The sequence below is a fragment of the Allobosea sp. RIT-PG3_2 genome, assembly GCF_057321085.1.
The window spans coordinates 447,442-502,840 of record NZ_JBXWCA010000003.1; the positions used below are offsets into that span (position 1 = coordinate 447,442).

Annotated in this window: 54 protein-coding genes, 1 pseudogene and 1 riboswitch (2 of these 56 running past the window's edge); of the genes and pseudogenes, 22 read left to right on the plus strand and 33 right to left on the minus strand. The window is 66.9% G+C overall.

The genetic code is table 11. The features are described from left to right. From AC2FAN_RS12425 to coxB, 5 genes are all read right to left on the minus strand, one after another. A protein-coding gene (locus AC2FAN_RS12425) for a cytochrome c oxidase assembly protein (protein ID WP_265052220.1) crosses the window boundary here: on the minus strand, positions 1 to 185 show its 5' portion. 427 nt of this gene lie to the left of the window's left edge; the window shows 185 of its 612 coding nt (coding positions 1-185); it begins with the start codon at positions 183 to 185; its stop codon lies beyond the left edge, outside the window. After that, positions 185 to 358 (minus strand): hypothetical protein, encoded by a 174-nt coding sequence (locus AC2FAN_RS12430; RefSeq protein ID WP_265052221.1) that lies wholly within the window; start codon positions 356 to 358, stop codon positions 185 to 187. The genes AC2FAN_RS12425 and AC2FAN_RS12430 overlap by 1 nt, the downstream gene beginning before the upstream one ends. Beyond that, the gene (locus tag AC2FAN_RS12435) at positions 355 to 1,299 is read right to left on the minus strand and encodes a heme o synthase (RefSeq protein WP_485174345.1); all 945 of its coding nucleotides are present in this window, start codon (positions 1,297 to 1,299) and stop codon (positions 355 to 357) included. The genes AC2FAN_RS12430 and AC2FAN_RS12435 overlap by 4 nt, the downstream gene beginning before the upstream one ends. Before the next feature lie 148 nt (positions 1,300 to 1,447). Next, positions 1,448 to 3,079, minus strand: a complete 1,632-nt coding sequence (gene ctaD / locus AC2FAN_RS12440; RefSeq protein ID WP_265052223.1) for a cytochrome c oxidase subunit I — start codon at positions 3,077 to 3,079, stop codon at positions 1,448 to 1,450. A 20-nt stretch (positions 3,080 to 3,099) separates the two neighbouring features. Continuing rightward, entirely contained in the window at positions 3,100 to 3,978 is an 879-nt protein-coding gene (gene coxB, locus AC2FAN_RS12445) for a cytochrome c oxidase subunit II (RefSeq protein ID WP_265052224.1), read from the minus strand. 345 nt (positions 3,979 to 4,323) lie between these two features. Here coxB and AC2FAN_RS12450 point away from each other — a divergent pair, with 345 nt between their 5' ends. From AC2FAN_RS12450 to AC2FAN_RS12480, 7 genes are all read left to right on the plus strand, one after another. Next, entirely contained in the window at positions 4,324 to 4,833 is a 510-nt protein-coding gene (locus tag AC2FAN_RS12450) for an invasion associated locus B family protein (RefSeq protein WP_442864909.1), read from the plus strand. Then, a complete protein-coding gene (locus AC2FAN_RS12455) occupies positions 4,830 to 5,444 on the plus strand; it encodes a hypothetical protein (RefSeq protein ID WP_485174348.1) in 615 nt (204 codons plus the stop codon). The genes AC2FAN_RS12450 and AC2FAN_RS12455 overlap by 4 nt, the downstream gene beginning before the upstream one ends. A 74-nt stretch (positions 5,445 to 5,518) precedes the next feature. Then, positions 5,519 to 5,617: riboswitch (glycine riboswitch) on the plus strand. A gap of 161 nt (positions 5,618 to 5,778) precedes the next feature. Next, positions 5,779 to 6,942: a glycine cleavage system aminomethyltransferase GcvT gene (gene gcvT / locus AC2FAN_RS12460; protein WP_485174350.1), complete on the plus strand. Its 1,164-nt coding sequence runs from the start codon at positions 5,779 to 5,781 to the stop codon at positions 6,940 to 6,942. Positions 6,943 to 6,977: 35 nt separating this feature from the next. Beyond that, a complete protein-coding gene (gcvH, locus tag AC2FAN_RS12465) occupies positions 6,978 to 7,352 on the plus strand; it encodes a glycine cleavage system protein GcvH (protein WP_265052227.1) in 375 nt (124 codons plus the stop codon). Between the two features lie 155 nt (positions 7,353 to 7,507). Further along, entirely contained in the window at positions 7,508 to 8,848 is a 1,341-nt protein-coding gene (gene gcvPA / locus AC2FAN_RS12470) for an aminomethyl-transferring glycine dehydrogenase subunit GcvPA (RefSeq protein ID WP_485174352.1), read from the plus strand. Next, complete coding sequence (gcvPB, locus tag AC2FAN_RS12475) at positions 8,848 to 10,425, plus strand: aminomethyl-transferring glycine dehydrogenase subunit GcvPB (RefSeq protein WP_485174354.1); 1,578 nt, start codon at positions 8,848 to 8,850, stop codon at positions 10,423 to 10,425. Before gcvPA ends, gcvPB begins: the two co-directional genes overlap by 1 nt. Positions 10,426 to 10,519: 94 nt before the next feature. Further along, complete coding sequence (locus AC2FAN_RS12480) at positions 10,520 to 11,782, plus strand: L,D-transpeptidase family protein (RefSeq protein ID WP_485174356.1); 1,263 nt, start codon at positions 10,520 to 10,522, stop codon at positions 11,780 to 11,782. Positions 11,783 to 11,975: 193 nt separating this feature from the next. On the opposite strand, the gene AC2FAN_RS12485 is transcribed toward AC2FAN_RS12480, so the two are convergent. The 8 genes from AC2FAN_RS12485 to AC2FAN_RS12520 all read right to left on the minus strand — a co-directional run bounded on the left by AC2FAN_RS12485 (position 11,976) and on the right by AC2FAN_RS12520 (position 19,706). Then, complete coding sequence (locus AC2FAN_RS12485; protein ID WP_265052231.1) at positions 11,976 to 12,452, minus strand: F0F1 ATP synthase subunit B family protein; 477 nt, start codon at positions 12,450 to 12,452, stop codon at positions 11,976 to 11,978. Positions 12,453 to 12,463: 11 nt separating this feature from the next. Further along, positions 12,464 to 13,039 carry a F0F1 ATP synthase subunit B family protein gene (locus tag AC2FAN_RS12490; protein WP_265052232.1) on the minus strand — a complete coding sequence of 192 codons (576 nt, stop codon included), beginning with the start codon at positions 13,037 to 13,039 and terminating at the stop codon, positions 12,464 to 12,466. A 134-nt stretch (positions 13,040 to 13,173) separates the two neighbouring features. After that, complete coding sequence (locus AC2FAN_RS12495) at positions 13,174 to 13,401, minus strand: F0F1 ATP synthase subunit C (protein ID WP_038360954.1); 228 nt, start codon at positions 13,399 to 13,401, stop codon at positions 13,174 to 13,176. 62 nt (positions 13,402 to 13,463) lie between these two features. Next, positions 13,464 to 14,228: a F0F1 ATP synthase subunit A gene (locus tag AC2FAN_RS12500; protein ID WP_265052233.1), complete on the minus strand. Its 765-nt coding sequence runs from the start codon at positions 14,226 to 14,228 to the stop codon at positions 13,464 to 13,466. Between the two features lie 43 nt (positions 14,229 to 14,271). After that, entirely contained in the window at positions 14,272 to 14,622 is a 351-nt protein-coding gene (locus AC2FAN_RS12505; RefSeq protein ID WP_265052234.1) for an AtpZ/AtpI family protein, read from the minus strand. A 245-nt stretch (positions 14,623 to 14,867) separates the two neighbouring features. Then, positions 14,868 to 18,323 (minus strand): chromosome segregation SMC family protein, encoded by a 3,456-nt coding sequence (locus tag AC2FAN_RS12510; RefSeq protein WP_485174360.1) that lies wholly within the window; start codon positions 18,321 to 18,323, stop codon positions 14,868 to 14,870. 171 nt (positions 18,324 to 18,494) lie between these two features. Further along, positions 18,495 to 19,115, minus strand: coding sequence for a DsbA family protein (locus AC2FAN_RS12515; RefSeq protein WP_476805047.1), 621 nt, complete (start codon positions 19,113 to 19,115; stop codon positions 18,495 to 18,497). Between the two features lie 93 nt (positions 19,116 to 19,208). Next, positions 19,209 to 19,706 (minus strand): DUF721 domain-containing protein, encoded by a 498-nt coding sequence (locus AC2FAN_RS12520; protein WP_485174362.1) that lies wholly within the window; start codon positions 19,704 to 19,706, stop codon positions 19,209 to 19,211. A gap of 235 nt (positions 19,707 to 19,941) precedes the next feature. Here AC2FAN_RS12520 and AC2FAN_RS12525 point away from each other — a divergent pair, with 235 nt between their 5' ends. The 3 genes and pseudogenes from AC2FAN_RS12525 to mutY form a co-directional block, all read left to right on the plus strand. Then, positions 19,942 to 20,760 (plus strand): chromate resistance protein ChrB domain-containing protein, encoded by an 819-nt coding sequence (locus AC2FAN_RS12525; RefSeq protein ID WP_485174364.1) that lies wholly within the window; start codon positions 19,942 to 19,944, stop codon positions 20,758 to 20,760. 11 nt (positions 20,761 to 20,771) lie between these two features. Beyond that, positions 20,772 to 22,166, plus strand: coding sequence for a chromate efflux transporter (gene chrA, locus AC2FAN_RS12530; RefSeq protein ID WP_485174366.1), 1,395 nt, complete (start codon positions 20,772 to 20,774; stop codon positions 22,164 to 22,166). Between the two features lie 139 nt (positions 22,167 to 22,305). After that, positions 22,306 to 23,352 (plus strand): annotated as a pseudogene (gene mutY, locus AC2FAN_RS12535) (A/G-specific adenine glycosylase); the annotation flags it as partial. A gap of 5 nt (positions 23,353 to 23,357) precedes the next feature. Here the strand turns inward: mutY and AC2FAN_RS12540 are convergent. The 4 genes from AC2FAN_RS12540 to AC2FAN_RS12555 all read right to left on the minus strand — a co-directional run bounded on the left by AC2FAN_RS12540 (position 23,358) and on the right by AC2FAN_RS12555 (position 27,503). After that, entirely contained in the window at positions 23,358 to 24,086 is a 729-nt protein-coding gene (locus AC2FAN_RS12540; RefSeq protein WP_265052241.1) for a peptidoglycan-binding protein, read from the minus strand. Positions 24,087 to 24,190: 104 nt separating this feature from the next. Beyond that, entirely contained in the window at positions 24,191 to 25,393 is a 1,203-nt protein-coding gene (locus AC2FAN_RS12545; RefSeq protein ID WP_442864910.1) for a site-specific DNA-methyltransferase, read from the minus strand. Between the two features lie 181 nt (positions 25,394 to 25,574). Beyond that, positions 25,575 to 26,186 carry a ribonuclease HII gene (gene rnhB, locus AC2FAN_RS12550; RefSeq protein ID WP_265052243.1) on the minus strand — a complete coding sequence of 204 codons (612 nt, stop codon included), beginning with the start codon at positions 26,184 to 26,186 and terminating at the stop codon, positions 25,575 to 25,577. Positions 26,187 to 26,309: 123 nt separating this feature from the next. Further along, a complete protein-coding gene (locus AC2FAN_RS12555) occupies positions 26,310 to 27,503 on the minus strand; it encodes a PA0069 family radical SAM protein (RefSeq protein ID WP_485174369.1) in 1,194 nt (397 codons plus the stop codon). Positions 27,504 to 27,627: 124 nt separating this feature from the next. On the opposite strand from AC2FAN_RS12555, the gene AC2FAN_RS12560 reads away from it, so the two are divergent. Continuing rightward, positions 27,628 to 28,110 carry a glycosyltransferase family A protein gene (locus tag AC2FAN_RS12560; RefSeq protein WP_265052244.1) on the plus strand — a complete coding sequence of 161 codons (483 nt, stop codon included), beginning with the start codon at positions 27,628 to 27,630 and terminating at the stop codon, positions 28,108 to 28,110. Between the two features lie 105 nt (positions 28,111 to 28,215). Here the strand turns inward: AC2FAN_RS12560 and AC2FAN_RS12565 are convergent, their stop codons facing one another. The 5 genes from AC2FAN_RS12565 to AC2FAN_RS12585 form a co-directional block, all read right to left on the minus strand. Then, positions 28,216 to 29,082, minus strand: a complete 867-nt coding sequence (locus AC2FAN_RS12565; protein ID WP_265052245.1) for a hypothetical protein — start codon at positions 29,080 to 29,082, stop codon at positions 28,216 to 28,218. A gap of 244 nt (positions 29,083 to 29,326) precedes the next feature. Next, the gene (gene ypfJ, locus AC2FAN_RS12570; RefSeq protein ID WP_265052246.1) at positions 29,327 to 30,214 is read right to left on the minus strand and encodes a KPN_02809 family neutral zinc metallopeptidase; all 888 of its coding nucleotides are present in this window, start codon (positions 30,212 to 30,214) and stop codon (positions 29,327 to 29,329) included. 106 nt (positions 30,215 to 30,320) lie between these two features. Beyond that, complete coding sequence (gene cydB, locus AC2FAN_RS12575; RefSeq protein WP_265052247.1) at positions 30,321 to 31,325, minus strand: cytochrome d ubiquinol oxidase subunit II; 1,005 nt, start codon at positions 31,323 to 31,325, stop codon at positions 30,321 to 30,323. Between the two features lie 10 nt (positions 31,326 to 31,335). Continuing rightward, positions 31,336 to 32,766: a cytochrome ubiquinol oxidase subunit I gene (locus AC2FAN_RS12580; RefSeq protein WP_485174372.1), complete on the minus strand. Its 1,431-nt coding sequence runs from the start codon at positions 32,764 to 32,766 to the stop codon at positions 31,336 to 31,338. Between the two features lie 116 nt (positions 32,767 to 32,882). After that, a complete protein-coding gene (locus AC2FAN_RS12585) occupies positions 32,883 to 33,704 on the minus strand; it encodes a uracil-DNA glycosylase (protein WP_265052249.1) in 822 nt (273 codons plus the stop codon). Positions 33,705 to 33,874: 170 nt separating this feature from the next. Between AC2FAN_RS12585 and AC2FAN_RS12590 the strand changes: the two genes are divergently transcribed. The 3 genes from AC2FAN_RS12590 (at position 33,875) to AC2FAN_RS12600 (ending at position 38,768) form a co-directional block, all read left to right on the plus strand. Next, positions 33,875 to 35,554: an electron transfer flavoprotein-ubiquinone oxidoreductase gene (locus tag AC2FAN_RS12590; protein ID WP_265052250.1), complete on the plus strand. Its 1,680-nt coding sequence runs from the start codon at positions 33,875 to 33,877 to the stop codon at positions 35,552 to 35,554. Positions 35,555 to 35,992: 438 nt separating this feature from the next. Beyond that, positions 35,993 to 37,750, plus strand: coding sequence for a tetratricopeptide repeat protein (locus tag AC2FAN_RS12595; RefSeq protein WP_485174580.1), 1,758 nt, complete (start codon positions 35,993 to 35,995; stop codon positions 37,748 to 37,750). A 142-nt stretch (positions 37,751 to 37,892) separates the two neighbouring features. Further along, on the plus strand, positions 37,893 to 38,768 hold the full coding sequence (locus AC2FAN_RS12600) for a 4-(cytidine 5'-diphospho)-2-C-methyl-D-erythritol kinase (protein WP_485174375.1): 876 nt from the start codon (positions 37,893 to 37,895) through the stop codon (positions 38,766 to 38,768). A gap of 119 nt (positions 38,769 to 38,887) precedes the next feature. Here the strand turns inward: AC2FAN_RS12600 and AC2FAN_RS12605 are convergent, their stop codons facing one another. After that, the gene (locus AC2FAN_RS12605; RefSeq protein ID WP_476805058.1) at positions 38,888 to 39,904 is read right to left on the minus strand and encodes a polyprenyl synthetase family protein; all 1,017 of its coding nucleotides are present in this window, start codon (positions 39,902 to 39,904) and stop codon (positions 38,888 to 38,890) included. Between the two features lie 153 nt (positions 39,905 to 40,057). Here AC2FAN_RS12605 and AC2FAN_RS12610 point away from each other — a divergent pair, with 153 nt between their 5' ends. Next, positions 40,058 to 40,270 carry a putative signal transducing protein gene (locus AC2FAN_RS12610; protein ID WP_485174377.1) on the plus strand — a complete coding sequence of 71 codons (213 nt, stop codon included), beginning with the start codon at positions 40,058 to 40,060 and terminating at the stop codon, positions 40,268 to 40,270. Beyond that, entirely contained in the window at positions 40,263 to 41,045 is a 783-nt protein-coding gene (locus tag AC2FAN_RS12615; protein ID WP_485174379.1) for a tRNA1(Val) (adenine(37)-N6)-methyltransferase, read from the plus strand. Before AC2FAN_RS12610 ends, AC2FAN_RS12615 begins: the two co-directional genes overlap by 8 nt. Here AC2FAN_RS12615 and AC2FAN_RS12620 read toward each other — a convergent pair. The 3 genes from AC2FAN_RS12620 to AC2FAN_RS12630 form a co-directional block, all read right to left on the minus strand. After that, complete coding sequence (locus tag AC2FAN_RS12620) at positions 41,036 to 41,335, minus strand: hypothetical protein (protein WP_265052255.1); 300 nt, start codon at positions 41,333 to 41,335, stop codon at positions 41,036 to 41,038. The genes AC2FAN_RS12615 and AC2FAN_RS12620 overlap by 10 nt on opposite strands. A gap of 154 nt (positions 41,336 to 41,489) precedes the next feature. Next, on the minus strand, positions 41,490 to 41,765 hold the full coding sequence (locus tag AC2FAN_RS12625; RefSeq protein WP_265052256.1) for a hypothetical protein: 276 nt from the start codon (positions 41,763 to 41,765) through the stop codon (positions 41,490 to 41,492). Positions 41,766 to 41,899: 134 nt separating this feature from the next. Next, positions 41,900 to 42,169: a hypothetical protein gene (locus AC2FAN_RS12630; RefSeq protein ID WP_265052257.1), complete on the minus strand. Its 270-nt coding sequence runs from the start codon at positions 42,167 to 42,169 to the stop codon at positions 41,900 to 41,902. Between the two features lie 252 nt (positions 42,170 to 42,421). On the opposite strand from AC2FAN_RS12630, the gene AC2FAN_RS12635 reads away from it, so the two are divergent. From AC2FAN_RS12635 to upp, 6 genes are all read left to right on the plus strand, one after another. Further along, a complete protein-coding gene (locus AC2FAN_RS12635; protein WP_485174582.1) occupies positions 42,422 to 43,339 on the plus strand; it encodes a glycine--tRNA ligase subunit alpha in 918 nt (305 codons plus the stop codon). Next, the gene (gene glyS / locus AC2FAN_RS12640) at positions 43,339 to 45,549 is read left to right on the plus strand and encodes a glycine--tRNA ligase subunit beta (protein ID WP_476805059.1); all 2,211 of its coding nucleotides are present in this window, start codon (positions 43,339 to 43,341) and stop codon (positions 45,547 to 45,549) included. Before AC2FAN_RS12635 ends, glyS begins: the two co-directional genes overlap by 1 nt. A gap of 360 nt (positions 45,550 to 45,909) precedes the next feature. Then, on the plus strand, positions 45,910 to 46,071 hold the full coding sequence (locus AC2FAN_RS12645; RefSeq protein WP_091855869.1) for a Thivi_2564 family membrane protein: 162 nt from the start codon (positions 45,910 to 45,912) through the stop codon (positions 46,069 to 46,071). A gap of 102 nt (positions 46,072 to 46,173) precedes the next feature. Continuing rightward, the gene (locus AC2FAN_RS12650) at positions 46,174 to 47,436 is read left to right on the plus strand and encodes a GTP cyclohydrolase II (protein WP_485174383.1); all 1,263 of its coding nucleotides are present in this window, start codon (positions 46,174 to 46,176) and stop codon (positions 47,434 to 47,436) included. Between the two features lie 27 nt (positions 47,437 to 47,463). Beyond that, complete coding sequence (locus tag AC2FAN_RS12655; protein WP_485174385.1) at positions 47,464 to 48,681, plus strand: URC4/urg3 family protein; 1,218 nt, start codon at positions 47,464 to 47,466, stop codon at positions 48,679 to 48,681. Positions 48,682 to 48,721: 40 nt separating this feature from the next. Further along, positions 48,722 to 49,363, plus strand: coding sequence for a uracil phosphoribosyltransferase (gene upp, locus AC2FAN_RS12660; protein WP_485174387.1), 642 nt, complete (start codon positions 48,722 to 48,724; stop codon positions 49,361 to 49,363). 69 nt (positions 49,364 to 49,432) lie between these two features. Here the strand turns inward: upp and AC2FAN_RS12665 are convergent, their stop codons facing one another. The 7 genes from AC2FAN_RS12665 to AC2FAN_RS12695 all read right to left on the minus strand — a co-directional run. Continuing rightward, positions 49,433 to 49,834, minus strand: coding sequence for a DUF1236 domain-containing protein (locus tag AC2FAN_RS12665; RefSeq protein ID WP_265052262.1), 402 nt, complete (start codon positions 49,832 to 49,834; stop codon positions 49,433 to 49,435). Between the two features lie 135 nt (positions 49,835 to 49,969). After that, positions 49,970 to 50,401, minus strand: a complete 432-nt coding sequence (locus AC2FAN_RS12670) for a DUF1236 domain-containing protein (RefSeq protein WP_265052263.1) — start codon at positions 50,399 to 50,401, stop codon at positions 49,970 to 49,972. Positions 50,402 to 50,641: 240 nt separating this feature from the next. Beyond that, positions 50,642 to 51,616: a tripartite tricarboxylate transporter substrate-binding protein gene (locus tag AC2FAN_RS12675; RefSeq protein WP_485174389.1), complete on the minus strand. Its 975-nt coding sequence runs from the start codon at positions 51,614 to 51,616 to the stop codon at positions 50,642 to 50,644. Positions 51,617 to 51,681: 65 nt separating this feature from the next. Beyond that, positions 51,682 to 53,190, minus strand: coding sequence for a tripartite tricarboxylate transporter permease (locus AC2FAN_RS12680; protein ID WP_265052265.1), 1,509 nt, complete (start codon positions 53,188 to 53,190; stop codon positions 51,682 to 51,684). Between the two features lie 3 nt (positions 53,191 to 53,193). Next, positions 53,194 to 53,712, minus strand: coding sequence for a tripartite tricarboxylate transporter TctB family protein (locus AC2FAN_RS12685; protein WP_265052266.1), 519 nt, complete (start codon positions 53,710 to 53,712; stop codon positions 53,194 to 53,196). After that, a complete protein-coding gene (locus AC2FAN_RS12690; RefSeq protein ID WP_265052267.1) occupies positions 53,712 to 54,698 on the minus strand; it encodes a LysR family transcriptional regulator in 987 nt (328 codons plus the stop codon). Before AC2FAN_RS12690 ends, AC2FAN_RS12685 begins: the two co-directional genes overlap by 1 nt. Positions 54,699 to 54,825: 127 nt before the next feature. After that, a protein-coding gene (locus AC2FAN_RS12695) for a DMT family transporter (RefSeq protein WP_265052268.1) crosses the window boundary here: on the minus strand, positions 54,826 to 55,399 show its 3' portion. The gene runs 353 nt beyond the window's last position; only the last 574 of its 927 coding nucleotides appear in the window; its start codon lies off the right edge, out of view — the gene reads right to left on this strand; its stop codon occupies positions 54,826 to 54,828.

Consider the following 55,399-nt stretch of genomic DNA (forward strand, 5'->3'; position numbering starts at 1 on the left):
AGGATCTTGCCGGCGCCGGCCGTCCCGACCATCGGCGTGCCGCCGAAACCGGTGACCTTGCAGAACAGGTCGTAGAGCGGCACCGCCGCGAAGGAGGCGCCCAGCATGCCGAAGGCGACGCCGGCGCAGATCAACGCGGTGCGCGCCGGATTGGCCCTGGGCTTCTCGGGGGCGGGGTTCGTCATCACAGCGGCCGGTTCATGATCGCGGGGCCGGTCTTCACCAGCGTCACCACGAAGAAGAACACCACGAGCCCGGCCAGCACCAGCGCGAGCGCGACGGAGCGGCGGCGGCGGCGCGCCATGTCCTCCGGCGAGAACGGAGCCGGCGCGGGCTGCTTGGGGGGCTGCTCGCTCATCCGATCACCTTCGGCAGGGCCCACATCAGCCCAAGGCCGTTCTCGACGAGCAGCACGGCGAACAGCAGGAAGAGATAGATGATCGAGAAGCCGAACAGGGAATAGGCGGCCTTCACGGCGGGCTGTCCCTCCGTGCGGCGCCAGACGCGGATCGCAAGCCAGATCATGGCGAGGCCGGTGGTCACCGAGACGATCAGGTAGAGCAGGCCGCCGAAGCCCATCAGTGCCGGCAGCACGGCGACGGGAGCCATGAGCAGCGAATAGAGCACGATCTGCCGGCGGGTGGCGGCAGGCCCGGCCACGTTCGGCATCATCGGGATGCCGGCGCGCGCATAGTCTTCGGACTTGACCAGCGCCAGCGCCCAGAAATGCGGCGGCGTCCACAGGAAGATGATCGCGAACAGCACCAGCGAATGCCAGCCGAAATCGCCGGTCACCACCGCTTCGCCGATCATCGGCGGGAAGGCCCCGGCGGCACCGCCGATCACGATGTTCTGCGGCGTCCAGCGCTTCAGCCACATCGAATAGACGACGGCGTAGAAGAAGATGGTGAAGGCCAGCATGAAGGCCGCAAGTTCATTGGCGACCAGGCCGAGCACCAATACCGAGCCGATCGAGAGTGTCAGCCCGAAGGCCAGCGCCTCGGAGGCCAGGACGCGGCCGGCCGGGATCGGGCGCTTGGCCGTGCGGCTCATCAGCGCGTCGATATCGGCGTCGTACCACATGTTGAGGCAGCCGGAGGCACCGGCGCCGACCGCGATCGCGATCAGCGCGGCGAGCGCGATGACGGGGTGCACCGAGCCCGGCGCCGTCGCCATGCCGGTCAGCGCCGTCACCACGACGAGCGACATCACGCGCGGCTTCAGCAGCGCGAAGAAATCGCGCGCTTCGCCGGGGGAGGCGGTCAGGCCGTCGGTGCGGGTTTCGAACGCAGCAGACATCTGTCGAATCGTCTTCGTACTCGTGAAACGGCGCCGGCAGGCGCGTGGGTATTCGCGGCGATGATCTTGCCGCCCGTCTCCGGAAAGCCTCGGACGAGGCTCTCGGGGGAAGGGCGGCGGCGGGCCGGTTGGCCCGCCGCCTGTTGTCTCAGTGGTCCGAGCCGGTGATGCGCGGCAGCGTCTCGAACTGGTGGAACGGCGGCGGCGAGGACAGCGTCCACTCCAGCGTCGTCGCGCCTTCGCCCCACGGATTGTCACCGGCGAGCTGCTTCTTCGTGAAGGCGACCACGAGGCCGTAGAAGAAGATCAGCAGGCCGAAGGCGAAGATGTAGGAACCGATCGACGACCAGAAATGCCATCCCGCGAAGGCATCGGGATAGTCCACATAATGACGCGGCATGCCGGCGAGGCCGAGGAAGTGCTGCGGGAAGAACAGCAGGTTCGCGCCGATGAAGGCCACCCAGAAGTGCAGGCGGCCGATCCAGTCGGGGATCACGTAGCCGCTCATCTTCGGGAACCAGTAGTAGAAGCCCGCGAAGATGCCGAACACGGCGCCCAGCGACAGCACGTAGTGGAAATGCGCCACGACGTAGTAGGTCGCATGCAGCGAGCGGTCGACGCCGGCATTGGCCAGCACCACGCCGGTCACGCCGCCGACGGTGAACAGGAAGATGAAGCCCACCGCCCAGACCATCGGCGCGGTGAAGCGGATCGAGCCGCCCCACATCGTCGCGATCCAGGAGAAGATCTTGATGCCGGTCGGCACCGCGATCACCATCGTCGCGAACACGAAGTAGCGCTGCGTGTTGAGCGACAGCCCGGCCGTGTACATGTGGTGCGCCCACACGATGAAGCCGACGACGCCGATCGCGACCATGGCGTAGGCCATGCCGAGATAGCCGAAGATCGGCTTCTTCGAGAAGGTCGAGATGATGTGGCTGACGATGCCGAAGGCCGGCAGGATCATGATGTACACTTCGGGGTGACCGAAGAACCAGAACAGGTGCTGGTACAGGATCGGGTCGCCGCCGCCGGCCGGATCATAGAAGGTCGTGCCGAAGTTGCGGTCGGTCAGCAGCATGGTGATCGCGCCCGCGAGCACCGGCAGCGCCAGCAGCAGCAGGAAGGCGGTGACCAGCACGCCCCAGGCGAACAGCGGCATCTTGTGCATGGTCATGCCGGGTGCGCGCATGTTCAGGATCGTGGTGATGAAGTTGATCGCGCCCAGGATCGAGGCCGCACCGGCGAGGTGCAGCGACAGGATGCCGAAATCGACCGACGGGCCGGGGTGTCCGGTCGTCGAGAATGGCGGATAGACCGTCCAGCCGGTGCCGACACCGTGCGCGCCGGGAGCGCCTTCGACGAACATCGAGATGATCATCAGGATGAACGCCGCGACGGTGAGCCAGAACGAGATGTTGTTCATGCGCGGGAAGGCCATGTCCGGCGCGCCGATCATCAGCGGCACGAACCAGTTGCCGAAGCCGCCGATGACGGCGGGCATGACCATGAAGAAGATCATGATCAGGCCGTGGCCGGTGACGAAGACGTTGTAGCTCTGGCCGTTGGCGAAGATCTGCAGGCCGGGCTGCTGCAGCTCGATGCGCATCATGATCGAGAGGAAGCCGCCGACGAGGCCCGCGATGATCGAGAAGATCAGGTAGAGCGTGCCGATGTCCTTGTGGTTGGTGGACAGGAGCCAGCGGCGCCACCCGGTCGGGTGGTCGTGATGGGCCTCGTCATGTCCATGGCCGTGAGCGTGCGGTGCCGCGGTTGCCATCGTCTAGTCTCCTCGGCGAATTACTTGGACGCGGCGGCGAGCTTGCTGCCCGCATCCTCGGCATTGGCGAATTTCTGCTTCGCTTCGGCGAGCCAGGCGGCGTAGCGCTCCTGGCTGACGACGCGGAAGGCGATCGGCATGTAGGCGTGGTTCTGGCCGCAGATGAACGAGCACTGGCCGTAATAGATGCCTTCGCGCTCGGCCTTGAACCAGGTTTCGTTCAGCCGGCCGGGAATCGCGTCGATCTTGATGCCGAAGGACGGCACCGTGAACTTGTGGATGACGTCGGCGCCGGTGACCTGGACGCGGACGGTCTTGCCGACCGGCACGACCGCCTCGTTGTCGACGGCGAGCAGGCGCGGGGCTTCCGCCGCCGCGATCTTGTTGCTGGCGATCGCCTCGGCGCGCTGCTTCTCGTCCAGCATCAGCGAGTCGAAGCCGAAGGCGCCGTTGTCCTGCGCATATTCATAGGACCAGTACCACTGCTTGCCGGTGACCTTCAGGGTCAGGTCGGCCTGCGGCACTTCGAGCTGCAGCTTGAGCAGGCGGAAGGAGGGAATCGCGATGACGACGAGGATCAGGACCGGGATCACGGTCCAGGCCACTTCGAGCAGGGCGTTGTGCGTGGTCTTCGACGGAACCGGGTTGGCCTTCTCGTTGAAGCGGAAGACCACGTAGACCAGCAGGGCGAGCACGAAGAGCGTGACGACGCCGATGATGATGTTCAGCCAGTCATGGAACCAATGGATGAACTCGGCGACCGGGGTCGCCGCACCCTGCAGGTTCATCTGCCAGGGCGATGGCATGCCGGTGCCGGCGATGGCCGGGACAGTCGCCAGCGCGGCGACGGCAAGGGCCGTGGCGGCCGCTGTTGCAAAGGTCCTGCTCAGAAATCGCATCGATCCGACATGCTCCTCAATCGACCTGCATGGGAACCGACCGGCTTTGCCCCACGCACGAAGGGGCGACCGCGAAGTCGCCTCGTTCTTCGGGATTGCGATAAATCAAAGATCGCGCTTACGCCAGAGGGGCAATGAAGAGGCGCCCCGACATCTGTGCGGCATAATCGCGCGAGGTCTTGACGGAAGCGGCTGGACACGCCCGTGCCCGCCTTGACAGGGCCCTGCCTGCATGGTCCCAACGGATTTTATGTGAAGAGCGGTGGGATTCTCTCGCACGGTCGGCGTTTTGCCTGAATCTTGCGCTTCTGCTGCAGTGACGAGTCGGTTTGGAGGATGGCACGGATGATGAGGATCATCGGAGCGGCAGGCGCCCTGGCGCTGGCGCTGCTGGGGACGAGTCTCACCGCCGGCTCCGCTTTCGCGCAGGGCGCGGTGCGTTCGACACATGGCGATTGGCAGATGCGCTGCGAGGTGCCGCCGGGTGCCAAGGCGGAGCAGTGCGCACTCGTCCAGAACGTCGCCGCCGAGGACAGGCCGAATCTGACGCTGCTGGTCATCGTGCTGAAGACGGCCGATCAGAAGAGCCGGCTCCTGCGTGTCGTCGCGCCGCTCGGTGTGCTGCTGCCGTCCGGTCTCGGCCTGAAGATCGACGACAAGGATATCGGCCGCGCAGGTTTCGTGCGCTGCCTCACCACCGGTTGCGTCGCCGAGGTCGTGATGGACGACAATCTGCTCGGCCAGCTCAAGGGCGGCAAGAGCGCGACATTCATCGTATTCCAGACGCCGGAGGAGGGGGTGGGCGTGCCCGTCTCGCTCAACGGCTTCGGCCCCGGCGTGGAGGCGCTGCCTTGACCGACCAGACTTTGACTGCGAGCCGCTGGCTTGCCCTGCCGCTGCTCTGCCTTGGCCTTGCCGGCTGTGGATCCTCTTCGTCCTCGTCGGGCCAGCCGAGCACGGCGCAGACGATCGGCAACGTCCTCATGTTCCAGTCGACGAAGCCGCCTGCGCCGGATCAGCTGCCGAAGGAGGAGAATGACGGTCAGTCCATCTGTCCGGAGGTCATCGTCGCCGATGGCGGTGCCGCGGTTCGCGCACAGGCCGGGCAGGACAGCAGCGGCCTGCGCTATCAGATCTCGATCACCAACGTCGCGCGCGAATGCACATCGACAGGCAATGGCGGCTTCCGGCTCAAGGTCGGCGTCGAAGGGCGCGTGCTTCTCGGCCCCGCCGGCGGTGCTGGCAGCTACGGCGCCACGCTGACGACGACGGTGTCGCGCGGCACGACGACTGTCGCCCGCCGCGCCTCGCGCGTCGGCGGTACGATCTCGTCCGGCCAGGGCGGTGTCGATTTCTCCCATGTCGAGGACGGCATCGTGGTGCCGGCCGGCAGCGGCGATGTCGAGATCATCGTGGGCCTGGGCCAGGGCGGCGCTGTCACTCCGGCGCGCAATCGCCGTCGATAAAGGCGGCTTTGCCGTGAAAGAGGGCGGCGCGCCGATTGACTAAGGCCGCGCCTCCTGTATCTCTGCCCCAGCCGCATATCCCCGCGGAAGAGACCGGGCCTGATCCGTCAGGGCCGGCGCCGAAGGCGCAACCGCCCCGGAAACGCTCAGGCAACAAGGACCGCTGGGGATTTGGCGCTCTGGAAAGCGGCGGGAAGCGATTCCCGCCCACCGACGGGTGTAACTCGTCCGGCCTCACGGTCTGGCGGGGAAATCTCTCAGGTCCCAAGACAGAGGGGGCGCGTTCCGGGCGATGCCGTCCGGAGCTTGCGCTCGACTCTGGGAGGGGCATGCCATGGCTGCCGAGGCACTTGAGGCCACAACCGACAATGCCGGCGCGCCTGCGCCGCTGAAGACGCCGCTTCATGCCCGCCATGTCGCGCTCGGCGCGCGCATGGTGCCCTTCGCCGGCTACGACATGCCGGTGCAGTACCCGGCCGGCATCCTGACCGAGCACAACTGGACACGCGAGAAGGCCGGGCTCTTCGACGTCTCGCATATGGGCCAGGCCTTCCTGATCGGCCCCGATCACGAGACCACGGCCAAGGCGCTGGAAGCGCTGATTCCCGCCGACATCGTCAATCTCGCCCCCGGCAAGCAGCGCTATTCGCAGCTCCTCAACGAAGAGGGCGGCATCCTCGACGACCTTATGGTGACGCGCTCGCTCGATCCCGACGAGGACGGCGCGCTCTATCTCGTGGTCAACGCCGCCTGCAAGGACGCGGATTACGCCCATATCGAGGCGCGCCTGCCGGCCAATGTGAAGCTGGTCAAGGCCGAGCATCGCGGGCTGATCGCGCTGCAGGGGCCGGGCGCCCAGGCGGCGCTCGCCGCCATCGCTCCGGAAGCGGCCGAGATGGGTTTCATGACCTCCCGCACGATGAAGGTCGCGGGCATCAAGGCCAATGTCAGCCGCTCCGGCTATACCGGCGAGGACGGCTACGAGATTTCCGCCGCCGCCAACAAGATCGGCGAGATCTGGGACACGCTGTTGCTCGATGCCACGGTGAAGCCGATCGGCCTTGGCGCCCGTGATTCGCTGCGGCTCGAAGCCGGACTTTGCCTTTACGGCCATGATATCGATACCACGACGTCCCCGATCGAGGCCGCGCTCAACTGGTCGATCCAGAAGCGCCGCCGCGAGGAGGGCGGTTTCCCCGGCGCCGCGCGCATCCAGCGCGAGCTGGCCGAGGGTGTGTCCCGCATCCGCGTCGGTCTGCTGCCGGAGGGCCGCGCGCCGGCTCGCGAGGGCACTGAGATTGCGACACTGGACGGCGAAGTCGTCGGCACCGTGACCTCGGGCGGCTTCGGCCCGACGCTGAACGGCCCCTGCGCCATGGGCTACGTCGCCAAGGCCCATTCCGCACCGGGCACGAAGCTCAACCTGATCGTGCGCGGCAAGCCGCTGCCCGCCGTCATCGCGCCCATGCCCTTCGTGCCGAACGGCTACAAGCGCTGAATCGTTTTTCCGAGATATTTCGCCAGGAGGAGACCATGGCAGAGACCCGTTACAGCAAAGACCACGAATATATCCGCATCGAGGGTGACGTCGGCACCGTCGGCATCAGCGACTACGCCCAGTCGCAGCTCGGCGATGTCGTCTTCGTCGAGCTGCCGGCCGTCGGCAAGGCGCTGGCCAAGGGCGGCGAGGCCGCCGTGGTCGAGAGCGTCAAGGCCGCCTCGGAGGTCTATGCCCCGGTTTCCGGCGAGGTCGTCGAGGTCAATGGCGAGCTCGAAGCCACGCCCGGCACCGTCAACGAGGACCCCGCCGGCAAGGGATGGTTCCTCAAGCTGAAGATCAAGGACGCGGGCGAGCTCGACGGGCTGATGAACGAGGCCGAGTACCAGGATTACGTCAAGACGCTTTGAGCTGAACCTCCGCGTCATCCCGGACAAGCGGCGAAGCCGCGCTGCTCCGGGATCCATCGGAGAGCGCGCCGCCCTTCGATGGATCCCGGGTCTTTGCCCGGGATGACGACGCGGTTTGGAATGCGTTCGGCGCCAGCACGATAACGGAAAACCCCATGCGCTATCTCCCCCTGACAGATACCGACCGCGAGGACATGCTCGCGCGGGTCGGCGTCTCCGACATCGACGCGCTGTTCAGCGATGTGCCCGCCGGCAAGCTCCTGAAAGGCCCGGTCGATCTGCCGCGTGCCAGGGGCGAGATCGAGGTTGAGCGCATCCTCGGCAAGATGGCCGGCCGGAACACCGCGGCTTCCGCCGTGCCATTCTTCGTTGGCGCCGGCGCCTACAAGCATCATGTCCCGGCGACGGTGGATCACCTGATCCAGCGCTCGGAATTCCTGACCAGCTACACGCCCTATCAGCCCGAGATCGCGCAGGGCACGCTGCAATATCTCTTCGAGTTCCAGACCCAGGTCGCGGCGCTGACCGGCATGGAGGTCGCCAACGCCTCGATGTATGACGGCTCGACCGGTACCGGCGAAGCCGTGCTGATGGCGCATCGCGTCACACGGCGTCGCAAGGCGGTGCTCTCCGGCGGCCTGCACCCGCACTATACCGAGGTCGTGAAGACGCTCTCGGAAATGGCGAATGACGAGGTCGTGGCGCTGAAGCCCGACGTTTCCGCCAATGAGGACATCCTCTCGCAGATTGACGATAGCGTCTCCTGCATCGTCGTGCAGTCGCCCGACGTGTTCGGCAATCTCCGCGACTTGAAGCCGATCGCCGAGAAGGCCCATGCCCATGGCGCGCTGCTGATCGCGGTCTTCACCGAGGTCGTCTCGCTCGGCGCCGTCGTGCCTCCGGGCGCTGAGGATGCCGACATCGTCGTCGGCGAGGGCCAGTCGATCGGCAACGCCCTGAACTTCGGCGGCCCCTATGTCGGCCTCTTCGCCGCCAAGTCGAAATATATCCGCCAGATGCCGGGAAGGCTTTGCGGCGAGACGGTCGATTCGACCGGCCAGCGCGGCTTCGTACTGACGCTCTCGACCCGCGAGCAGCATATCCGCCGCGACAAGGCGACCTCGAACATCTGCACCAATTCCGGCCTCTGCGTGCTGGCCTTCACCATCCATATGACGCTGCTCGGGCAGTCGGGTTTGACCCGCCTTGCCGAGGTGAACCACGCCAATGCCGTGAAGCTTGCCGATCTGCTGGCCGGCGTGAAGGGCGTCTCGGTGCTCAACGAGAGCTTCTTCAACGAGTTCACGGTGAAGCTGCCGAAGCCTGCGGCCGAAGTGGTCGAAGCTCTCGCCGAGAAGGGCGTGCTCGGCGGCGTGCCGGTCTCGCGGCTGATGCCGGGCGCCGGGCTGGACGACCTGCTGCTCGTCGCTTCCACCGAAGTGAATACCGATGATGACCGGGCGGCCTTCGCCAAGGCGCTCGCGGAGGTGCTGTGATGCTGAACCGTCAGGGACGTCCCACGCAGGCCGGCGAGGCCTCGCATGAAGAGCACCTCACCTTCACCGGCAACAAGGCGCTGCAGCAGATCGAGCCGCTGATCTTCGAGATCGGCCATCACGAGACGACCGGCGTCGACATCGACAAGCCGGCACCATTCAAGTCGCGTCTGGGCAAGCATGCCCGCCAGGGCGAGATCGGCCTGCCCGGCCTCTCCGAGCCCGAGGCGATGCGCCACTATGTGCGCCTCAGCCAGAAGAACTACGGCATCGATACCGGGCTCTTCCCGCTCGGCTCCTGCACGATGAAGCACAACGCCCGTCTCAACGAGAAGATGGCGCGGCTTCCGGGTTTCTCCGACGTGCATCCGCTGCAGCCGCTTTCGACCGTGCCTGGCGCGCTCGAATTGATGCTGGAACTGGCGAACTACCTGATGACGCTGACCGGCATGCCGGCCGTGGCGCTGAGCCCCAAGGCCGGCGCCCATGGCGAGGCCTGCGGCATGATGGCGATCAAGGCCGCGATCGAGGCCAAGGGCGAGGGCGCGACCCGCAACGTCGTGCTGGTTCCCGAATCGGCGCATGGCACCAACCCGGCGACCGCCGCGCTGATCGGCTTCTCGGTGAAGGCGGTCCCCGCCCGTCCGGACGGCACCGTCGCGGTCGAAGACGTGAAGGCCTTGCTCGGGCCCGACATCGCCGCGATCATGCTGACCAACCCGAACACCTGCGGCATCTTCGAGCCGCAGATCGTCGAGATCGCCGCGGCGATGCATGAGGCCGGCGCCTATTTCTACTGCGACGGAGCCAACTTCAACGCCATCGTCGGCAAGGCCCGCCCGGGCGATCTCGGCGTCGACGCCATGCACATCAACCTGCACAAGACCTTCTCGACGCCCCATGGCGGCGGTGGGCCGGGTGCCGGCCCGGTCGTGCTCTCAGAGCGTCTGGCGCCCTTCGCGCCCGTGCCCTTCATCCATGTCGAGGATGGCGGCAAGCTGCATCTGATCGAGAGCCGCGAGGAAGCGCCAGCGGGCAACAAGCCCTTCGGCCGCATGACCGCCTTCCACGGCCAGATGGGCATGTATGTTCGGGCTCTCGCCTACATGCTGAGCCACGGCTCGGACGGCATGCGCCAGGCTTCCGAGGATGCGGTGCTGAACGCGAACTACATCCGCGCCGGGCTCGCCGACCTGATGTCGCTGCCCTTCCCGGACCATCCGTCGATGCACGAAGTGCTGTTCGACGACGAGTGGCTGAAAGGCTCGGGTGTCTCGACGCTCGATTTCGCCAAGGCGATGATCGACGAGGGCTACCATCCGATGACGGTGTATTTCCCGCTGGTCGTCCACGGCGCCATGCTGATCGAGCCGACCGAGTCGGAATCGAAGGCTTCGCTCGACCTTTTCATCGCGACGCTGCGGGACCTCGCCATGGCCGCCAAGGGCAATGACAAGGAGCGCTTCACCAGCGCCCCGCACCACGCTCCGATCCGCCGGCTCGATGAGACCCGTGCCGCGCGCCAGCCGGTGCTGAAGTGGGAGAAGCCGGCGCCGGCGAAAGTCGCGGCAGAGTAAACGGCGACAGGCCGTCGCCGGCCGATCTTAATGCTTCCTTGACTATGTCGAGGAATGATCCCCCCGTGCCGCTCCCTGCGGCTCGGGGGTTTCCATGTCTATCCGTCCCGCCATCCTCGCTGCGACGGCCGCTCTTCTCCTGGCTTCGACGGCGGTCGTGCGCGCGAACGAGCCGAGTTACGGCCCGAATACCTATGACCGCACGCTCGAGGCGCTGATCGCCCATGAGGATGTCGCTGGCCGTGGCGGCTGGCCGAAGGTGCCGGGCAGCGCCGCAGCGCTGAAGCCGGATTCGCAGGGCGCGGACGTCGTCGCGCTGAAGCAGCGCCTGCTGGCCAGCGGCGATCTCGCGCCCGAGGCTATCGCGGGCGATATCTACGATGCCGCCGTGACCGAGGCGGTGAAACGCTTTCAGCGCCGTCACGGCCTCTCGGATCTCGGCACGGTCGGGCGCCTCACCCTCAAGGCGATGAATACGCCGGTCGAGACCCGGCTCAACCAGCTCACCGCGACGCTGGAGCGCCTCAAGGGCAACGGCTTCAACTTCGCCAGCCGCTATGTCGTGGTGAACATTCCCGGCGCCAGCGTCGAGGCGGTCGAGAACGGCGCCGTCCAGCAGCGCCACCTCGCCATCGTCGGCCGGGCGGACCGGCCTTCGCCGGTGATCCAGGCGAACATCACCTCGGTCAACCTCAATCCCTATTGGACGGTGCCGATGTCGATCGTGAAGGCCGACATCATCCCGCATATGCGCAAGGATCCGGGCTTCATCGCCAAGTCGAACATGAAGCTGCTCGGCGCGGAGAACAAGGAAATCGACCCGGCGAGCGTCAACTGGGCGGGCCTGACCAATCCCTATTTCTACGTCCGGCAGGAGCCAGGGCCGACCAATTCGCTCGGCCAGCTCAAGATCGACATGCCGAATTCCGAGGCGGTCTACATGCACGACACGCCGAAGAAGACGCTGTTCCGCAACGATGTCCGCTTCAACTCCTCCGGCTGCGCCCGCATCGAGGGCGTCCGCGATCTCGCGGCCTGGCTGCTGGAAGGCTCGGAGTGGAATCGCCAGGCGATCGAGGACGAGATCGCCAAGGGCGAGCGCAAGAACATCGCGCTGAAGAAATCCGTGCCGGTCGCCTGGGTCTATCTCACCGGCTGGCAGGGCGCGGACGGGCAGGTCCAGTTCCGCGACGACATCTACGGGCTCGACACGCCGCAGGGCATCGTCACCTCGACGATCCAGCCTCGCAAGCCGAAGCCCAAGGCGGCGGTCGCTCCGCCGCCGTCACGACCTGCGACGATGCCGGTGACTGCAGCGGGCAATGCTCCGGCTCCAGCGGCGACCGCCAGCAACTGAAGCGGCAACCCTGTCGTCATTCTCGGGCGAAGCGAAGCGCAGGCCCGAGAAGCTCTTTCAGGATGGGGCGCCTCTTTCGTCCTGAGATGCTCGGGGCCAGCCCGAGCATGACGCGTCACCCTCCCAGGCATCAAAAAGAAAACGCCGCGCTCCGAAGAGCGCGGCGTTGATCTTTCATACGATCAGGCCTGGCTCAGTTGAGCTTGGCCTTGACCTCCTGCAACCCTGCGGCGAAGGCGGCTTCGCCTGCCTTGCCGGCCATCTGGCCGCGCAGGATCGTCTCGGCTGCCTTGGTGGCCGCCTCCGCAGCCGCGGCGCGAACCTCGGCCTCGGCCTGGCTCTCGGCCTGGGCGATCTTCTCCTCGGCCGACTTGGTCCGGCGGGCGACGAAGTCCGCGAGCTTGGCCTCGGCTTCCGCCGCGAGGCGCTTGGCCTCGTCATTGGCGGAGGAGATGATCTCGGCGGCGTCGGCCTCTGCGGCCTTGCGCTTGGCATCGTACTCGGCGAGCAGCTTCTCGGCCTCCTGGCGCAGGCGGCGGGCTTCCGCCAGCTCCTGAGCGACCTTCTCGCCGCGCGCATCGAGCGCGGAGACGATGGCCTTGGGCACGCCGAACTTGGCGAGCAGAGCGAGGAAGATGACGAGCGCGACGCCGACCCAGAAAGTATCCATCTGATCTCTCCTCAGCCGCGCGACAGGGCCTGGTCGACAGCCGCAGACGCCTCGCTGGCGCTGGGAGCCTGACCGGTCAGCTTCTCGACGATCGCGACGGCGATGTCGCTGCCGAGGCCGCGCACATTGGTCATCGCCTCGGTCTTGGTCTTGGCGATGGTCGCCTCGGCCTGAGCAAGCTTGGCGGCGAGCTCGGCCTCGGTGGCGTGACGCTGGGCGTCGCTCGCCTTGGCGCCGGTCTCGCGAGCCGTCTGGGCGATGCCCTGAGCGTTCTTGCGCGCCTCGGCGAGGGCCTTCTCATAGGCCTGCGCCATCTCCTCGGCCTTGCCCTGCATCTGCGTGGCGTGGTCGAGGTCGCGGCCGATCGTGTCCGCGCGCTCTTCCAGGATGGCGCCGAGACGGGGCAGGGCGACCGTGGACATCAGCCAGTAGAGCACCGCGAAGGTGATCGCGAGCCAGAACAGGTTGCTGGCGAAGTGTGTCGGATCGAAGGGCGGGAAGGAGGCCTTCTCGCCGCTCAAGCCGTGTTGCTGCTCGGCAGCCTGCGCCGCACCCGCCAGCAGAGTGGCGAACGAGGCGACAGCCACCGGCCATCCTTGTCCGACGAACCCTGAAGATCGAACCGGCATGGGGTGCCTTTCAGCGCAGAGAAAAGGAATCGCCGCGCACATGGCCGAAAGATGGCCGGCGCGCGCGACGAGAAAGCGATCGACGAAAAGCGTCAGACCACGAAGAGCAGCACGAGCGCGACGACGAACGCGAAGATGCCCAGACCTTCGGCGAGCGCCGCACCGATGAAGGCGCGCGGGAACTGGCCGTCAGCCGCGGAAGGGTTGCGCAGCGCGCCCGAGAGGAAGTTGCCGAAGATGGTGCCGACGCCGATGGCGGCGAGGCCCATGCCGAGCGAGGCGAGGCCGGCGCCGATGAACTTGGCTGCAACAGGATCCATGATGTTTCTCCAGTGTGGAAGGCTAAACGGTGGGTTGAACTCTCGCGAGCGCTGCTACGGGCTCAGTGGCCGGGGTGCAGCGCGTCGTTGAGATACACGCAGGTCAGGATCGCGAAGACGTAGGCCTGCAGGAAGGCGACGAGGAACTCGAGCGCGGTGAGCGCGACGGCCAGCAGCAGCGGCAGCGGCGCGATGGCATAGTTCAGCACGGCGCCCGAGCCGAGCAGCACGACCACGAAGCCGCCGAAGACCTTGAGCGCGATATGGCCGGCCAACATGTTGCCGAACAGGCGCAAGCTGAGCGAAACCGGGCGCGAGAGGAAGGAGACGACCTCGATCACCACCATGAAGGGCAAGAGCCAGCCCGGCACGCCCGACGGCACGAACAGGCCGAAGAAATGGCTGCCATGCTTCACGATGCCGTAGACCAGCACGACGCTGATGACGAGCACGGCGAAGGCGGCGGTGACGATGATCTGGCTGGTGACGGTGAACGAGCCGGGGATCATGCCCAGCATGTTGCTCGCCAGCACGAACATGAACAGCGAGAACACGAGGGGGAAAAACTTCATGCCCTCACGGCCCATCACGCCCGTGAGGGTGGAGGCGACGAACTCGTAGATCATCTCGGCGAGCGACTGCAGCCGGCCGGGAACGACCGAACGCTGGCTCGAGCCGTAGATCATGATCACCGAGACGACCGCGAGCACGATCACCATCCACAGCGAGGTGTTGGTGAAGGACAGGTTGAGGCCGAACGGCTTCAGCTCCACAATGGGAGTGATGTGGAATTGGTGGATCGGATCGATTCCGCCGCCGGCCGCCATGCTCTCGTTCCCTGTCGTGCGGCCTTCGCAGGCCGCCCTTCGATCAATTCGCCTTCGGACCGCCATTCGACCCGGAGGTCGGACGCGAACCGAGCCGATAGACGGATCTCAGGCCGGCGATGGTTCCGATCACCATGAAGGCGATCAGCAGGAACGGAGACGTTCCCAGCCACCGGTCGCCGAGGTACCCGATCAGGGCGCCTGCGATGATGCCGCCTGCGAGATCCGTCGCGGCGCGAAAGCCTGAGGACATAGCACCCGCAAGGGCCTTGTCCTCTCCAGCCGGGCCCGCGCCCGGCTTATCGTTCTCTTCCGCCCGTTTGATTGCGGACTTCAGGGAACCCAGTCTTGCGCGCAACTCCGAGTCTGAGGCGTTTGGGTCGGGTTCGGGCATGGTCTCGGTCCTCCGTCTTGATCGCGTTTACGCCGCGATCCCGCGAAAAACCACTATAACCACGACCAAACTCGCGCATCGAGCCGTCGTCAGCACGGCCTCCTTTATTGACAGCCCCCCGCGCTGTCAAGGCAGGTGGATAACGCCTAACACATTGGAATATTTAGAAATTCGGGCTGGGTGCGACATTCTTGCCGCAATGCGGCGCAGATTGTGGCATTTTTTCAGCGCAGGGAACGCCGCCTTCAGACGGCCTCGCGGATGCGTTCGGCGGTGGCGAGGTCGACAGAAACCATCTGGCTGACGCCGCGCTCGGCCATGGTCACGCCGAAGAGCCGTTCCATCCGCGCCATGGTGATCGGATTGTGGGTGATCAGGATGAAGCGCGTCTCGGTATTCCGCGCCATGTCCGCGAGCAGGTCACAGTAACGCTCGACATTGGCGTCGTCGAGCGGCGCGTCGACCTCGTCGAGCACGCAGATCGGCGAGGGATTGGTCAGGAACACCGCGAAGATCAGCGCGGTCGCGGTCAACGCCTGCTCGCCGCCCGACAGAAGGGTCATCACCTGCGGCTTCTTGCCGGGCGGGCGGGCGAAGATTTCGAGCCCGGCATCCAGCGGATCTTCCGAATCGACCAGCTTGAGCTCCGCCTCGCCGCCGCCGAACAGGATGCCGAAGAGGCGCTGGAAATGCGCGTTGACGATCTCGAAGGCAGCCAGAAGCCGCTCGCGGCCCTCGCGATTGAGCGCCCCGATCGCCTGGCGCAATCGCCGGATCGCCTCGGTCAGGTCGTCGCGCTCGCCGGAAAGCCCCTCGCGCTTCGTCTTCACCTCCGCGAGTTCGTCCTCGGCGCGCAGATTGACGGCGCCGAGCCGCTCGCGTTCGCCCTTCAGGTTCGCGAGTCGCCGCTCGACCGCCTCCGGCTCGGGCAGGGCGTCGCCCGGCCTGATCCCGGCGATTCCCTGCAGCCCGTCGAGCCCGGTTTCCAGCCCGTCCTCGATCTGCCGGGTGATGTCGTCGACACGCTGGCGGGCGGCTTCGAGCCGCGCCTCGGCCGAAGCGCGGCGTTCGCGCGCGCCGGACAGCCCTTCGAGCGCAATGCGGGCCTGCCGGTCGGCGTCCGCAAGCGCCGTTTCGCCGGCGGCGAGCCTGTCGGCGGCGTCGCGGCGGGCGCCTTCCGCCTGCTCGATCTCCGCCACGAGCCGACGCCGCTCGGTCAGGAAGGTGTCGGGTGCTTCCAGCAGCGTCTTCTGCTCGGTGCTGGCGGCTTCGATTCGGCGCCGTGTTTCTTCGGCGGTCTGCAGGCTTGCCGTTGCGCGCTCGTTCCAGGCCCTGATGTCGGCGGCGATGGCGGCGCGGCGGCGTATCCGCAATTCGGCCTCGCGCGCCAGCGTCTGGACCCGGGCGCGCGCATCGGAGGCCGCAGCGCGGCTCTCGCCCAGCAGCACGCGCGCCTTGAGCAGCGTGTTCTCCAGTTCCGCGGGGACAGGCAGCGCCGCGAGCCCGGCTTCATGCGTCGCGATCTGCGACGCCGCTTCGGAGACGGCCTGGCTGAGACGCTTGATCGCCTCGGCCAGCGTCGAGCGCTTCACCAGCGTTTCGGCGGCCTTGCGCTCGGCGGCGGCCAGTTGCTCGCGGGACTGATCGACGCCACGGCGGGCCTGCCGCGCGGCCTCGATCGCGGCGGTCTCCGCTTGCGCGGCCTTGCGCGCCTCGGTGCTGACGACCTCCAGCGCCCGCCGGGCGGCATCCGCCGCTTCGCGCGCCGCTTGGGCCGCACGCTCCAGATCGGCAAGTCGGTTCTTCTCGGACAGCCGCCGTGCGGCCGGCGAGGGCGCGTCGGCGGCGCTGGTGAAGCCGTCCCAGCGCCAGAGATCGCCCTCGCGCGAGACCAGGATCTGGCCCTGCTTCAGATGATGCCGCATCGCTTCGCCGTCGCCGCGCGCGATCACGCCGATCTGCGCCAGTCGCCGCCCGAGGGCCGCCGGTCCCCCGACATGGTCGAGCAGCGGCGTCGCACCTTCCGGCAGTGCCGGATCGTCGGATCCGGCGCCTGTGTCGTCCCAATGGGCAGGGGCCGCCGCCTCGGTCGAGGCATCGAGATCGTCGCCGAGCGCCGCGCCGAGCGCGACCTCATAGCCCTTCGCGACGCTGAGCGATTCGAGGATCGCCGGCCAGCGATCGCCCGCCGCCGGGGCGAGCAGCTTGCGCAGCGTGCCGATCTCGGTGTCGAGACGCTGCGCGCGGCGGTCTGCTTCGGCGAGAGGGCCTCGCAGCGCGGTCTCGCGCTCGCGCGCCGCCGCGACGGCCGAACGCGCCGCGGCGACTTCGCCTTCCGCGCTCTGCGCAGCCTTCTCTGCCGCCGCCAGCGCCTCGCGCAGCCGGTCGAGCATCGTCTTCGCGTCGGAGGAATCGAGGATTTCGAGTTCGCGTCGCAGTTTCTCCCGCTCGCCGGTCGCACGATCCTGCCGCTCGCGGGCCTCACGCACCGCACGTTCCAGGGCACCGCGCCGGGCGGCGAGATCGGACAAGGCCGCCTGTGCCGCGCCGTGCTCAACCTCCGCTGCGGCAAGCGCAGCCTCAGCCTCGCGCTGTGCCGCCGTGGCGGCTTCCGCGCCGGAGCCGGCGCCATCGCCCTCGCGGGCAAGCGCGGCATCCTCCTCGCTGAGCCGGGACAGGCTTTCGGCGGCATCGCGGCCGACGCTTTCCTGACGCGCGAGATCGGCCTGCAATTCGGTGAGGCGGCGGCCGAGTTCCTCCGCTCGCAGGCGGGCGCGGCGATTCTCGGCTTCGAGCTCGTCGAGCCCGCGCTTCAGCCGGACCAGCGCCGCGGCAGCCGTGGCCTCGCCCTCGCGCAACGCCGGCATCTCATGGACGGCAATGGCCTGCCGCTTGGCGGTTTCGGCCTGGATGCCGGTCTGGTCGGCGACGCCGCGCACCGCTTCCTCCAGCACGCGCGTGGCCTGCGCCTCCTGGGTGCGCGCATCATGCAGGGCGATCAGCGCCAGGATTGCCTCGGCCCGGCGGATATCGGAGGCGAGGCTGCGATAGCGCCCGGCCTGCCGTGCCTGTCGCTGCAGGGCTTCGATCTGCCCGTCGATCTCGCCAAGCACATCCTCCAGCCGGGTCAGATTGTCCTCGGCGCCGCGCAGCCGGAGCTCGGCCTCATGGCGGCGGCTGTGCAGCCCGGCGATGCCCGCGGCGTCCTCCAGGATGCGCCGGCGCGATTGCGGCTTGGCCGAGATGATCTCGCTGATCTGCCCCTGCCGCACGAGCGCCGGAGAGCGCGCGCCGGTCGCGGCATCGGCGAAGAGCAGCTGCACGTCCTTCGCCCGCACCTCCTTGCCGTTGATGCGGTAGGTCGAGCCTTCCTCGCGCTCGATCCGGCGCGTGACTTCGAGCACCTCCGCCTCGTTGAAGGCGGCGGGCGCCTTGCGGTCGCTGTTGTCGAGGGTGAGCGAGACTTCGGCCATGTTGCGGGCCGGGCGTTCGCCCGAGCCGCCGAAGATGACGTCGTCCATCCCCGAGCCGCGCATGTTCTTGAACGAGCTTTCGCCCATCACCCAGCGCAGGGCTTCGACGAGATTGGACTTGCCGCAGCCATTCGGCCCGACGATGCCGGTCAGGCCGGGCTCGATCAGGAATTCCGTCGGCTCGACGAAGGTCTTGAAGCCGGCGAGCTTGAGGCGCGTCAGATGCACGGCTGCGCCTCGCCGCTTCTCCCCGCGAGCGTCATCCCGGGCGACCGAAGGGAGACCCGGGATCCATGCCGGAACGCTTCCGTTTGGGGTTCAGGCATGGATCCCGGCTCTGCGCCGCTTTGCGGCTTGGCCGGGATGAAGGCGAGAAAAGGGACTGCGAAAACCGCGCCCTCACTGTCCGAGGAGCGGCTCCAGGATCTTGTCGAACTCGGCGATCGAGAGCGCACCGGAACGCTTCTGCCCGTTGATGAAAAAGGTCGGCGTCGAATCCACGCCAGCCTTGGCCCCGCCATCCTTCACGACAGTGACGGCGTCATAGATATCCTGCCTTTTCAAGCAGGCCTCGAACGATTCCTGTGTGAAACCGGCCTGTTTCACCAGCGCGGACAGCGCGTCGACCGGCTTTTCGGTGAAGGCCCAGTTGCGCTGCTGCGCGAACAGCAGGTCCGTCATCGGGAAGAACTTGTCGTTGCCGTTGCAGCGGGCGAGCATGAAGCCGGCCGTCGCCAGCGGATCGAGCGGGAATTCGCGGAGCGTGAAGCGCACCTTGCCGGTGTCGATGTACTTCTTCTTCAGCTCCGGCCACGTCGTTTCATGGAAATGCGCGCAGTGCGAGCAGGTCATCGACGCGTATTCGACGATGCTGACCTTGGCGTCGGCCGGGCCGAGCCAGACATCGCCGAGCGGGCCGGCGTCGGGCAGCTTGGTCTGGGCCCGCGCGGCGTTCGTGCCGGCGAGCGCGGCAGCGGCGATGCCGGCCGCGCCGGTCAGGAGCTGTCGCCTGTTCGTCATCGTGAGAATTCCCCGGAAGGTCCAAATCGGTTGCGGAGCTATAGAGGCCATCGCGATTGTGGCAAGAGCACATCGCGCCGCGCACCGCCTCGCTCACGAAGCCGTGTCATGGCCTCGCGTTTTCGCGTTGAGGGCGACGGCGCGGCCGAGCCGCGCCAATGCCTCGCGCAGCCCCTCGTCGGCGACGCAGGCGACCTGCTCGTCGACGCGTGCGGCAGCTTCCCCGTCGAGCTTCGGCACCGGCTTGGCTGTGACAGGCGGGGCAACCGGCCCCTGCTTGAGCACGAGCTTGCCGACAGCGCGCCAGCCGAGATGGGTGTTCACCCGTTCGACGACCAATGGGCCGAGCTGCTGCATCTCCAGCGCGAAGGCGCCCTCGACGCGCACGACCATCGTCGCCGGCTCGGTCGCCTCGCCCGGAGCGGGCCTGCGGCGCGGCCAGTCGATCTTGAGCGGGCGCGAGCGCGCCGCCAGCCGCTCGCCGACGATCTCCGGCCAGAGCGAGACGATGGCGCGCCCCGCGAAACCCTGCGCGGCGAGCGCGGGCGCGATGCAGTCGTCGATCAGCTCTGCGAGCGGTTTTGCGGCCATGGCCCAGTTTGCGCGAGCGGGCGGTGGCAAGGCAAGTCGAATGTGTCGGGAGGCGAGAAATGGGCTTCGGCTTGCGACCCCACCGGGAACTTGGACAGGTCCGCGCGCAAGGCGAATCCTTGCGGAGGGACGATCTCCGTGGTTTGATGCGCGTAGAGGGGTTATCGCGACGACCCCGTGAGGCGTCAGCCCAACGATCGCGTCCATTATCCTCGGTTCATCGGGATGGACGCTCATGTCTTCATTCACCCAGATATCGCCACAGCAGCTCTCGCGTCTCGTCGGAACGCTTGACGCGCCAACGGTCATCGATGTCCGCATCCCCGACGATGTCGCCATCGATCCCCGAATCCTGCCCGGAGCGGTTCACCGCTCTCATAAGAACGTCGCGGAATGGGCGCGCGAATATCTTGGCCAGCGCATCGCCGTCGTCTGCCAGCGCGGCCAGAAGTTGAGCGAAGGCGTCGCGGCATGGTTGCGTCACGAAGGCGTCGAGGCCGAGAACCTGGCGGGCGGCTTCGAGGCGTGGCGAGATGCCGGTGGCATCCTGGTCGCGACCGGCAAGCTGCCGGCGCGCGATACCGCCGGGCGCACCTTATGGGTCACGCGCTCCCGGCCGAAGGTCGACCGCATCGCCTGCCCATGGCTGATCCGGCGCTTCGTCGACCCCAACGCCGTGTTCCTGTTCGTGACGGCCGCCGAAGTGCCTGATGTTGCCGACCGCTTCGGGGCGACACCGTTCGACATCGATGACGTGTTCTGGAGCCATCGCGGCGAGCGCTGCACCTTCGACGTCATGATCGAGGAGTTCGGCCTGGCCAATCCGGCGCTCGATCAGCTCGCCACGATCGTGCGCGCGGCCGACACCGCGAGGCCGGACCTCTCGCCGCAGGCGCCAGGCCTCCTGGCTGCTTCCCTCGGGCTCTCGCGGATGTATCGGGACGATCTCGAACAACTGGGCGCGGGCATGTTGCTCTACGACGCCTTCTATCGCTGGTGCCGGGATGCAACCGAGGAGACCCACAACTGGCCGTCCGTCCCGAAGAAGTCTTGAGGGAGGGCGCCATGACGATCGCTTCGACCTCGGACGACACCCATATCTCGCCGTCGGCGCCGACATTCGCAGAGGCCACCAGGGTTTGGGCGAAGATCGGCTGCCTGTCGTTTGGCGGCCCAGCCGGGCAGATCGCCCTCATGCACAAGGAGCTCGTCGAGGATCGGCGCTGGATCGGCGAGCAGCGCTTTCTGCACGCTCTGAACTACTGCATGCTCCTGCCGGGTCCGGAGGCGCAGCAACTAGCCGTCTATATCGGCTGGCTGATGCATCGGACCATCGGCGGCCTCGTCGCGGGCTTGCTCTTTATCCTTCCCGGCGCACTGGTGATGCTCGGGTTGAGCCTGCTCTACGTGCTCTACCGGCAGGTGCCGCTGGTCGATGCCGTCTTCTTCGGCGTCAAGGCGGCTGTCCTTGCGGTCGTGATCGAGGCCTGCCTCCGCATCAGCCGTCGCGCCTTGAAGAACCGCGCGATGGTCATGATCGCGATTGCAGCCTTCGTCGGGATCTACCTCTTCAAGATCCCGTTCCCGATCATCATTCTTGCCGCCGGCATCGTCGGCTGGGCCGGAAACCGCTACGCCCCCGCGACGTTCGCCGGCGGTGGCCACGCGGCCAAAGCCGGCGCGCCCGAATTCAAGGGCGTGGTCGACCTGATGTTCGAGCGCGGCGAGCTTGCGCACGCCACGCCTTCGGGCGCGAGGGCGCTCCAGACGGCCGCGCTCTGGCTTCCGCTCTGGCTCGGCCCCGTCGCCCTGCTCTGGTTGCTGACCGGGCAGGCCAGCGTCTGGACACATATCGGCGGCTTCTTCAGCACGATGGCTGTCGTCACCTTCGGCGGCGCCTATGCGGTGCTGGCCTATGTCGCGCAGGCCGCGGTGGAGAGTTTCGGGTGGCTCGCGCCGGGGGAGATGGTCGACGGACTCGGGCTCGCCGAGACGACGCCGGGTCCGCTGATCCTGGTGCTGCAGTTCGTCGGTTTCCTCGCAGCCTATCGCGCTCCGGGTGTCTTCGATCCGCTGCTGGCCGGTTGCCTCGGGGCGCTGCTGACGCTTTGGGGCACCTTTGCGCCCTGCTTTTTCTGGATTTTCCTCGGGGCGCCCTATGTCGAGGCATTGCGCGGCAACAAGGCTCTCGCAGCGGCCCTGACCGCGATCACCGCCGCGGTGGTCGGCGTGGTGATGAACCTCGCATTATGGTTTGCGCTGCACGTGGTTTTTCGAGAGGTGCGCTCGGTGAGCTTTCTCGGCCTCTCGCCTGATATGCCGGTCTTTGCGTCGGTGGATTGGCAGGCCGCGCTGCTGTCAATCGCGGCGATGATCGCAATGCTGCGGTTCCGGGTGGGCATGATACCAACCTTGGCCATGGCAGCCTTGGCCGGCGTCGTGCTGCGTATGGCTTTCTGAAACAAGGGCTTCGGGGCTGCCCAGGCATGTCCGCTCCTGGCTCCATGGCGCATGGCCGCCTGCCTCTTCGCTGACATCGGGAGCACCCGCCGCCGTTCGGCCCTTCCACAGCTTCGGCTCCTCGCGCTAAACCGGACGCATGGACGCCCCCGTTCCGATGCCCCGCGCCGCCGATCTGCTCGCCTGGTACGACCGCCATCGCCGCGCGCTGCCCTGGCGCGCCGTTGCAGGCGCGCGGCCCGATCCCTATCGGGTCTGGGCCTCCGAGATCATGCTGCAGCAGACCACGGTCACGGCGGTGAAGCCCTATTACGAGCGCTTCATGACCCGCTTCCCGACGGTGAAGGCACTTGCCGACGCGCCATCCGAAGAGGTCATGCAGGCCTGGGCCGGCCTCGGCTATTACTCACGCGCCCGCAATCTCCATGCCTGCGCGAAAGCTGTGATGGAAAGCCATGGCGGCCGCTTCCCCGATACGGAGGACGGCCTGCGCTTGCTGCCCGGCATCGGCGCCTATACGGCGGGCGCCGTGGCCGCGATCGCCTTCGACCGGCCGGCCGCGGCCGTCGACGGCAATGTCGAGCGCGTCATGACGCGGCTTTTCGCGATCGAGGACGAATTGCCGGGCGCGCGTCCGCTGATCCGCGAGAGGGTGCTGGCGCTGCTGCCGCATGGCCGTCCGGGCGATTTCGCGCAGGCCTTGATGGATCTCGGCGCAACCATCTGCACGCCGCGCAATCCGGCCTGCGGCCTTTGCCCGTGGCGCGAGCCCTGCCGGGCGCGGGTGGCGGGCACGCAGGAGAGCTTTCCTCGCAAGGCGCGCAAGAAGGCCGGTGTGACGCGCTATGGCGCCGCCTTCGTGCTGACGCGGGCCGATGGCGCGATCCTGCTGCGCACGCGTCCCGACAAGGGACTGCTCGGCGGCATGGCCGAGGTGCCGACCAGCGAATGGCGCGCCGATTACGAACTCGACGGAGCCGCGCAGGATGCGCCCTTGCCGCTGCGCTGGAACCGGCTGCCCGAGCCGGTGCGCCATGTCTTCACGCATTTCCCGCTGGAACTGACCGTGTTCACCGGCAGCGTGCCGCCGCAAACGCGGGCGCCCGCCGGCATGCGCTTCACGCCGCTGGTCGATATCGCGAGCGAGCCGCTGCCGAGCCTCATGCTCAAGGTGGTCGAGCGTGCCGGGCTTTATCGCTCGAAGACGCGGTAGGTCATCGTCGGCAGGTCGACGGACCATTTGAAATAGCCCTTGGAGTAGATCTTGCCGCGGTTCGGCGGCCAGGGATCGTGGATGCGCAGCGTCGTGCCGGTGCCGTCGGGGTTGCCGTCCCCGCGCATGCCGACCACCACGATCATATGGCCGGGGCTGCCGCGCCCGGCGGTGTATTCGTCGACGCGCCAGAGCATGTCGAACATCAGCGGCCCGCGCGACAGCGCCTGCCGCAGCAACTCGACCGACCAGGACATCGGCGCGTTGCAGCGCAGCCCGTGGATGCGGCCATAGCGCTGGCCGGTCACGATCGCCTGGTCGCTCTCCGACGAGTTCAGCAGCCCGCCATCGGAGGCGATCATGTCCGGCGGCGTCCTGGCGATGATGATCGGCACGGTCGAGTTCTTCATCATCGCCGTCGAGGTCGCCCAGCAGGTCGTGTTCGTCGGCTGGGCGATGAAGGAGACCTTGTGCAGGATCGGCGCGAAGGCCTCGATGTCATAGAGGCAGGATTGCGTGGCCGGGCCGGCTTCGCCGTCCTCGACCAGCCAGTTCTTGCGCTGGAGGGCGAGCACCGCGCTGCGGGTCAGGTTGCCGAACTGGCCATCGGGGACGAGCAGCGGCCGCGGCTTCAGCGTGGCGTTCAGCGCTTCCTGAAGCTTCTTGACCTCAGGCCCGCGGGAACCGTTTTTCAGGATTGTGGCCATGACGTATCCGCCGGAGATGTCCTGCGCCCAGAGTGCGTGCGCCCAAGGGGCGCAGGCATCATCCGAACGAAGGACAGGCGCGTGGATACGGGGCGGCCCGCCGTTCAGGCGGCCGCCATCTGCGCCCTGATCTCGCCGCGCAGCGTGTCGAGCACGGTCAGATTGCCGCCGCGCTCGACATGCCAGAAGGTCCAGCCATTGCAGGCGGGCAGCCCCTGAGCGAGAGCGCCGACCTTGTGGATCGAGCCCACCGCGGGGCCGAGGATCAGCGTGCCGTCGGCCCGGATCACGGCCTTGTGGCGGCGCTTCTCGTCATGGACGGTCTCGCCCGCCTTCACCAACCCGGCCTCGACCAGGCTGAGGAACGGCACGCGCGGCTCGCTGCGCTTCGAAGGAGCGGTCGAGAAGGCCTCCGGCGCGAGTGGCGTCACTGCGGCGATGCGCTCGCGCGCCGCCTTGGCATAGACCGGATCGCGCTCGAGCCCGATGAAATGGCGGCCGAGCGCCTTGGCGACGGCGCCCGTCGTGCCGGTGCCGAAGAAGGGATCGAGCACGACGTCGCCGGGATTGCTGGCCGAAAGCAGTACGCGGGCTAGCAGGGCCTCCGGCTTCTGCGTCGGATGCACTTTGGCTCCGCCAGCGTCCTTCAGGCGCTCCTCGCCGGTGCAGAGCGGCAGATACCAGTCCGAGCGCATCTGCAGGTCGTCGTTGCCGCCCTTCAGCGCCTCGTAATGGAAGGTGTATTTCGAGCTTTCGCCGCGCGCCGCCCAGATCAGCGTCTCATGCGCGTTGGTGAAGCGCCGGCCGCGGAAATTCGGCATCGGATTGGCCTTGCGCCAGACGATGTCGTTCAGCATCCAGAAGCCGAGATCCTGCAGCGTCGCGCCGACGCGGAAGATGTTGTGATAGCTGCCGATCACCCACAGCGCGCCGTCCGGCTTCAGCACGCGCCGCGCCGCGGCGAGCCAGGCACGGGTGAACGCATCATAGTCGGCGAAGGAGGCGAACTTGTCCCAATCGTCGTCGACGGCGTCGACGAGGCTGTCGTCGGGCCGGCGCAGATCGCCGCCGAGCTGGAGATTGTAGGGCGGATCAGCGAAGACGAGATCGACGCTCGCCGGCGGCAACGCATTCATCGCCGCGACGCAATCGCCGACGAGAATCTGATCCAGCGGCAGTTCCGATGGAACGCCGATTGTTTCGGGAAGGCTCTTGGCCTTCATCCGAGCCCCCAGCGCAGGCCGTCCGGTACGCGAAACTTGAATCCGGACGGGAGCGCTGGCGGTCCCGGTACGCGAGATACCCATGACGCCAAGACCGTTACGCAACTTCAACAAGCGCGATATTGGCCGGACAGGGTAAAGGGCGGGTTTCCGCTTTGAAAAAAATGCGTCCCGTTTTGGGGCTGCAGAAATTGCCTAGCCCATTGGCATTGAAAGGAAATTTCCTAACGGGAATTAACGCTTCGCCCTGCCGTAACGGCAGTCTCTAGCGCGACCAGACGCCCTTCACCGGGGCGAAGGAGTAGCGGTGCTCGGGGCAGGGGCCGTGCTCGGCGATCGCCTTGCGGTGCTGCGGCGTCGCATAGCCGACATGGCCGGCGAAGCCATAGGCCGGATAGCGCCGCGAGAGCCGCGCCATCATCCTGTCGCGTGTCACCTTGGCGACGATCGAAGCCGCTGCGATGGAGGCCACCGCCCCATCGCCTTGAATGATGGCCTCGCAGCCGCAGCCGAATTGCGGCGGGTCGTTGCCGTCGACCAGCACATGCAGCGGCGCGAGCGGCAGCGCGGCTACGGCCCGGCGCATCGCGAGCAAGGTCGCCTGGCGGATGTTCAGCGCATCGATCTCGATCGCGGTGGCGCTGGCGACCGCGACGGCCAGCGCGCTCTCGACGATCTCGCCGAAGAGTTCCTCGCGGACCGGCGCCGACAGCTTCTTCGAATCGTCGAGCCCATGCGGCACGCGGGCAGGGTCCAGGATCACGGCGGCGGCCACAACAGGCCCGGCCAGCGGCCCGCGCCCGACCTCGTCAATGCCGGCAAGCGGCCAGCGGCCGGTCGCGATGGCGTGGGTCTCTCGGCTGAAATCGGCGGGCATGGCCGGGTTATGCAACATCCGTCCCTGGGGAGCCAGAGCGACATGAGTGCGCTCCACGGTCATCCCGGGTCTACGCTTCGGTTCGCCCGGGACGATGGCGCCTCATTCTTCAAACGCTCCCGCTCAAAACAAACTCAGCTGCGCCTTCTCCTTCTCGGGCTTGACGAACAGGTCGGTGCGCAGGCGCCGCCGCGTCGTGTTGAAGCCGCTGCGCTCGGCCGCCAGCTCGAAGCGCCGGCCGATCATCCAGGCATAGGGGCCTGAGCCGACCATGCGCTGGCCCCATTGCGAATCGTAGTCCTTGCCGCCGCGCGTCGAGCGGATCAGCGACATCACATGCCGGAGCTTGTCCGGGTGATGCGTCAGCAGCCATTCCTGCACGATGTCGCGCACCTCGAGCGGCAGCCTGAGCAGCACATAGCCGGCCTCCTGCGCGCCCGCCGCCTTGGCGGCGTCGAGGATGCGCTCGATCTCATGCTCGTTGATAGCCGGCACGATCGGCGCGACCAGCACCGTCACCGGAATGCCGGCCTCCGACAGCTTGCGGATCGTCTCCAGCCGCTTGGGCGGCGAGGCGGCGCGGGGCTCCATGCCGCGTGCGACCTTGGGGTCGAGCGTCGTCACAGAGAGCGCGACCTTGACCAGCCCCTTCTCCGCCATCGGAGCGAGGATATCGATGTCGCGCTGGACCAGCGCCGACTTCGTCACGATGCCGACCGGATGATTGAACTTCGCCAGCACCTCCAGGATCGAACGCATGATCCGCAGCTTCTTCTCGATCGGCTGATAGGCGTCGGTGTTGGTGCCGATTGCGATGGTGCGCGGCTGGTAGGAAGGGGAGGAGAGTTCCTTCTCCAGCAGCGCCGCGGCATCGGGCTTGGCGGTCAGCTTGCTCTCGAAATCGAGGCCGGGCGACAGGCCGAGATAGGCATGGGTCGGTCGCGCGAAGCAGTAGACGCAACCATGCTCGCAGCCGCGATAGGGATTGATCGAGCGGTCGAAGGAGATGTCGGGCGAGTCGTTGCGCGTGATGATGTTGCGCGCCTTCTCATAGGCGATCTCCGTCGTGAACGGCGGCAGCTCTTCCAGCGAGCCCCAGCCATCGTCCTCCGCGACGCGCTGCTCGGCCTCGTAGCGCCCGCCCGGATTGATCGTGGCGCCGCGCCCGCGCCGTCTCTCCGGATCGATGCGGTGGCCGGCATAGGCCATCGGGTCGGCCGGGGCGACGACAGGCGCGGAGACCGTCGGCTCCCGGTCGTGCCGCTTCAGCGGCTGGGCCGCCGGATAGGGCCTCTCGGTGAGTCTGGCCTGACGCATGGCAGTCGAACCTCGTCCAAAGCCGGGAATCGGCGTCGGTTCTCGCTCACCAATGTGAACATACCAAGAACAAATGGCAAGTGACAGGATTGCGACATGCTGCGCCGCATCATAAGCATTGGGCATGCTCACAGCCGTGATCCGGGCAGACGGTTCTCCACAGGCACTCGCCGCGACGCTCGCCGTGCTGATACCGGCGGTGGCCGAGGGTTTTCTCGGCCATGCGGTAATCGTCGATGCCGCGGGCTCGGCCGATATCGAGCGCATCGCCGACGGGACCGGGGCGCATTATCTGCGCGGCGGGGTCGAGGCCTGGCAGCGTGGAGCGGCCGAAGCGCGCGGAGACTGGATATTGCTGCTCGATGCCGGCGACGTCCCGCAGCCCCATTGGGTGCAAACCGTCGAGCGCCATTTACTGCTCGCCCCGAATCGGCCGGCACTGATCCCGGTGGAGGGGGCGGCAGCCTCGCTGCGTGAGCGTGCGGCAGTGGCCTTCGGTGGGCGCCGGCTGAGAGCGGGCCTCGTCGTTCCGAAAAGCGCGGCGCAGTCCGGGCACCTCGCTCGCGCACCGAAGCGGCTGGCGGTGCGGCGGGAAAGGGCCGGCTAAAGAGCCGCCCTAGGTCTTTTGCGTTCCTGGCATGCAAAGGCCCCGCCGAAGCGGGGCCTCAGGATTGGGAGCCGGTGGCTCGGCCGGAACGCGACGCCTATCCGGTCAGGCTTGCTCCAGCAGCAGGTTTTCGTCCCGATGCTCGCCGCCGAGTCCGGCAGCCCAAGCCGCCGCCGCGGCGCCGACAAGCAAGGCCGCCGCCGTCAGGAAGGCGGAGAGGACGGCGATCTTTCGGGCGCGTTCGGCTGCCTGCTTCGCGGTCTCCTTTGCCTGAGCCAAGCGGGCGTAGGCGTCATCGATGCGCTTCTGGGCATCCTGCTGGGCGATACTGGCCCGCGCCGCGAGCCGGCCGGCGAGGTAGTCCCGATCGGCAGGCTCGATCTTTCCATTGGAGAGCGCATTGACGAAGATTCGCGAGGCTTCGTTACGCTCCTCGGCCGTTACAGGCTGCTGGCCGCTGGCGCGCATGGAATTGTCGAGCGCCATGCTGAGCGGATCGACATTCTGGGAGATCAGCGATGCCGCTCCCGAGCCGGCGGAGGCGACGCCGCTGGCTGCCGTCTTCGCGGCCCCGAACAGCGACGATGTCGCGACGATGGTGATCAGCAGCGCGCCGGTGGCCCAGACGAGCAGACCATGGGTGGCGTCGCGCACTTTCCGCTCGTCCTTGGTGGAATCGAAGGTCGGCTGGCGCATGCGGCCGGCGAGATAGCCGCCTGCCATGCAGCAGGAGACGGTGACCCAGAGCGCCCAGAGAGCGCCGGCGATCGCCAGCGCCGTTGCGCTCGAACTCCTTTCGTAATCGGCGGAGACCATCGACAGGCCGATGGCCGAACCGAATACGGTCATGATCGTCGAGATGGCGGTGGCGATGACGGCGCCGCCGATGATCGGCCCCCATTGCACGTAAGAGTGCGTCTGCTTGTTGACGGTCACCGGGGCGACGACGACGTCTGTTCCTGACATGGACATGGGGATCTCCTATCGAAGCCCGAGGAACGACAGGATGGCCAAGATGACCACGACTAAGCCGACGAGATAGATGATGCTGTCCATGAGCCCCTCCTGCTGGCGAAAATCGCCATCTGCGTGAGAGGCAAACGGTTCTGAGGGCGCAGAGGTTCCTCCGCACCCGTCCAGATTGCAAAACAGCCGAAACCTGTCGTCGCGGCTGCCGGCGTGTCGATGCTCGCTCCGGCGGTGTCGGAGTTCCCCGCTACACCTGATTGCGGAACGTGTCGCAGCTCTGCATCGAGCCCGACTGGAAGCCGGTATTGAACCACTTCGTGCGCTGTGCCGAGGAGCCGTGGGTGAAGGAATCCGGCACCACCGTGCCCTGCGCCGCTTTCTGCAGTTTGTCGTCGCCGATCGCGGAAGCGGTGCGGATCGCCTCCTCGATGTCGCCCTGGTCGAGCCGGCCCATGGCCTGGACGTTGTGCGCCCAGACGCCGGCAAAGCAGTCGGCCTGCAATTCGACGCGCACCGAGATGGCGTTGGCATCGCGCTCGGACGAGCGCTCGCGCAGCTGGTTGGCCTTGGGCAGGATGCCGAGCAGGTTCTGGATGTGGTGGCCGACCTCGTGGCCGATCACATAGGCATAGGCGAAGTCGCCGCCGCCGCCGAGCTTGCGCTGCATCTCCTGGAAGAAGGAGGTGTCGAGATAGACCTTGCGGTCCTGCGGACAATAGAACGGACCCATCGCCGATTGTGCCGTGCCGCAGCCGGAGCGGTCGATACCGGAGAACAGGACGAGCCGCGGCGCCTGATAGCGGGTATTGGCCTGCTGCGGCAGGATCTTCGTCCAGACATCCTCGTTCTGCGCCAGCACGGCCGAGACGAAGCGGCCCATCTGGTCCTGCGGCGGGCCGGACGAGCGTCGGGTCTCCTGCGTCTGCTCACGCCCGCCGATGCCGCCGATCATCTCGGCGCCACCGATCAGCAGGCGCGGATCGATGCCGAGCGCCCAGCCGAGCAGGCCGAGCACCACCATCGTGCCGATGCCGATGCCGCCGCGGCCGCCGGGCATGCCGGCGAACCCGCCGCCGCCACCGCTGCCGCGCCTGTCCTCGAGATTCTCGGACTGGCGGTAATCTTCCCACTGCATGGACCGGTCCCCGAGAAAGCTCCCCGCAATCTCGCCAAGTGAGGCGGGGAACTCAAGCCGTCTTTGCAGGCGGCGGCTGAATATAGGCTGACTGCGGCCTGTCGGCTCAATGATAGCCGCTGTCGGCCCGCACCTTGCCGCGGAAGGTCCAGTACACGAAGGCCGTGTAGAACAGGATCATCGGCAGCAGGAACGCGACGCCGATCAGCACGAAGATATGGGAGGAGGGCGCTGCGGCCGCATCCCAGATCGTCACGTCCGGCGGCACCAGATAGGGGAAGTTCGAGATCGAGAGCCCGAGGAAGCAGAGCAGGAAGATCGCGATCGTCAGCGCGAAGGGCGTGAACTCGTGCGCGCCATGGAGCCGCCGCCAGGCGAGATAACCGCACAGCGCCGTCAGCACGGGGAAGGGCCACAGCCAGACGAGATTGGCTGGCGTGAACCAGCGCTCGGCGATGCGCGGATGCGCATAGGGTGTCCAGAGCGAGACCAGCACCGCGAAGGCCAGCAGCCCCAGCAGCAGGGTCTTCGCCTGACGCCGGGCCCGTTCGGCGACCGGGCCGTCCGTCTTGTAGAGCAGCCAGGTCGCGCCGAGCAGCGCATAGCCGACGACCACACCGGCCCCGCACATCACCGTGAAGGGCGTCAGCCAGTCGAGCGGTCCGCCGGCGAACTGTCCCTTCGCGACGGTGACGCCCTGGATCAGGCCGCCGAGCACAAGGCCTTGCGAGAACGCGGCCACCGTCGAGCCGAGCCAGAAGGCCAGATCCCAGCGCTGGTGATGCGGCTTGGCGACCCAGCGGAACTCGAAGGCGACGCCGCGGAAGATCAGCGCCAGCAGCATCAGCGTGATCGGGATGTAGAAGGCGGGCATGATGATGGCGTAGGCCTGCGGGAAGGCGACCCAGAGGCCGCCGCCGCCCAGCACAAGCCAGGTCTCGTTGCCGTCCCAGAACGGGGCGACAGAGTTCATCATCTGGTCGCGCTCGCCCTCGTCCTTGGTCGTCGGGAACAGGATGGCGATGCCGAGGTCGAAGCCGTCGAGCACGACATAGAGCATCACGGCGGTGCCGATCAGCACGGCCCAGATGATCGGAAGATACCATTCCATTGTCGTGCCCTCAGATCGCCGGCTGGATCTTGTCGTCGCCGGGATGGCCGTCTCCGAAGATCGTGGCGGCCTCGCCCTGCACCGCCTTGAGCGGGCGCTTCGATGGCTGCTCCGGTGGCTCTTCGCCGGTGATCTCGTCCGGTCCCTTGGCGATCAGGCGGTTGATCAGCAGGATGCCGGCCGTGAACACCACCGAATAGACGCAGACGAACAGGAAGAGCGAGATCGCGACCTGCAGGGTCGTGACCGGGGAGACGGCGTCGGCCGAGCGGATGATTCCCGTCGCCAGCCAGGGCTGGCGGCCGACCTCGGTGACGAACCAGCCTGAGAGAATGGCGACGAAGCCCGCCGGCCAGGAATACTGGGCGATCCAGAGCCAGCGTCGCGATTCGAATACTGTGCCCTTGCGCCAGAGCCAGGCGCCGGTCCACCCGAACAGGATCATCAGCACGCCGATCCCCACCATCGCCCGGAAGGCGAAGAACGGGATCAGGACGGGCGGCCGATCCTGCACCGCAAAGTCCTTCAGGCTCGGGAAGAGCGCGTTCATGCTGCCATGGGTCACCAGGCTGGCGACGCCCGGGATCGATATCTCGAATCGGTTGAGCTCGGCCTTCTCGTCGGGCCAGGCGAAGAGCACGAGGGCGCCGGGCTTCGACGAATCCCAGTGCGCCTCGATCGCGGCGAGCTTGGCCGGCTGATAGGTCGCCGTGTCTCGGCCGTGGAAATCGCCGATCACCGCCTGCAGCGGCGCGGTCAATGCGATCATCAGGATCGCCATCCGCACCATCGTCTTGGCCGATTCGGTGCGATGTCCGATGAGCAGATGCCGCGCGCCGGTCGCCAGCACGACGAAGGCGGTCGTCAGATAGGCTGCCGTCATCATATGGGCGAAGCGTAGCGGGAAGGTCGGGTTGAAGACGATCTTCATCCAGTCGACCGGGTAGGCGATACCATCGCGCACCTCATGCCCGGTGGGATACTGCATCCAGCTATTGGCCGAGAGAATCCAGAAGCCGGAGAGCGCCGTGCCGCCCGCGACGATGATCGCCGAGGTGAAATGCAGCCAGGGCGGCACGCGCTTCCAGCCGAACAGCAGCACGCCGAGGAAGGACGCCTCCAGGAAGAAGGCCGAGAGCACCTCGTAGCCGATCAACGGCCCGATGACGTTGCCGACCGCCGTCGAGAACCGGCTCCAGTTGGTGCCGAACTGATAGGACAGCACGATGCCGGAGACCACGCCCATGGCGAAGGAGACGGCGAAGATCTTGGTCCAGAAGCGCGCGAGCAGGTGGAATTTAGGATCGCCGGTCTTGAGCCACAGGCCGAGCAGCGTGGCGATATAGGCGGAAAGCCCGATGGTGAACGCTGGAAAGACGATGTGGAAGGAGACGGTGAAGGCGAACTGCAACCTTGAAAGCAAGAAGGCGTCGATGACCATTGCAGAACTCCATCCGGCAGCGCCATGAAGGCGCCGGGTTTCGCCCGCTGGGGCGCTTCTGGATATGATCTAATTCGAGCTTGCCCTGCTTGGCTCCGGTCCGCAACGCCGCTGCGTCAATTCTTCCCATCGAGCGCGGTTTTGAGCGCGCGCAAATCCCGCCAGGCGAGCCGCTTCTGCAATGGCTGACGCAGCAGATAGGCCGGGTGCAGCGTCGCGAGGGCGCGGATGCGCCGCGAGCCGGTATCGTACTCGACCCATTGTCCGCGCGAGCGCAGGATGCCGCTGAAGCCGAGCAGCCCCTGCGCCGAGGGCCCGCCGACGCAGACGAGGATATCGGGGTCGGCAAGCTCGATCTGGCGCTGGATGAAGGGCAGGCAGATCGCGACCTCCTGCGGCGTCGGCGTGCGGTTGCCGGGCGGCCGCCAGGGCAGCATGTTGGCGATGTAGACGTCTTCCTTGCGACTGAGGCCGATCGCAGCCAGCATCCGGTCGAGCAACTGCCCGGACCGTCCGACGAAGGGCAGGCCGAGCCGATCCTCGTCGGCGCCGGGCGCTTCGCCGACCATCATCACCCGTCCCTCCGGATTGCCGTCGGCGAAGACGAGGTTCTTGGCGGTGGCCTTCAGCGCACAGCCCTCGAACTTGGCCAGCGCCTCTTTCAGCTCATCGAGCGTGCGCGCTTCGCGGGCAAGCGCCCGCGCGCTGACCGCGGCATCTTCGGGCGCCGTGGCGGCGGCTGCGATCGGCCGGGGCGCGGCAGCCGGACGGCCCGGCAGCGAACGCAGTTGTCCTGCGGGCCGGTCAGCGGGCGCCGGCTCGGCGAAATGATTGCGCGGCGTTTCGTCGAGCGCTTCCGTCACGCCCATCTCGGCGTACCAGCTCAGAAGCTCGTAAGGGTTTGGCTCGTCGGGGCCGGCTGCATCGGACAGGCTCATGAGCGCATCCTATACCCTGCAAAGCCGCTTCGCGAGCCAACGCAGTTGCAAAATGGAACGGGCACTTGGATAGAGGGGTTCCAGACTGGACGGAAGCCGAACGTTGAACGAGTCGGCGGGATAGTTCATATATAAACAATTGCGCGGCGCGGATGAAGGCGGAGGGCAGGATGGATCTGAAGGAAGCGCAGAGCGAACCGCGCGAGAGCATGGACTATGACGTCGTCATCGTCGGCGCCGGTCCTGCGGGTTTGGCTGCCGCGATCCGTTTGAAGCAGCTCGACGAGAACATCACCGTCGTCGTGGTCGAGAAGGGGGCCGAGGTCGGCGCCCACATTCTCTCCGGCGCGGTGATCGACCCGATCGGCCTGGATCGTCTCGTGCCCGATTGGCGCGATGATCCGGAGCGTCCGCTGACCACGGAGGTCAAGGAGGACATCTTTTATTTCCTCACAGAGCCGAACGGCATCCGCCTGCCGAACTTCGGTATGCCCAAGCTGATGAACAACCACGGCAATTTCGTCGGCTCGCTCGGGCTGGTGGCGAAGTTCCTGGCGGCGCGCGCCGAGGCGCTGGGCGTCGAGATCTATCCCGGCTTCGCCGCTGCGGAACTGCTCTACAACGATGACGGCTCGATCGCCGGCATCGCCACTGGCGATATGGGCATCGCCAAGGACGGCACGGTCTCCGAGCGCTTCACCCGCGGCATGGAGCTGCGCGGCCGCTACACGCTGCTGGGCGAGGGAGCACGCGGCTCGCTCTCCAAGATCGCCATCCGGAAGTTCGCTCTCGACGAGGGGCGCGAGCCGCAGAAATACGGCATCGGCCTGAAGGAACTCTGGCAGGTCAAGCCGGAGAAATTCCACAAGGGCCGCGTCCAGCATTCCTTCGGCTGGCCGCTCGACAACAGCACGGGCGGCGGCTCCTTCCTCTACCATTTCGACGACAATCTCGTCACCGTCGGCTTCGTCGTGCATCTGAACTATCAGAACCCGACGCTCTCGCCCTTCGACGAGTTCCAGCGCTTCAAGACGCATCCGCTGATCCGCGACACTTTCGAAGGCGCCAAGCGCATCTCCTATGGCTCACGCGCCATCACCGAGGGCGGTTACCAGTCGGTGCCCAAGCTGACATTCCCGGGCGGCGCGCTGATCGGCTGCGCGGCGGGCTTCGTCAACGTTCCCCGCATCAAGGGCAGCCACAACGCCATCCTGTCCGGCATGCTGGCGGCGGAAAAGCTGGTGCCCGCGTTGCAGGCGGGGCGCAGCCATGACGAGGTCGTCGAGATCGAGGATAGCTGGCGCGACAGCGCGATCGGCAAGGACCTCAAGCTGGTCCGCAACGTCAAGCCGCTCTGGTCGAAGTTCGGTACGCTGATCGGCATCGGCCTTGGCGGCATCGACATGTGGCTGAACCAGCTCTTCGGCTGGTCGCCCTTCGGCACGCTCAAGCACGGCAAGCCGGATTTCGCGACGCTGAAGCCGCTCGCCGAGGTCACGCCGATCACCTACCCGAAGCCCGACGGCAAGATTTCCTTCGACAAGCTGTCCTCGGTCTTCCTCTCCTCGACCAACCACGAGGAAGACCAGCCGGCGCATCTGAAGCTGACGGACCCGTCGATCCCGATCGCGAAGAACCTGCCTGTTTATGGCGAGCCGGCCCGGCTCTACTGCCCGGCGGGGGTCTACGAGGTGGTCTATGACGATGCCGAGGCGAAGACCAACCCGCGCTTCGTGATCAACGCGCAGAACTGCGTTCACTGCAAGACCTGCGACATCAAGGACCCCGCCCAGAACATCACCTGGACGGTGCCGGAAGGCGGCGGCGGACCGGGCTACGCGAATATGTGATCGGCTTGCGCCGGCGCGCCCTTGTTTTTGCGAGGCTGATCAGCCCTTGCGCACGACGGACGGAACCGGCCTCGGCTCGTCCCTGGTGCAACCGGCGGCGAAACCGGCGAGAAGAGCGACGGCGGCGAAACTCGGAACAATCTTTTCCATTGGAACGATCCCAATAGAGAAGCTGCGTGATCTGGGGACCAACGAAATATGAACCTGATTACCTTGCCCTATGACCGGCGTTTTCTCGCGACGTCCTCTCCGTCAGTCGGTTTTCGGGTACTGTTGCGCCGCCGCTACGAGACTGCCGCATTCGCTCGGAGCCCGGCTTGCCGGCCCGCCCGGAAACCGCCATCTTGCCAGCCTACGCGAAGCGATCACGGTCCGCTGGAAAAAGCGCCCCGGAACAGTGAGGCGGCGGACCGAGGGAGAATGGCAGTCGTGACATTTATGAAGAAGCTGCGTGCCTCCGGTACGGCTGCTGCCTTGTCGTTTTTGATGGTTCTGCCGGTGGCTGCTGCCGCTCAGGGCGCGACCGCGCCGCGTTCGGCCGATTCGCTCGAGCCGGCCGACAGCCTCGAAGGGAATTATCTCGCCGCCATCGTGGCAGGCGCCTCGCGCGATCTCGGCGCCGCCTCCGTCTATCTGCGTGAGGCCGTGCGGGACGATCCGCAGAACAACGACCTGCTGGAGCGCGCTTTCGTCGCTTTCCTGGCTGACGGCGCCATGCCCGACGCCTTCCGCGCCGCCGACAAGCTGATCCAGCAGGATCCGAGCAACGGCCTGGCGCAACTCGTCATTGGCATCCGCTCGATCAAGCAGAAGAGCTACCAGACCGCGCGCAATCACCTTCAGCGCGGCGGGCGCGGCCGGGCGGCCGACATCACCGCGACGCTGCTTTCCGCCTGGTCCTATCTCGGTTCGGGCAATTCCAGGCGTGCCATCGAGACGCTCGAGCGGCTGAAGGGCGAGCCTTCCTACAATCTCTTCCGCGACTATCACGCCGGCCTGATTCTCGACGCCGCCAACCGCAAGGCAGAGGCCGAGAAGCGGCTGAAGTCGGCCTATGACGCCGAGAAGACCACATTGCGTCTGGTCGATCTCTGGGCGCGCTTCCAGGCCCGTAGCGGCGATTATGCCGGGGCTGCGGCGACCTACGCCGATTTCGACCGCTTGCTGCCCAACCACCCGATCATCCGCGAGGGCATGTCGCTGGTGGCGAAGAAGGACGCACCGCCGCGCCAGATCCAGACGGCGCAGCAGGGTGCCGCCGAGGTGCTCTACGGGCTCGCCAGCGCCGGCAATCGCCAGGGCGACGAAGCCGCTGCGCTGCTCTATCTGCGCATGGCGATCTATCTCGACCCCGGCCACGACCTCGCCATCCTGACGCTGGGCGACATCCTTGAGCGCGCCCGCCAGCCGGAAGACGCGGTCGCGGTCTACGACAGGATGCCGGCTTCCTCGCCGCTGCGTTCCAATGCCGAGATCCAGGCCGGCCTCGCGCTGGAGAATCTCGGCAAGCCGGAAGAGGCGGTAAAGCATCTGGAGAAGGTCATCGCCGAGCGTCCCGATGATGTCGACGCGCTCTCGGCGCTCGGCAATATCTATCGCTCGCGCAAGCAGTTCGCCGAGGCGGCGGCTGCCTACGACAAGGCCATCAACAAGATCGCCTCGCCGGGCCGCGCCAACTGGGACCTGTATTATTTCCGCGGCATCGCCCGCGAGCGCATCAACCGCTGGCCGGAGGCCGAGGCCGATCTGCGCAAGGCGCTCGAACTCCTGCCCGATCCGCTCGGGCGTGAGCGCGCGCTGGTGCTGAACTATCTCGGCTATTCGCTGGTCGACAAGCATCTCAAGCTCGACGAGGCGCTCGACATGCTGCGCCGTGCCGTCGAGCTGCGGCCGCGTGACGGCTACATCATCGATTCGCTGGGCTGGGCCTATTACCGCCTCGGCCGCTACGAGGATGCCTCGCGCGAGATCGAACGCGCCGCCGAGCTGCGCCCCTCCGACCCGGTCATCAACGACCACCTCGGTGACGTGTATTGGCGCACCGGCCGCCAGCTCGAAGCGAAGTTCCAGTGGAACCACGCGCGCGACCTCAAGCCGGAGCCCGAGGATCTGGAGAAGATCCAGCGCAAGATCGAGCGCGGGCTGGAGGATCCCTCGGCCAATGTCACGGACGACGCCAAGAAGGACGGCGGCTGACGCCTCCCGCGTCATAGGCGCCTCTAGAGAGTTTTCGCGTTGCTCCGAAGCGCAGAAATTCTCTAGCCCCTTGATTTATCGCATTTTCTTCACGCGAGCCGGCATCCACTTCGCTCGAAAATGCCTCTAGTCGGAATCGGCCGTGGCTCTACCGCTGACGACGCGTGCGCGCGCCAAGGTCAATCTCGACCTGCGGGTTCTTGGTCGGCGCGACGACGGCTATCACGAGCTCGAAAGCCTCGTCGCCTTCGCCGGAATCGGCGACGAGCTGACGCTCGATCCCGATGGGCCGCTCTCCCTGTCGATTGCCGGTCCGCGCGCTGCGGGGCTGGCGGTCGATGACGGCAATCTCGTCCTGCGCGCCGCCCGCGCGCTGGAGGCCGCCCGCCCCGGCCTGCGCTTCGGGCGCTTCTACCTCGTCAAGCGATTGCCTGTCGCCTCCGGGATCGGCGGCGGCTCGGCTGATGCGGCTGCGGCCTTGCGGCTGCTCGCGCGCCTGAACGGCATCGCCATGTCCGATCCGATTCTGCACGATGTCGCCGCGCAGGTCGGTGCCGATGTGCCGGTCTGCCTCGATTCGCGGGCGCGGCTGATGGCCGGCATCGGCGAGCGGCTCGGGCCGGCGCTGCGCTTGCCGCGGCTCTTTGCGCTGCTGGTCAATCCGGGCGTGGCAGTCGAAACGGTTGCGGTCTTCCGGGCGCTCGGACTGGCGCATGGCCAGCGGCTGGGCGGCCCCGATGACAAGCTCGGCTATGGCACGGTCTCGGCGGCGGAGCTTCTCGCGAATCTCACCCGTTCCGGAAACGATCTCACCGTGCCCGCTCAGCGCGTTGCGTCTGAGATCGGCGAGGTTCTGGAGCGGTTGGAGCGCATTCCGGATTGCCGGCTTGCCCGCATGTCCGGCTCCGGCGCGACCTGCTTTGCGCTGTTCGATGATTGCCGCGCCAGCGCCGCTGCGGCGAAGGTACTGCAACGCGATCGGCCGGATTGGTGGGTGAAGCCGACGCTATTGAGCTGATAATCAGCCGTCATTCTCGGGCGACGCTCAGCGCAGACCCGCGAATCGCTCACAGAATGAGGAGCAGGAGCATCTGCGTTACCAGATGCTCGGGTCGAGCCCGAGCATGACGCTCTGCCTCAGTGCGCCCGCGCCACGCAGAAATCGACCGCGGCGTTGAGCGCCTGCTTCATCGGCGAGGCCGGGAACAGGCCGAGCGCGTCCTTGGCCATCCGCGCATAGTGCTCGGCACGGGCGATGGTGTCGTCCAGCGCCTTGTGCCGGCGCATGATCGCCTGCGCCTCTTCCAGATCGCCGTCCCTGATCTCGCCGTCCTGCAATGTGCGCTTCCAGAAGGCGCGCTCCGTCTCGTCGCCGCGGCGGAAGGAGAGGACGACGGGCAGGGTGATCTTGCCCTCGCGGAAATCGTCGCCGGTGTTCTTGCCGAGCTTGGCCGCCACGCCGCCATAGTCGAGCGCGTCGTCGATGAGCTGGAAGGCGATGCCGAGATTGAGCCCGTAGCTGCGGCAGGCGGCGGAATCGGCCTTGGAGGAACTGGCGATCACCGGCCCGACCTCGCAGGCCGCGGCGAAGAGCTCTGCCGTCTTGCCGCGGATGACCGATAGATATTCGTCCTCGGTCGTCTCGGTGTTCTTGGCGACGGAGAGCTGGAAGACCTCGCCCTCGGCGATCACGGCGGCGGCGGTGGAGAGAATGTCGAGTGCCCGGAGCGAGCCGACCTCGACCATCATCTTGAAGGCCTGGCCGAGCAGGAAGTCTCCGACCAGCACGCTCGCCTCGTTGCCCCAGAGCATGCGGGCCGCGAGCTTGCCGCGGCGCATGTCGCTCTCGTCGACGACGTCGTCATGCAGCAGCGTCGCCGTGTGCATGAACTCGACGGAAGCCGCGAGCTTGACCTGGCCTTCGCCCTGATAGCCGCAGAGATTGGCCATGGCGAGCGTCAGCATCGGCCGCAGCCGCTTGCCGCCGGAGGAGATGAGGTGGTTGGCAACCTCCGGAATCATCGTCACGTCAGAGCCGGTGCGTGACAGGATCATGGCATTGACCCGCTCCATGTCGGCACGCGTCAGCGCGACGAGCGGCTCGATGCTCGCCTGATTCGATTCCCGTTCCTCGAGGGATACGACAACGCCCACTGGAAACACTCCGGATCAGATCCACGCGCCGATACGGCGCGCCTGCAGCCATGCCACAACCGTCGCATGGGACGCCAGCCCCCGCAAACCGGCGGGACGCCGCACCTTGCGCGAAGCGGCCGGCTTGGGTTCCATGGGGCGATGCACGAACTCATGCGCACCAACGACCTCATCCTGCTCGGCGCCGTCGAGGCCCTGCTGGACTCCGCCGGGCTCGACTGCCTGATCGCCGACCAGCACATCAGCGCGCTCGAAGGCATGATCGGTGCCTTTCCCCGGCGCCTCCTCGTGCGCGAGGCGGATAAGCCCCGGGCGCGGGCCCTGCTGGTCGAGGCCGGCTATGGCGGCGAGCTGCGTGATGAATGAGGCGGATGCCGCCTCAGCATTGGGCGAGGTCGTCGAGGACCGGCTGCTCGACGGCCGTCTCGTTCTGCGCCAGCCGCGCAAGGGCCATCGCGCCGGCACGGATGCCATTCTCCTGGCAGCAGCGCTGCCCGATCTCGATGGCGGAACGCTGCTTGATATCGGTTCGGGCGTCGGAACGGTCGGCCTGGCCGCAGCGCTCGCAAGGCCCGGATTGAGCGTCACGTTGCTGGAGCGCGATCCCGATCTCGCGGCTCTGGCGAAGCACAATGCCGAGACGAACGGCATGGCCGGCCGCGCCGGCATCATATCGGCCGACATCACGGCTCCTGCTGTGGAACTGGAGGCGGCGGGATTGAAGGCAGCTTCCTTCGACGCGGTGGCGATCAACCCGCCCTTCTATCCCGCAGGAGGGACGCGGGCCTCGCCGACGCCCAATCGCAGGGCCGCTCATGTCGCCGAAGGCGATCTTCAGCCCTGGCTCCGTGCGGCCCGGCGCGCGCTGAAACCCGGCGGGCTTCTAGCGGTCATCCATCGGGCCGAGGCGTTGCCGGAGTTGCTCGCCGGCCTCGGCACCGGCTTCGGCGCCATCGCGATCCGGCCGGTCCACGGCTCGGCCGAGAGGCCGGCGATCCGTGTCATCGTCACGGCGGTCCTGAACAGCAGAAAGCCGGCAGAGGTGCTGCCGGCTTTCGTGATCAATGGCCCCGATGGCCGCTTTACCGATGCGAGCGAGGCCGTCCATCGCGGCCGCGCGCGCCTTGCGGCCTACCAGTAGCGCGGCCCGTAGAACGGCGGCGGCGGGGGCGGCGGACCATAGAAGCGCGGGCCGTAATAGGGGCGCGGCCCGTAATAGCGCGGCGGACCATAATAGCGGCGGGGCCCATAGTAGCCGCGCGGTCCGTAATAGCGGCGCGGCCCGTAATAATACTGGGCTTGCTGCACCATGCCGCCGGTATCGACCAGCGGCGCGGCGGCGACGGGCGCGGCAGCGGCCGGGGTGGCGCTCAGGGCGGCCACGCCCAGCGTGCCGGCCGTCGCGACGGTGAAAAGCATCGTCCGGAACATGATATCCTCCATGAGGTTGGCGCCGGCAGTATCTGCCGTCGAAATGAACGCCGTCCGTGGAAACGAAATTAGGTCTTTGAAGCTGAACGGAACGAAACCGCGCCGTTCAGCTTGCCTTCATTGAGCGGCCGATCATGGCCGGAATGCGTCGGCCTCAGCGGCAGACCCGTACGGGGCGGACAACCCAGCGCCAGCCATTCCACACGCGGCGTTCCGACCAGAAGCAGCGCGGGCGATAATAGGGGCGCGGGCCGTAATGGCGCCGTGGGCCTCGGTAGTAGTACTGGGCCTGTTCGATAAGGCCTTGGCCGGCCTGCGCGGTCTGGCCGGCCGGGGCAGCGACCGGCGCGGCCGAGGCGGGAGCAGCCGTCAGGGCAATACCGCCCAGCGCCGCCGTTACGGCAGCCGCAAGAAGCGTTGTACGGAACATCGTGATCTCCATCGCTGGCCACCGGCTTAGCCGATGGCCGACTTGTCGTCCCTGCAAAGGAACTTAGGCCGTTTCACCTGAACGGCGCGAAACCGCGCCGTTCAGCTTGTCTTCATGTGGGGGAGGGCGCCTGCTCAGCGGCAGACGCGGTGCGAGCGCACGATCCAGCGCCGGCCGTTCCAGACGCGGCGGGTCTCGGTCCAGCAGCGGCGGACATGCGGGCGGCCCGGGCCGTAATGCGGGCGGCCACGATGCCAGGCCTGCTGCACGAGGCCGGTTTCAGCGCCGGAAGCCAGCGCCGTGCCGGCCGAGATCGGCGCGGCGGAAGCCGGGGCGCTGCTCATGGCGGCACCGAGCAAGGTTGCTGCGCCGAACGCGGCGGCAATGATGCGGGTTGTCAACATGGGCTTAACTCCTTCGTTATCCAGCCGCCGGCCCGGCATCAAATGCTCGCCCCGAACATCGCGAGCCCAGCGGTTGTCCCGGTGGTTATCAGACCGGGTATGAACGAAACCTGTCCGGTTCCGGCCGGGCGCTTGACCCTGGCGGGCGCGAACCCTAAGCACCCCGCCATCCCTTTGTTATCGGAAGGTTGCCGGCACTTGTCCGCCCCAGCACCGCACTTGCACCCTGCCAACCCGGTTTCCTCGCCGGCGATGGACCCGACGCGCTCTTTCCAGGCGCTGCTGCTGACGCTGCAGCGCTTCTGGGCCGAGCGAGGTTGCGTCGTGCTGCAGCCTTACGACATGGAGGTCGGCGCCGGCACCTTCCACCCGGCGACGACTTTGCGTGCGCTTGGGCCCAAGCCCTGGAAGGCGGCCTATGTCCAGCCTTCGCGCCGCCCCAAGGACGGCCGCTATGGCGAGAACCCCAACCGCCTCCAGCATTATTACCAGTTCCAGGTCATCCTGAAGCCGTCGCCGCCGGACCTGCAGCAGCTCTATCTCGACTCGCTCAAGGCCATCGGCGTCGATCTCGCGCTGCATGATGTCCGCTTCGTCGAGGACGATTGGGAAAGCCCGACGCTCGGCGCATGGGGGCTCGGCTGGGAGTGCTGGTGCGACGGTATGGAGGTCAGCCAGTTCACCTATTTCCAGCAGGTCGCGGGTGTCGAATGCGCCCCGGTCGCGGGCGAGCTGACCTATGGGCTCGAGCGGCTGGCGATGTATGTCCAGGGCGTCGAGAACGTCTACGACCTCAACTTCAACGGCCTCGACGGCGAGGACCGGATTTCATACGGCGACGTCTTCCTGCAGGCCGAGCAGGAATACTCGCGGCATAATTTCGAGCACGCCAACACCGAGACGCTGTTCCGCCACTTCTCGGACGCCGAAGCCGAATGCAAGGCGCTGCTGGCTGCTGGCGAACCCGTTTCCGGCGCCAACCAGCTTCGCCACCAGCTCGCCCTGCCGGCCTATGACCAGTGCATCAAGGCGAGCCACATCTTCAATCTGCTCGATGCGCGCGGCGTGATCTCGGTCACCGAGCGCCAGAGCTATATCCTGCGCGTGCGTGAGCTCGCCAAGGCCTGCGGTGCAGCCTGGCTGAAGACCGCCGGCGGCGGAGCCATCTGATGCCCGATCTCCTGCTCGAACTCTTCTCCGAGGAAATCCCCGCGCGCATGCAGCGCAAGGCGGGCGAGGATCTGAAGAAGCTCGTCACCGATGCGCTCGTCGAGCGCGGCCTCGTCTATGAGGGCGCCAAGGCCTTCGTCACGCCGCGCCGGCTGGCGCTGCACGTCGCCGGGCTGCCGGTGCGCGGCCGCGATGTCCGCGAGGAGCGCAAGGGCCCGCGCGTCGGCGCGCCCGAGGCTGCCGTGCAGGGCTTCCTCAAGGCTGCCGGGCTGAATTCGCTCGATCAGGCGACCATCGTCAGCGATCCGAAGAAGGGCGATAGCTACGTCGCCATCATCGAGAAGCCCGGCCAGGAAACTGTCGCCGCCATCGCCGAGATCGTCCCGGCCGTGATCCGGTCCTTCCCCTGGCCGAAGTCGATGCGTTGGGGCAAGGCTTCCGCTGCCGGCGCCAGCCTGCGCTGGGTGCGCCCGCTGCATTCGATCCTCTGCACCTTCGGCGCGGAGACCGAGGACACCGAGATCGTGCCCTTCGAGGTCGACGGCATCGTCTCCGGCAACGTCACCTATGGCCACCGCTTCCATGCGCCCGGCCCGATCACGGTGAAGCGCCTCGACGACTACGTGACCTCGCTGGAGAAGGCCAAGGTCGTGCTCGATGCCGACCGGCGCAAGGAGATCATCCTCACCGACGCCCGCAACCTCGCCTTCGCGCAGGGGCTCGATCTCGTCGAGGATGAGGGGCTGCTGGAGGAGGTTGCCGGCCTCGTCGAATGGCCGGTCGTGCTGATGGGCGAATTCGAGGAGCGCTTCCTCGACATCCCCGGCGAGGCGATCCGCGCCACCATCCGCGCCAACCAGAAATGCTTCGTGCTGCGCGATCCCGCGACGGGCGCGCTCGCCAATCGCTTCATCCTGGTCTCGAACCTCCTCGCCAGCGACGGCGGCACGGCGATCACCGCCGGCAACGGCCGCGTCGTGCGCGCCCGCCTCTCCGACGCCGCCTATTTTTGGCAGACCGATCGCGGCTCGCTGCCGGACCTCGATACGCTCACGGCCAGCGCCGAGAAGCTCGGGCTCGATCTCGCCAAGCCGCTCGACCAGCGCATGGCCAAGCTCGACAAGCTCGGCGTCGTCTTCCACGCGAAGCTCGGCACGCAAGGCGAGCGCGTCCAGCGCATCGCCGCGCTGGCGAAGGAACTGGCCCCGATCGTCGGCGCCGATCCGGAAAAGGCCGAGCGCGCCGCCAAGCTCGCCAAGGCCGATTTGCCGACCGAGATGGTCGGCGAGTTCCCGGAACTGCAGGGCCTGATGGGCCGTAAATACGCCGAGCTGCAGGGCGAGGACGCCTCGGTCGCCGCCGCGGTGGAGGAGCACTACAAGCCGCTCGGTCCCTCGGACCGCGTACCGACCGATCCGGTTTCGGTCGCGGTGGCGCTGGCCGACAAGCTCGATACGCTCGTCGGGTTCTGGGCCATCGACGAGAAACCCACGGGGAGTAAGGACCCCTATGCGCTGCGACGGGCGGCGCTGGGTGTTTGCCGAATTTGCGACGAGAATAATCTGAATCGCCTTCAGCTTGAGCTGATCTTGATCCGCTCGTTCGACAGATGGCCGTCCGTCGACGGGCCTGTTGCTGCTTTTGATCTCATCGACTTCATCGTCGAGCGTTTGAAGGTCATGCTTCGTGATCGAGGCATCCCGCATGACGTTGTTGATGCAGTGTCACAGCAAGGTATTCGACGCGAGGCCATGATGCCTGGCATGGCGAATGTCAGGGTGATTTCGATCATCATTCGAACAGCTGATGCGCTCGGCCGCTTCCTCGACACAGAGGACGGCAAGAACCTGCTCGCCGGCTACAAGCGCGCCGCCAATATCCTCAAGGCCGAGGAGAAGAAGGACGGGGAGGGCGCCTTCGCCGACGCTCCGGACCTGCACCTCATCGCCGATGCCGGGCTGATCGAGGAGAAGGCGCTCGCCGTCGCGCTGGCGCAGGCCACTCCGAAGGCCGAGGCCGCCGTCGCCGCCGAGGATTACGAAGGCGCCATGGCCGCGCTGGCGGAGCTGCGCCCGGCGGTCGATGCCTTCTTCGACAAGGTCACGGTCAACGATCCCGATCCGGCCCAGCGCGCCAACCGCCTGAAGCTGCTGAACCAGCTTCGTCAGGCGACGCGCTCGGTCGCGGATTTCGACCGCATCGCGGGCTGACACACCGCCGTCATGCTCGGGCTTGACCCGAGCATCTCGGAAACCAGTGCCTTCTCGTCCTGAGATTCTCGGGTCTGCGCTTCGCTTCGCCCGAGAATGACGCCCTCGACGCCAAGCTCGCCCTTGTGCGGGCATCCACGTCTTGACCGCGACCTTCGACCGCCGAAGACGTGGATGGTCGGGACAAGCCCGACCATGACGATGGAGCTCCCCGCCAAGCACACCCACTTCGCCGGCAAAAGCTCGAACCGGAACCTATTCCCACCCTGCGACGTTCTGTCGGCGGGGCTGACATGCTGCGAATACGTCGCGGCAGGGCTCCGGGGGGCCGGCTATCGGCCGAGATAAAGGGCTTCACGCATGTCCATTCTGATTTCGCTTCTGATCACCGTTCTCGTGATCGGCCTCGTGCTCTATCTCGTGCGCATGCTGCCGCTCGACGGGCAGATCAAGAACGTCGTGCAGATCATCGTCATCGTGATCGGCATCATCTCGCTGCTGCGCTATCTCGCTGTTTTCTAAGGCGATTGACGGCGCGCCTGCGCTGGTTCACACTTCGCAAGGTCCAGAGGGCCCCGGACGTTCCCGTCTGGGGCCCTTTCCTGTTTCAGGGCGAGACCTGCGATGAACGCGCCGAACCGCACCGGCCATATCAGGCTGACCTCCCATCCCGAGCCCGGCAGCGCCGCCGTTCGCTTCCCGATCCGATGGGGCGCCCCGACCGCCGCCGAGCGCGGCCCGATCATCGCCTCGACCACAAACCCGGCCGACCGCAACGTCATCGGCGCCCATGGCGGCTCCTATTCGGTCTATCGCGCGCTCGCGATCTCGGCCCGCGCGATGAACCCCTCGCAGCGTCCCGACCTGACCAACACCTATCCCACCGCCGAGATCGCGCCGCAGCCGCAATGGGCCGATCCGAAGAAGATCGTCTCGCTCGATCCTTACGGCCACACGGTGGCGCAGGATTTCGGCAAGCTGATCGGCGAGGGCATCGATATCCGCCCTTCCATCGCAATCACCAAGGCGAGGCTCAACCTTCCCGAGATACTCGCGGCCATGGGCGCGCATCGCCTTGCCGCCGACGGGCATATCCTGCATTCCACCGGCGACATCTCCGTCACCAAGATCGCGGTCGACCCGGTCTGGTATCTGCCGGGCATCGCCGAGCGCTTCGGCACCACCGAGAACGAACTGCGCCGCACGCTCTTCGAGCAGACCGGCGGCATGTATCCCGAGCTGGTGACGCGGCCTGACCTCAAGGTCTTCCTGCCGCCGATCGGCTCGATCACCGCCTATGTCATGGGCGAGGTCTCCGGCTTGGCCGACCGCAAGACGCGCATCGCCTGCCGCGTCCATGACGAGTGCAACGGCTCGGATGTCTTCGGCTCCGACATCTGCACCTGCCGGCCCTATCTCACCCACGGCATCGAGGAATGCGTGAAGGAGGCCCAGAGCGGTGGCGTCGGCCTCATCGTCTACAACCGCAAGGAGGGCAGGGCGCTTGGCGAGGTCACCAAGTTCCTCGTCTACAACGCCCGCAAGCGCCAGGAGGGTGGCGATTCCGCCGCGACCTACTTCGAGCGCACCGAATGTGTCGCCGGCGTGCAGGATGCGCGCTTCCAGCAGCTCATGCCGGACGTATTGCACTGGCTCGGCGTCACCCGGATCGACCGGCTGATGTCGATGTCGAACATGAAATACGACGCCATGGTCGAGAGCGGCATCGAGATCGGCGAGCGCGTCGCCATCCCGCCCGAGCTGATCCCGCCCGATGCCTCCGTCGAGATCGAGGCGAAGAAGGCGGCGGGCTATTATTCGCCCGAGGGAGCACCCGGCGACAACGCGCTCAAGGCCACCGTCGGCCGCGAGCTCGACAAGTTCTGACCCCGTCCCGCCCTATCCGAGTTGATGATGCCTGACCGCGACTCCGAGGCGTTCCGCGCCCTGTTGAAACCTGCTGCCGTGCGCGAACGCGCGCGGGAGATGCTGGAACTGGGATTGTCCGGCGGGCTGCTCCATTTCAGTGTCGATCCCGAGCGGCTGGAGGCTTGCGCCGACTATGTGCTGGGGACCATTCGCGCGAATTATCCGACGCTCGAAATCCCCTTCCACGCGCGCTGGCGCCATTTCGTCGTCGCCGGGGACGATCGCTGGCAGAGACTGGATCAGGCCGCGGCCTTCTCCGACACAGGTGCACGCGGCCGCGCCGCTTATGATCTCGCCATCGTCAGCGTCCTGCTCGATGCCGGTGCGGGACCGGACTGGCGCTATCGCGACGCGGCGACCGGGACGGAGATCGGCCGCTCCGAGGGGTTGGCGCTCGCTTCGCTCGACATGTTCGCCGCCGGCCTGTTCTCCAGCGACCCGGCCGATCCCCTGCGCGCCGATGCCGACGCGCTGAAGCACCTCGATACGGCAGGGCTTGCGCAGGGATTCCAGGCCGGGACGGACAATCCGCTATTGGCGCTCGAAGGGCGTGCCGCCCTACTCAACCGCCTCGGCGAGGAGCTGGAGCGGCAGGGTTTGTCGCGCCCCGGCGAGCTTTTCGACCGCTTTGCGGCCGCCGCCGATACGGGGACGCTCCGGGCCGCCCATATGCTCGGTGAGGTCCTCGCGGTCTTCGGCGGCATCTGGCCTTCGCGCCTGACGCTGGCCGGCGTGGCGCTGGGAGACACCTGGCGGCATCCGCTGATCGCGCCCGGCGAGCCGACGGAAAGCCTGGTGCCCTTCCACAAGCTCTCGCAATGGCTGACCTATTCGCTGATCGAGCCGCTGCAATGGGCCGGCATCGCCGTCGTCGATATCGACGATCTCACCGGCCTGCCCGAATACCGCAATGGTGGGCTCTTCCTCGACAGCGGTGTCATCGCGCTCAAGGACGAGGCGGATCGGGAGAAGGCGCATGAGGTCGGCTCGCCGTTGGTGGTCGAATGGCGGGCGCTGACCGTGGCGCTGCTGGACGAGATCGGCGCCCTGGTCCGCAGGCGCCTCGGCCGTTCGCGCGAGGAATTGCCGCTCGCCAAGGTGCTTGAAGGCGGCAGCTGGGCCGCCGGGCGCCGGATCGCGCGCGAAAAGCGTGTGGATGGCGGTCCGCCCTTGACCATTGTCAGCGACGGCACGGTATTTTGAGGGTGAGCACAGCTTCGGGAAACAAAGGGGTAACCGGCGTATGATTTCGAGCCAGGACGGCGTCACCGTCGTCGATCACCCGTTGGTCCAGCACAAGCTCACGCTGATGCGCGAGAAGGATCGCTCCACCAAGAGCTTCCGCCAACTCCTCAACGAGATCGGCATGCTGCTCTGCTACGAGGTGACGCGCGATCTGCCGACCGAGAAGATCGAAATCGAGACGCCGCTGCAGAAGTCGATGCAGCCCGTCATCGCCGGCAAGAAGCTGGTCTTCGCGCCGATCCTGCGCGCCGGTGTCGGCTTCCTCGACGGCATGCTCGAGCTGGTGCCGGCAGCCCGCGTCGCCCATATCGGGCTCTACCGCGATCCCGACACGCTCCAGGCGGTCGAGTATTATTTCAAGGCGCCGTCCGACATCGCCGACCGCATGATCGTGGTGATGGACCCGATGCTGGCCACCGCGAACTCGGCTGTCGCCGCCGTCGAGCGCTTGAAGGAGCGCGGCGCCAAGGATCTGCGCTTCGTCTGCTTGCTGGCCGCGCCGGAAGGCATCGCTCACCTGCGCGGCGCCCATCCCGATGTCCGCATCTGGACGGCAGCGATCGACGAGCGCCTCAACGAGCACGGCTACATCGTGCCAGGCCTCGGCGACGCCGGAGACCGCATGTTCGGCACGCGCTGAACGGCAAAAAGGCCCGCGCCGTTTCCCGGCGCAGGCCTTCCTATAACGTTGCGACCGTCAGGCCTGCCGTCAGTCGATCACCTCGATCACGCGGCGGGTGCGCGGCTCGACGATCACGGGCTCGTCGTTCACCACCGTGTAGCGATAGCCATGCGCACCATACTCGGCCGGCACGACGTGATAGACCACTCCGCGCGACGGCAGCACTGTTCCGACTGCGACCGGCTCCGCATAGCGATACGAGCGCATATGCTGTGCCATCACATAGTTCCGGAAGCCCGGTTCGTCGCTGATCATCGTCCCACCGGCCGGGTCCCGCGTCAGGGTAGGGGCGAACATGTCCGACCCCGCAAGCGCGGGATCATGCGTGAAGCCACCGCTGGCGGGATCGCGAATGATCGGCCCCGCAGTCTGCGCAAAGGCAGTTGCGGGAAGGGCCGCGAGGACGACAGCAAAAAGAATCCGCTTCATTGTAAGTGACCTCCGATAACGCCCCGCTCTGAAAACGCCGCCACCTGGCGGCGGTTCCGGCTGTGGCGATCACCAAAAAGAGAGGCCCGCCCCCAGGGGCGGGCCTCTCGACGACTCCGAGGAGCCGTCAGGCGGTTACTGGATGATCTGAACCACGCGACGGGTCTGCGGCTCGACGATGACCGTGCGGTCGTTCACCACCGTGTAGCTGTAGTTCGAGGCGCTCGCGCCGTATTCGGCCGGCAGGCGGTGATAGGTCACGCCCTGCGCCGGCAGCACCGTGCCGACAGCGATCGGCTCGGCATAGGTATAGGACGGAACGCGCTGCTCGACGACATAGGTGCGGAATCGGGGCTCCGCCGCATCGCCGACGATGGCGCCGACGACTGCACCGCCGACGCCGCCGACGACTGCACCCACGGGGCCGCCGACGACAGCGCCGCCTACAGCACCGGCCGCCGCGCCGCTGGTCGCGCCGCCGACAGCGCCGCCCGAAGGCTGGCTCTGGGCGAAGGCAACAGCCGGGGTGATGGCGAGGGCGGCAACAAGAGCGATCTTCTTGAACATAATGTCTCTCCTTCCGAAGTGAACGTCGGCGAGACAACCGCAGCTTGGCGAAACAGTTCCCGGAAAATCGGTCACGAGATGTTAACGCCACGCAACCCGGCGGAAAAAGAACAGGCAGAACAAAGTCTTGCTTGTTCATGGCAGAACACGGACCCGCGGCTCATTCTCGCCCGCGCAGCCTGAAACGAAAACGGCGGGCCCCGAGGCCCGCCGCAAAATGCGCTCTGTCCGGCTGGATGCTTACTGCTTGGGCGCGGCCGAAAGTGCCGGCGTCAGCTTGTCGGCGTCGCGCTTGATCAGCGCGGCGAAGCCGGCAGGCGTCCGCTCCTCCGCCGTCGGCAGCACGGTGCCGAGGTCGAGCAGGCGCTTCTTGGTGCCCTCGTCGTTGAGCGCCTTGTTCAGGGCGTCGACGAGCTTGTCCACGGCCTCCTTGGCCATGCCCTTCGGCCCGGCGATGCCGTTCCAGGCTTCGATCTGGTACTCGGGCAGGCCGGCTTCCTTGGTGGTCGGGACGTCGGGCAGCGCCGGCGAGCGCTGGGCCGAGGCGATGGCGTAGGCCTTGATCGTGTTGGCGCGGACCTGCTCGGCGACGGAGACGATCTGGTCGCACATGAAGTCGACCTGGCCGGAGACGAGGTCGTTCAGTGCAGGGCCCGTGCCGCGATAGGCGACGGCGTTGATCTTCGGCGTGCCGAGGATGCCCTTCAGCAGGGTGCAGGTCGTCCAGGAGACCGAGCCGAGGCCGGCATGGGCCTCGTTCACCTTGTCCGGGTTCGCCTTCACATAGGTGACGAACTCCTTGAGGTCCTTCGGCTCGAAATTCTTGCGTGCCACGAGCAGGATCGGCGTGCCCCCGGCGAGACCGATGGTCTGCATGCCGTTGATCGGGTCGTATTTCAGGCCGGGATAGGTGGCCGGCGCCGCCGAGAAGGTGCCGAGATGGCCCATGGCGATGGTGTAGCCGTCAGGAGCGGCCGTTACGGCGCGCGCGATGCCGGTGGTGCCGCCGGCGCCGGCGACGTTCTCGATGACGATCTGCTGGCCGAGCGTCTTCGACATGTGGTCGGCGACGATGCGCGCGATGATGTCGGTCGGTCCACCCGCGGCGAAAGGCACGATCATGGTGACAGGCTTCGTCGGATATCCCTGCGCCTGCGCGCCGCCGGTGAACGCCAGCGCAGCAGCCGCAGCCAGGCCTAGAACGAGTTTCTTCATTCGGATTCCTCCCTCGATGTTGCTTGAGATGAAACTGGGGTGCCGCCGCCGGGGCGGCAACCCCGTCATTCGGTGAAGACCTCTTCGCGCTTCTTCGAGATCGAAGGCAGCAGGGCGATGGCCAGCACCAGCACCGCGACGAGCAGCAGGCCCAGCGAGATCGGCCGGTTCTGGTAGTCGATGAAGGTGTAGAACGAGCCGCGCGAGATGATCAGCGCCTGCCGGAGCTTCTCTTCCATAAGCTTGCCCAGCACGAAGCCGAGCAGCATCGGCGCGGGTTCGAAGCCGAGCTTGATCAGAAGGTAGCCGAACAGGCCGAACAACGCGGTGAATGCGACGTCGAGCGGCTGGTTGTTCACCGAGTAGATGCCGATGCAGCAGAAGATCAGGATCGCCGGGAACATCAGGCGATAGGGCACCTGCAGCAGCTTCACCCAGACGCCGACCAGCGGCAGGTTGATGACCAGCAGCATCAGGTTGCCGACCCACATCGAGGCGATCATGCCCCAGAACAGCTCGGGGTTGCGGGTCATGACCTGCGGGCCGGGGATGATGCCGTGGATCGTCATCGCGCCGACCATCAGCGCCATCACCGCGTTCGGCGGGATGCCGAGGGTGAGCAGCGGGATGAAGGCGGTCTGCGCGCCGGCGTTGTTGGCCGATTCCGGCCCCGCCACGCCCTCGATCGCGCCCTTGCCGAAGCGCGACGGATCCTTGGCGATCTTCTTCTCCACCGTGTAGCTGGCGAAGGGGCCGAGCACTGCGCCGTTGCCGGGCAGGATGCCGAGGATGCCGCCGATCGCGGTGCCGCGCAGCACCGGCGCCGTCGCCTGCTTGATGTCGTCCCAGCCCGGCAGGAGCCGGCCGATCTTGCCCTTGACAACGTCGCGCGCCTCAGGGCTTTCGAGATTGCGCAGCACCTCCGCGAAGCCGAACACGCCCATCGCCAGCACCGAGAAGTCGATGCCGTCCGAGAGCGAGGCGATGCCGAAGGTCAGGCGCTCCTGCCCGGTCTCGAGGTCGGTGCCAACGGTCGAGAACAGCAGGCCCAGCATGATCATGCAGAAGGCCTTGAGGATCGAGCCGCGCGCCAGCACGACGGCGAAGCACAGGCCCATCACCATCAGCGAGAAATACTCGGCCGGGCCGAACAGCAGCGCCATCTTGGTCAGCGGCGCGCCGAGCGCGGCGATGATCAGCGTCGCCACGCAGCCGGCGAAGAAGGAGCCGATGGCCGCCGTGCCGAGCGCCACGCCGGCGCGGCCCTGCCTGGCCATCTGGTGGCCGTCGAGCGTGGTGACGACGGAGGTCGCCTCACCGGGGATGTTGACCAGGATCGCGGTGGTCGAGCCGCCATACTGTGCGCCGTAATAGATGCCGGCGAGCATGATCAGCGCGCCCGTCGGATCGAGTCCGAAGGTGATCGGCAGCAGGATCGAGATCGTCGCGATCGGACCGACGCCGGGCAGCACGCCGATCAAAGTGCCGACGAGGCAGCCGACGAAGCAGAGGCCGATGTTCTTCAGTGTCAGAGCGACGCCGAAGCCCAGCGCGAGATTGGAGAACATGTCCATCGGTCAGATCCCCAGCAGCCAGGGCGCGAGCGGGATCGGCAGCGACAGCGCGTATTTGAACAGGAGGATGCAGCCGGCGGACATCGCCACCGCGAAGATCAGCAGCTCCTTGAGCTTGCGGTCGTCGGCGGCGAGGCCGGAGAAGAAGATCAGCAGCGGACCGGAGACGAGCAGCCCCAGCGCCGGGAACCGGATCGGACCGATCTCAAAGCCGCGGATGGTCAGTCCGAACAGGCAGGCGCCGCCGAGCGCGAAGAAAACGCCGCGCCAGGACCAGCCCTGCAGCTTCTCGCCGTTGTAACGCAGCGAGGCGAGGGCAAGCATCACCCCCAGCGCGCCGCAGATCACGGCGAAGGTCTTGGGCAGCATCCCCGGCCCGAGCTGGCGCAGCGTGCCGGCCGGCAGGTCCCAGGTGAAGATGAAGGCACCGAGCGCCAGCAGGATCATGAACAGGCCGCCGGCCAGATCCTGCGTCGATCGTACGCGCAGGCCCTGCGCCTGTTCTATCTGATTGAGACTCATCAGGCTCCTCCGACTGGCGACCCGGTTCGGGCTGTCCGTTTCTGCGATTTGGGGGAAGGGGTGAAGGAAAGGGTCTGGCGATCGTCGAGCAGGGTCACGCTTTCCCTCAGGATCGCAAGAAAATCGTCGCGCGCCGGCAGTTTCTGCTGGGGACGCCAGGCGACGCCGACGAGAGCGCCGGGCGGCGGCGGGTCGAGAAGGGCGCCGCGCAGGCGCCGCATCGTCACGCCGGGGAAGGACAGCCGCGACACCCAGTCCGGCGCCAGGGCCATGCCGAGCCCGGCTGCGACCGCCGACATCATCGCCGGCTTCTCGGTCGCCTCGATCGTCACGTTCGGCACCGCGCCGACGCTCTCGAAATAGGCCATGACCAGATCGTAGGCGTAGGGGCGGATGCGCTTCGACGGCACGACGAAAGGCTCGCCGACGAGATCGAGCATGGTCAGGTGCTCGCGGGCGGCGAGGGGATGGGCCTCGTTCAGCACCACGAGCGGGCGCTCCACCCGCAGGATCTCGAAGGCGCAATCGGTCGGCTTGCGTGGCGGGCGGGTCAACGCGAGGTCGAGCTTGCCGGATTCGAGCATCTGGACCAGCGCCGCCGTCATCGCCTCGACGAACTTGATCTCGATGCCGGGGAAGCGTGTCCGGAAGGCCACCAGCGCCTCGGGCACGAAGCTCGAAGACGCCGCGTCGATCGCCCCGACGCGCAGGATCTTGCCTGAGGCGAGCGAAGCCTCGCGCACCGCGCGGGTGGCATGCTCCATCTTGACGAGGATGCCCTTGGCTTCCTCGAGCATGATCAGCCCGGCCCGGGTCATGGCGACCTGTCGGGTCGTGCGGGTCAGCAGGCTGACGCCGAGTTCATCCTCGAGGGCACTGATCTGGCGGGACAGGGCGGGAGGCGCGACGCCGAGCCGCTCGGCCGCCCGGCCGAAATGCAGCTCTTCCGCGACCGCGATGAAACATCGCAGCTGCCGCACATCCATGGCCGTCCCCTGTTCCCCGGTACCGCTTGCCCGCGATATCTCTCGGTGGGCCGTGCCCAATAGCGACTCCAGCCGACAAGTCGACCCTAGAGCAATTCATAATTTTTTGGCAATAAAGTCTTTGGTCCTAGGCAGGCCTGGCGCGGGCCATCCTGAACAGGCGTCCGTCGATCAGGGCGAGGCCGGCGGCGATGGCCGCCATCCCCCAGAAGTGCCGTGCCAGCAGCGCTTCTCCGAGGAAAACCGAGCCGAGCAGGATGGCACTCACGGGGATGAGGAAGGTCACCAGGGTGACGTTGGTGCCACCGGCCCGGCGCATGATCCGGAAGAAGATGACATAGGCCAGCGCCGTCGAGAGCAGCGCCAGTCCGACCAAGGACAGCGCGACCTTGGTGCTCGGCACCGGCAGCAGCCAGGGCGGGTGGAAGAAAATGACCAGTGGTATCGTCATCAATGTCGTCGCGCTGACCTGGCCGGCAGCGCTGACGAGCGGCGGCATCCCGCGGAAGCGGCGTCCGAAAAGCGCGGCGAAGCCGTAGGACAGCGCAGCGGCGAGGCAGGCGAGCTGCGGCAGCAGCGCCCCGCTGACGCCATGGACCGCGTCAGGCCCCATCAGGATCGCGACGCCGACGATGCCCGCGCCGACACCGGCGAGCTTGAGCCCGCCCGCTTTCTCGTCCGGCGCGAACAGATGCGCGACG

Coding starts and splice junctions, on each gene's coding strand:
- ctaD (WP_265052223.1), bottom strand. CDS start 3,079: ATGGCAACCGCGGCACCGCACGCTCACGGCCATGGACATGACGAGGCC.
- AC2FAN_RS12590 (WP_265052250.1), top strand. CDS start 33,875: ATGGATCTGAAGGAAGCGCAGAGCGAACCGCGCGAGAGCATGGACTAT.
- AC2FAN_RS12650 (WP_485174383.1), top strand. CDS start 46,174: ATGAACGCGCCGAACCGCACCGGCCATATCAGGCTGACCTCCCATCCC.
- gcvPA (WP_485174352.1), top strand. CDS start 7,508: ATGCGCTATCTCCCCCTGACAGATACCGACCGCGAGGACATGCTCGCG.
- AC2FAN_RS12670 (WP_265052263.1), bottom strand. CDS start 50,401: ATGTTCAAGAAGATCGCTCTTGTTGCCGCCCTCGCCATCACCCCGGCT.
- cydB (WP_265052247.1), bottom strand. CDS start 31,325: ATGGAATGGTATCTTCCGATCATCTGGGCCGTGCTGATCGGCACCGCC.
- AC2FAN_RS12565 (WP_265052245.1), bottom strand. CDS start 29,082: ATGTCCATGTCAGGAACAGACGTCGTCGTCGCCCCGGTGACCGTCAAC.
- AC2FAN_RS12540 (WP_265052241.1), bottom strand. CDS start 24,086: ATGGCCACAATCCTGAAAAACGGTTCCCGCGGGCCTGAGGTCAAGAAG.
- AC2FAN_RS12500 (WP_265052233.1), bottom strand. CDS start 14,228: ATGGCGGCCGGCGGCGGAATCGATCCGATCCACCAATTCCACATCACT.
- AC2FAN_RS12525 (WP_485174364.1), top strand. CDS start 19,942: ATGTCTTCATTCACCCAGATATCGCCACAGCAGCTCTCGCGTCTCGTC.
- gcvPB (WP_485174354.1), top strand. CDS start 8,848: ATGCTGAACCGTCAGGGACGTCCCACGCAGGCCGGCGAGGCCTCGCAT.
- AC2FAN_RS12545 (WP_442864910.1), bottom strand. CDS start 25,393: ATGGGTATCTCGCGTACCGGGACCGCCAGCGCTCCCGTCCGGATTCAA.
- AC2FAN_RS12580 (WP_485174372.1), bottom strand. CDS start 32,766: ATGGTCATCGACGCCTTCTTGCTTTCAAGGTTGCAGTTCGCCTTCACC.
- chrA (WP_485174366.1), top strand. CDS start 20,772: ATGACGATCGCTTCGACCTCGGACGACACCCATATCTCGCCGTCGGCG.
- AC2FAN_RS12610 (WP_485174377.1), top strand. CDS start 40,058: ATGCGCACCAACGACCTCATCCTGCTCGGCGCCGTCGAGGCCCTGCTG.
- AC2FAN_RS12430 (WP_265052221.1), bottom strand. CDS start 358: ATGAGCGAGCAGCCCCCCAAGCAGCCCGCGCCGGCTCCGTTCTCGCCG.
- AC2FAN_RS12675 (WP_485174389.1), bottom strand. CDS start 51,616: ATGAAGAAACTCGTTCTAGGCCTGGCTGCGGCTGCTGCGCTGGCGTTC.
- AC2FAN_RS12630 (WP_265052257.1), bottom strand. CDS start 42,169: ATGTTGACAACCCGCATCATTGCCGCCGCGTTCGGCGCAGCAACCTTG.
- AC2FAN_RS12685 (WP_265052266.1), bottom strand. CDS start 53,712: ATGAGTCTCAATCAGATAGAACAGGCGCAGGGCCTGCGCGTACGATCG.
- AC2FAN_RS12435 (WP_485174345.1), bottom strand. CDS start 1,299: ATGTCTGCTGCGTTCGAAACCCGCACCGACGGCCTGACCGCCTCCCCC.
- rnhB (WP_265052243.1), bottom strand. CDS start 26,186: ATGCCCGCCGATTTCAGCCGAGAGACCCACGCCATCGCGACCGGCCGC.
- gcvH (WP_265052227.1), top strand. CDS start 6,978: ATGGCAGAGACCCGTTACAGCAAAGACCACGAATATATCCGCATCGAG.
- upp (WP_485174387.1), top strand. CDS start 48,722: ATGATTTCGAGCCAGGACGGCGTCACCGTCGTCGATCACCCGTTGGTC.
- AC2FAN_RS12555 (WP_485174369.1), bottom strand. CDS start 27,503: ATGCGTCAGGCCAGACTCACCGAGAGGCCCTATCCGGCGGCCCAGCCG.
- ypfJ (WP_265052246.1), bottom strand. CDS start 30,214: ATGCAGTGGGAAGATTACCGCCAGTCCGAGAATCTCGAGGACAGGCGC.
- glyS (WP_476805059.1), top strand. CDS start 43,339: ATGCCCGATCTCCTGCTCGAACTCTTCTCCGAGGAAATCCCCGCGCGC.
- AC2FAN_RS12505 (WP_265052234.1), bottom strand. CDS start 14,622: ATGCCCGAACCCGACCCAAACGCCTCAGACTCGGAGTTGCGCGCAAGA.
- gcvT (WP_485174350.1), top strand. CDS start 5,779: ATGGCTGCCGAGGCACTTGAGGCCACAACCGACAATGCCGGCGCGCCT.
- AC2FAN_RS12615 (WP_485174379.1), top strand. CDS start 40,263: ATGAATGAGGCGGATGCCGCCTCAGCATTGGGCGAGGTCGTCGAGGAC.
- AC2FAN_RS12450 (WP_442864909.1), top strand. CDS start 4,324: ATGATGAGGATCATCGGAGCGGCAGGCGCCCTGGCGCTGGCGCTGCTG.
- AC2FAN_RS12495 (WP_038360954.1), bottom strand. CDS start 13,401: ATGGATCCTGTTGCAGCCAAGTTCATCGGCGCCGGCCTCGCCTCGCTC.
- AC2FAN_RS12645 (WP_091855869.1), top strand. CDS start 45,910: ATGTCCATTCTGATTTCGCTTCTGATCACCGTTCTCGTGATCGGCCTC.
- AC2FAN_RS12635 (WP_485174582.1), top strand. CDS start 42,422: ATGGACCCGACGCGCTCTTTCCAGGCGCTGCTGCTGACGCTGCAGCGC.
- AC2FAN_RS12595 (WP_485174580.1), top strand. CDS start 35,993: ATGAAGAAGCTGCGTGCCTCCGGTACGGCTGCTGCCTTGTCGTTTTTG.
- AC2FAN_RS12665 (WP_265052262.1), bottom strand. CDS start 49,834: ATGAAGCGGATTCTTTTTGCTGTCGTCCTCGCGGCCCTTCCCGCAACT.
- AC2FAN_RS12585 (WP_265052249.1), bottom strand. CDS start 33,704: ATGAGCCTGTCCGATGCAGCCGGCCCCGACGAGCCAAACCCTTACGAG.
- AC2FAN_RS12515 (WP_476805047.1), bottom strand. CDS start 19,115: ATGACGAACAGGCGACAGCTCCTGACCGGCGCGGCCGGCATCGCCGCT.
- AC2FAN_RS12620 (WP_265052255.1), bottom strand. CDS start 41,335: ATGTTCCGGACGATGCTTTTCACCGTCGCGACGGCCGGCACGCTGGGC.
- AC2FAN_RS12520 (WP_485174362.1), bottom strand. CDS start 19,706: ATGGCCGCAAAACCGCTCGCAGAGCTGATCGACGACTGCATCGCGCCC.
- AC2FAN_RS12625 (WP_265052256.1), bottom strand. CDS start 41,765: ATGTTCCGTACAACGCTTCTTGCGGCTGCCGTAACGGCGGCGCTGGGC.
- AC2FAN_RS12485 (WP_265052231.1), bottom strand. CDS start 12,452: ATGGATACTTTCTGGGTCGGCGTCGCGCTCGTCATCTTCCTCGCTCTG.
- AC2FAN_RS12480 (WP_485174356.1), top strand. CDS start 10,520: ATGTCTATCCGTCCCGCCATCCTCGCTGCGACGGCCGCTCTTCTCCTG.
- AC2FAN_RS12690 (WP_265052267.1), bottom strand. CDS start 54,698: ATGGATGTGCGGCAGCTGCGATGTTTCATCGCGGTCGCGGAAGAGCTG.
- AC2FAN_RS12655 (WP_485174385.1), top strand. CDS start 47,464: ATGCCTGACCGCGACTCCGAGGCGTTCCGCGCCCTGTTGAAACCTGCT.
- coxB (WP_265052224.1), bottom strand. CDS start 3,978: ATGCGATTTCTGAGCAGGACCTTTGCAACAGCGGCCGCCACGGCCCTT.
- AC2FAN_RS12680 (WP_265052265.1), bottom strand. CDS start 53,190: ATGGACATGTTCTCCAATCTCGCGCTGGGCTTCGGCGTCGCTCTGACA.
- AC2FAN_RS12560 (WP_265052244.1), top strand. CDS start 27,628: ATGCTCACAGCCGTGATCCGGGCAGACGGTTCTCCACAGGCACTCGCC.